Origin of the sequence: Amphritea opalescens (genome assembly GCF_003957515.1) — a bacterium.
GTDB classification, from domain to species: domain Bacteria; phylum Pseudomonadota; class Gammaproteobacteria; order Pseudomonadales; family Balneatricaceae; genus Amphritea; species Amphritea opalescens.
On sequence record NZ_RQXW01000020.1, the window covers coordinates 1 to 57,231 of the forward strand.

At 48.1% G+C, this 57,231-nt stretch carries 53 protein-coding genes and 10 tRNA genes (1 of these 63 only partly in view); 41 read left to right on the forward strand and 22 right to left on the reverse strand.

All coding sequences use genetic code 11. From position 1 onward, the window contains the following. Positions 1 to 635: 635 nt before the first annotated feature. The 4 genes from EH243_RS16415 (at position 636) to EH243_RS16430 (ending at position 5,813) form a co-directional block, all read left to right on the forward strand. Complete coding sequence (locus EH243_RS16415; protein ID WP_126159749.1) at positions 636 to 1,184, forward strand: HD domain-containing protein; 549 nt, start codon at positions 636 to 638, stop codon at positions 1,182 to 1,184. A 128-nt stretch (positions 1,185 to 1,312) separates the two neighbouring features. Next, complete coding sequence (locus EH243_RS16420; protein WP_126159750.1) at positions 1,313 to 1,714, forward strand: GFA family protein; 402 nt, start codon at positions 1,313 to 1,315, stop codon at positions 1,712 to 1,714. Between the two features lie 159 nt (positions 1,715 to 1,873). Beyond that, positions 1,874 to 2,371 (forward strand): hypothetical protein, encoded by a 498-nt coding sequence (locus EH243_RS16425; protein ID WP_126159751.1) that lies wholly within the window; start codon positions 1,874 to 1,876, stop codon positions 2,369 to 2,371. A 709-nt stretch (positions 2,372 to 3,080) separates the two neighbouring features. Then, complete coding sequence (locus EH243_RS16430) at positions 3,081 to 5,813, forward strand: bifunctional acetate--CoA ligase family protein/GNAT family N-acetyltransferase (protein ID WP_241235113.1); 2,733 nt, start codon at positions 3,081 to 3,083, stop codon at positions 5,811 to 5,813. 266 nt (positions 5,814 to 6,079) lie between these two features. On the opposite strand, the gene EH243_RS16435 is transcribed toward EH243_RS16430, so the two are convergent. Next, a complete protein-coding gene (locus EH243_RS16435; protein ID WP_126159816.1) occupies positions 6,080 to 6,388 on the reverse strand; it encodes an ArsR/SmtB family transcription factor in 309 nt (102 codons plus the stop codon). Between the two features lie 325 nt (positions 6,389 to 6,713). Between EH243_RS16435 and EH243_RS16440 the strand changes: the two genes are divergently transcribed. Genes EH243_RS16440 through EH243_RS16450 form a run of 3 tightly spaced genes read left to right on the forward strand, consistent with a single transcriptional unit; the run spans position 6,714 to position 11,451 of the window. Further along, on the forward strand, positions 6,714 to 9,263 hold the full coding sequence (locus tag EH243_RS16440; protein ID WP_126159753.1) for an efflux RND transporter permease subunit: 2,550 nt from the start codon (positions 6,714 to 6,716) through the stop codon (positions 9,261 to 9,263). Beyond that, positions 9,260 to 10,069, forward strand: coding sequence for an outer membrane lipoprotein-sorting protein (locus EH243_RS16445; protein WP_126159754.1), 810 nt, complete (start codon positions 9,260 to 9,262; stop codon positions 10,067 to 10,069). Before EH243_RS16440 ends, EH243_RS16445 begins: the two co-directional genes overlap by 4 nt. Before the next feature lie 11 nt (positions 10,070 to 10,080). Then, complete coding sequence (locus EH243_RS16450) at positions 10,081 to 11,451, forward strand: hypothetical protein (RefSeq protein ID WP_126159755.1); 1,371 nt, start codon at positions 10,081 to 10,083, stop codon at positions 11,449 to 11,451. A 94-nt stretch (positions 11,452 to 11,545) separates the two neighbouring features. Here EH243_RS16450 and EH243_RS16455 read toward each other — a convergent pair whose 3' ends face one another. Together EH243_RS16455 and EH243_RS16460 are read right to left on the reverse strand one after the other, a co-directional pair. Further along, complete coding sequence (locus EH243_RS16455; protein ID WP_126159756.1) at positions 11,546 to 12,109, reverse strand: DUF5610 domain-containing protein; 564 nt, start codon at positions 12,107 to 12,109, stop codon at positions 11,546 to 11,548. A 264-nt stretch (positions 12,110 to 12,373) separates the two neighbouring features. Further along, positions 12,374 to 12,778, reverse strand: coding sequence for a YgaP family membrane protein (locus EH243_RS16460; protein ID WP_126159757.1), 405 nt, complete (start codon positions 12,776 to 12,778; stop codon positions 12,374 to 12,376). Between the two features lie 257 nt (positions 12,779 to 13,035). On the opposite strand from EH243_RS16460, the gene EH243_RS16465 reads away from it, so the two are divergent. Continuing rightward, positions 13,036 to 13,977, forward strand: a complete 942-nt coding sequence (locus EH243_RS16465; RefSeq protein WP_126159758.1) for a universal stress protein — start codon at positions 13,036 to 13,038, stop codon at positions 13,975 to 13,977. Positions 13,978 to 14,081: 104 nt separating this feature from the next. Here the strand turns inward: EH243_RS16465 and EH243_RS16470 are convergent, their stop codons facing one another. Continuing rightward, positions 14,082 to 14,627, reverse strand: coding sequence for a hydrolase (locus tag EH243_RS16470; RefSeq protein WP_126159759.1), 546 nt, complete (start codon positions 14,625 to 14,627; stop codon positions 14,082 to 14,084). 404 nt (positions 14,628 to 15,031) lie between these two features. Between EH243_RS16470 and paaY the strand changes: the two genes are divergently transcribed. From paaY to EH243_RS16485, 3 genes are all read left to right on the forward strand, one after another. After that, the gene (gene paaY, locus EH243_RS16475) at positions 15,032 to 15,631 is read left to right on the forward strand and encodes a phenylacetic acid degradation protein PaaY (protein WP_206441646.1); all 600 of its coding nucleotides are present in this window, start codon (positions 15,032 to 15,034) and stop codon (positions 15,629 to 15,631) included. 444 nt (positions 15,632 to 16,075) lie between these two features. Continuing rightward, positions 16,076 to 16,594 carry a TetR/AcrR family transcriptional regulator gene (locus EH243_RS16480; RefSeq protein WP_126159761.1) on the forward strand — a complete coding sequence of 173 codons (519 nt, stop codon included), beginning with the start codon at positions 16,076 to 16,078 and terminating at the stop codon, positions 16,592 to 16,594. Beyond that, positions 16,594 to 17,670, forward strand: coding sequence for an alcohol dehydrogenase family protein (locus EH243_RS16485; protein WP_338142351.1), 1,077 nt, complete (start codon positions 16,594 to 16,596; stop codon positions 17,668 to 17,670). The genes EH243_RS16480 and EH243_RS16485 overlap by 1 nt, the downstream gene beginning before the upstream one ends. 120 nt (positions 17,671 to 17,790) lie before the next feature. Here the strand turns inward: EH243_RS16485 and EH243_RS16490 are convergent, their stop codons facing one another. Further along, positions 17,791 to 18,417: an NAD(P)-dependent oxidoreductase gene (locus EH243_RS16490; RefSeq protein WP_126159763.1), complete on the reverse strand. Its 627-nt coding sequence runs from the start codon at positions 18,415 to 18,417 to the stop codon at positions 17,791 to 17,793. A 120-nt stretch (positions 18,418 to 18,537) separates the two neighbouring features. Here EH243_RS16490 and EH243_RS16495 point away from each other — a divergent pair, with 120 nt between their 5' ends. The 4 genes from EH243_RS16495 (at position 18,538) to rho (ending at position 22,248) form a co-directional block, all read left to right on the forward strand. Beyond that, positions 18,538 to 19,401: a LysR family transcriptional regulator gene (locus EH243_RS16495; protein WP_126159764.1), complete on the forward strand. Its 864-nt coding sequence runs from the start codon at positions 18,538 to 18,540 to the stop codon at positions 19,399 to 19,401. A 204-nt stretch (positions 19,402 to 19,605) separates the two neighbouring features. Beyond that, entirely contained in the window at positions 19,606 to 20,223 is a 618-nt protein-coding gene (gene thrH / locus EH243_RS16500) for a bifunctional phosphoserine phosphatase/homoserine phosphotransferase ThrH (RefSeq protein WP_126159765.1), read from the forward strand. A 180-nt stretch (positions 20,224 to 20,403) separates the two neighbouring features. Next, complete coding sequence (locus EH243_RS16505) at positions 20,404 to 21,096, forward strand: pseudouridine synthase (RefSeq protein WP_126159766.1); 693 nt, start codon at positions 20,404 to 20,406, stop codon at positions 21,094 to 21,096. Positions 21,097 to 21,294: 198 nt separating this feature from the next. Then, entirely contained in the window at positions 21,295 to 22,248 is a 954-nt protein-coding gene (gene rho, locus EH243_RS16510) for a transcription termination factor Rho (protein ID WP_126159767.1), read from the forward strand. 118 nt (positions 22,249 to 22,366) lie between these two features. Here the strand turns inward: rho and EH243_RS16515 are convergent, their stop codons facing one another. The 3 genes from EH243_RS16515 to pabB all read right to left on the reverse strand — a co-directional run bounded on the left by EH243_RS16515 (position 22,367) and on the right by pabB (position 26,686). Then, positions 22,367 to 23,674, reverse strand: coding sequence for a DEAD/DEAH box helicase (locus tag EH243_RS16515; protein ID WP_126159768.1), 1,308 nt, complete (start codon positions 23,672 to 23,674; stop codon positions 22,367 to 22,369). Positions 23,675 to 24,106: 432 nt separating this feature from the next. Next, entirely contained in the window at positions 24,107 to 25,087 is a 981-nt protein-coding gene (locus EH243_RS16520) for a transposase (protein WP_126159769.1), read from the reverse strand. A 213-nt stretch (positions 25,088 to 25,300) separates the two neighbouring features. Continuing rightward, positions 25,301 to 26,686, reverse strand: a complete 1,386-nt coding sequence (gene pabB / locus EH243_RS16525) for an aminodeoxychorismate synthase component I (protein ID WP_126159770.1) — start codon at positions 26,684 to 26,686, stop codon at positions 25,301 to 25,303. Between the two features lie 238 nt (positions 26,687 to 26,924). Here pabB and EH243_RS16530 point away from each other — a divergent pair, with 238 nt between their 5' ends. The 6 genes from EH243_RS16530 to prpF all read left to right on the forward strand — a co-directional run bounded on the left by EH243_RS16530 (position 26,925) and on the right by prpF (position 34,977). After that, on the forward strand, positions 26,925 to 27,842 hold the full coding sequence (locus tag EH243_RS16530) for an alpha/beta fold hydrolase (protein WP_241235114.1): 918 nt from the start codon (positions 26,925 to 26,927) through the stop codon (positions 27,840 to 27,842). 213 nt (positions 27,843 to 28,055) lie between these two features. Then, on the forward strand, positions 28,056 to 28,760 hold the full coding sequence (locus EH243_RS16535; RefSeq protein ID WP_126159771.1) for a GntR family transcriptional regulator: 705 nt from the start codon (positions 28,056 to 28,058) through the stop codon (positions 28,758 to 28,760). Between the two features lie 3 nt (positions 28,761 to 28,763). Next, positions 28,764 to 29,654, forward strand: a complete 891-nt coding sequence (gene prpB, locus EH243_RS16540; RefSeq protein ID WP_126159772.1) for a methylisocitrate lyase — start codon at positions 28,764 to 28,766, stop codon at positions 29,652 to 29,654. A 116-nt stretch (positions 29,655 to 29,770) separates the two neighbouring features. Next, positions 29,771 to 30,901, forward strand: a complete 1,131-nt coding sequence (gene prpC, locus EH243_RS16545) for a bifunctional 2-methylcitrate synthase/citrate synthase (protein WP_126159773.1) — start codon at positions 29,771 to 29,773, stop codon at positions 30,899 to 30,901. Between the two features lie 123 nt (positions 30,902 to 31,024). Beyond that, positions 31,025 to 33,628: a Fe/S-dependent 2-methylisocitrate dehydratase AcnD gene (gene acnD, locus EH243_RS16550; protein ID WP_126159774.1), complete on the forward strand. Its 2,604-nt coding sequence runs from the start codon at positions 31,025 to 31,027 to the stop codon at positions 33,626 to 33,628. Between the two features lie 167 nt (positions 33,629 to 33,795). Continuing rightward, positions 33,796 to 34,977: a 2-methylaconitate cis-trans isomerase PrpF gene (prpF, locus tag EH243_RS16555; RefSeq protein WP_126159775.1), complete on the forward strand. Its 1,182-nt coding sequence runs from the start codon at positions 33,796 to 33,798 to the stop codon at positions 34,975 to 34,977. Positions 34,978 to 35,731: 754 nt separating this feature from the next. Here prpF and EH243_RS16560 read toward each other — a convergent pair. Together EH243_RS16560 and EH243_RS16565 are read right to left on the reverse strand one after the other, a co-directional pair. Continuing rightward, entirely contained in the window at positions 35,732 to 36,037 is a 306-nt protein-coding gene (locus tag EH243_RS16560) for a hypothetical protein (protein WP_126159776.1), read from the reverse strand. 197 nt (positions 36,038 to 36,234) lie between these two features. Further along, entirely contained in the window at positions 36,235 to 36,543 is a 309-nt protein-coding gene (locus tag EH243_RS16565; protein ID WP_126159777.1) for a hypothetical protein, read from the reverse strand. Positions 36,544 to 36,592: 49 nt separating this feature from the next. Between EH243_RS16565 and EH243_RS18565 the strand changes: the two genes are divergently transcribed. Further along, positions 36,593 to 36,733, forward strand: coding sequence for a hypothetical protein (locus EH243_RS18565; RefSeq protein WP_164549146.1), 141 nt, complete (start codon positions 36,593 to 36,595; stop codon positions 36,731 to 36,733). Here the strand turns inward: EH243_RS18565 and EH243_RS16570 are convergent. Both EH243_RS16570 and EH243_RS16575 read right to left on the reverse strand, forming a co-directional pair. After that, positions 36,730 to 37,797 (reverse strand): nucleoid-associated protein, encoded by a 1,068-nt coding sequence (locus tag EH243_RS16570; protein WP_126159778.1) that lies wholly within the window; start codon positions 37,795 to 37,797, stop codon positions 36,730 to 36,732. The two genes, EH243_RS18565 and EH243_RS16570, sit on opposite strands and share 4 nt — an antisense overlap. Positions 37,798 to 37,887: 90 nt before the next feature. Next, entirely contained in the window at positions 37,888 to 38,148 is a 261-nt protein-coding gene (locus tag EH243_RS16575) for a YkgJ family cysteine cluster protein (RefSeq protein WP_126159779.1), read from the reverse strand. An 81-nt stretch (positions 38,149 to 38,229) separates the two neighbouring features. On the opposite strand from EH243_RS16575, the gene EH243_RS16580 reads away from it, so the two are divergent. Beyond that, positions 38,230 to 38,763, forward strand: a complete 534-nt coding sequence (locus EH243_RS16580; protein WP_126159780.1) for a YaeQ family protein — start codon at positions 38,230 to 38,232, stop codon at positions 38,761 to 38,763. A gap of 348 nt (positions 38,764 to 39,111) precedes the next feature. On the opposite strand, the gene EH243_RS16585 is transcribed toward EH243_RS16580, so the two are convergent. From EH243_RS16585 to EH243_RS16595, 3 genes are all read right to left on the reverse strand, one after another. Next, positions 39,112 to 39,924, reverse strand: coding sequence for a ferritin-like domain-containing protein (locus tag EH243_RS16585; protein WP_241235115.1), 813 nt, complete (start codon positions 39,922 to 39,924; stop codon positions 39,112 to 39,114). Positions 39,925 to 40,748: 824 nt separating this feature from the next. After that, a complete protein-coding gene (locus tag EH243_RS16590; RefSeq protein WP_126159782.1) occupies positions 40,749 to 41,720 on the reverse strand; it encodes a hypothetical protein in 972 nt (323 codons plus the stop codon). Positions 41,721 to 41,772: 52 nt separating this feature from the next. After that, positions 41,773 to 42,462: a thioesterase family protein gene (locus EH243_RS16595; RefSeq protein ID WP_126159783.1), complete on the reverse strand. Its 690-nt coding sequence runs from the start codon at positions 42,460 to 42,462 to the stop codon at positions 41,773 to 41,775. Between the two features lie 157 nt (positions 42,463 to 42,619). Between EH243_RS16595 and EH243_RS16600 the strand changes: the two genes are divergently transcribed. Further along, positions 42,620 to 44,866 (forward strand): YgiQ family radical SAM protein, encoded by a 2,247-nt coding sequence (locus tag EH243_RS16600; RefSeq protein WP_126159784.1) that lies wholly within the window; start codon positions 42,620 to 42,622, stop codon positions 44,864 to 44,866. 27 nt (positions 44,867 to 44,893) lie between these two features. Here EH243_RS16600 and EH243_RS16605 read toward each other — a convergent pair whose 3' ends face one another. From EH243_RS16605 to htpX, 3 genes are all read right to left on the reverse strand, one after another. Continuing rightward, entirely contained in the window at positions 44,894 to 45,088 is a 195-nt protein-coding gene (locus EH243_RS16605; RefSeq protein WP_126159785.1) for a PA3496 family putative envelope integrity protein, read from the reverse strand. A gap of 189 nt (positions 45,089 to 45,277) precedes the next feature. Then, complete coding sequence (locus tag EH243_RS16610; protein WP_126159786.1) at positions 45,278 to 45,463, reverse strand: hypothetical protein; 186 nt, start codon at positions 45,461 to 45,463, stop codon at positions 45,278 to 45,280. Positions 45,464 to 45,840: 377 nt separating this feature from the next. Next, positions 45,841 to 46,725, reverse strand: a complete 885-nt coding sequence (gene htpX / locus EH243_RS16615; protein WP_126159818.1) for a protease HtpX — start codon at positions 46,723 to 46,725, stop codon at positions 45,841 to 45,843. A gap of 161 nt (positions 46,726 to 46,886) precedes the next feature. Between htpX and EH243_RS16620 the strand changes: the two genes are divergently transcribed. Both EH243_RS16620 and EH243_RS16625 read left to right on the forward strand, forming a co-directional pair. Further along, positions 46,887 to 47,810, forward strand: coding sequence for a class I SAM-dependent methyltransferase (locus tag EH243_RS16620; RefSeq protein WP_126159787.1), 924 nt, complete (start codon positions 46,887 to 46,889; stop codon positions 47,808 to 47,810). 39 nt (positions 47,811 to 47,849) lie between these two features. Further along, positions 47,850 to 48,332 carry a hypothetical protein gene (locus EH243_RS16625; protein WP_126159788.1) on the forward strand — a complete coding sequence of 161 codons (483 nt, stop codon included), beginning with the start codon at positions 47,850 to 47,852 and terminating at the stop codon, positions 48,330 to 48,332. Positions 48,333 to 48,428: 96 nt separating this feature from the next. On the opposite strand, the gene EH243_RS16630 is transcribed toward EH243_RS16625, so the two are convergent. Together EH243_RS16630 and EH243_RS16635 are read right to left on the reverse strand one after the other, a co-directional pair. Continuing rightward, positions 48,429 to 48,797, reverse strand: a complete 369-nt coding sequence (locus tag EH243_RS16630) for a hypothetical protein (protein WP_126159789.1) — start codon at positions 48,795 to 48,797, stop codon at positions 48,429 to 48,431. A gap of 245 nt (positions 48,798 to 49,042) precedes the next feature. Next, positions 49,043 to 50,260: a pyridoxal phosphate-dependent aminotransferase gene (locus EH243_RS16635; RefSeq protein WP_126159790.1), complete on the reverse strand. Its 1,218-nt coding sequence runs from the start codon at positions 50,258 to 50,260 to the stop codon at positions 49,043 to 49,045. A gap of 166 nt (positions 50,261 to 50,426) precedes the next feature. Between EH243_RS16635 and msrB the strand changes: the two genes are divergently transcribed. After that, positions 50,427 to 50,837: a peptide-methionine (R)-S-oxide reductase MsrB gene (msrB, locus tag EH243_RS16640; protein ID WP_126159791.1), complete on the forward strand. Its 411-nt coding sequence runs from the start codon at positions 50,427 to 50,429 to the stop codon at positions 50,835 to 50,837. A 3-nt stretch (positions 50,838 to 50,840) separates the two neighbouring features. Next, the gene (locus EH243_RS16645; RefSeq protein WP_126159792.1) at positions 50,841 to 51,509 is read left to right on the forward strand and encodes a DNA-3-methyladenine glycosylase I; all 669 of its coding nucleotides are present in this window, start codon (positions 50,841 to 50,843) and stop codon (positions 51,507 to 51,509) included. Positions 51,510 to 51,515: 6 nt separating this feature from the next. Here EH243_RS16645 and EH243_RS16650 read toward each other — a convergent pair whose 3' ends face one another. Both EH243_RS16650 and syd read right to left on the reverse strand, forming a co-directional pair. Next, entirely contained in the window at positions 51,516 to 52,088 is a 573-nt protein-coding gene (locus EH243_RS16650; protein ID WP_164549147.1) for a YajG family lipoprotein, read from the reverse strand. 2 nt (positions 52,089 to 52,090) lie between these two features. Further along, positions 52,091 to 52,678, reverse strand: a complete 588-nt coding sequence (gene syd / locus EH243_RS16655; RefSeq protein ID WP_126159794.1) for a SecY-interacting protein — start codon at positions 52,676 to 52,678, stop codon at positions 52,091 to 52,093. A gap of 210 nt (positions 52,679 to 52,888) precedes the next feature. On the opposite strand from syd, the gene EH243_RS16660 reads away from it, so the two are divergent. The 13 genes from EH243_RS16660 to EH243_RS16720 form a co-directional block, all read left to right on the forward strand. Beyond that, positions 52,889 to 52,964, forward strand: a tRNA-Val gene (locus EH243_RS16660). Positions 52,965 to 53,116: 152 nt separating this feature from the next. Beyond that, positions 53,117 to 53,193, forward strand: a tRNA-Asp gene (locus EH243_RS16665). Between the two features lie 93 nt (positions 53,194 to 53,286). After that, a tRNA-Val gene (locus EH243_RS16670) sits at positions 53,287 to 53,362 on the forward strand. A gap of 101 nt (positions 53,363 to 53,463) precedes the next feature. Next, a tRNA-Asp gene (locus EH243_RS16675) sits at positions 53,464 to 53,540 on the forward strand. 93 nt (positions 53,541 to 53,633) lie between these two features. After that, positions 53,634 to 53,709, forward strand: a tRNA-Val gene (locus tag EH243_RS16680). Positions 53,710 to 53,740: 31 nt separating this feature from the next. Then, positions 53,741 to 53,817, forward strand: a tRNA-Asp gene (locus EH243_RS16685). A 93-nt stretch (positions 53,818 to 53,910) separates the two neighbouring features. Beyond that, positions 53,911 to 53,986 (forward strand) — tRNA-Val (locus tag EH243_RS16690). Positions 53,987 to 54,109: 123 nt separating this feature from the next. Further along, a tRNA-Asp gene (locus tag EH243_RS16695) sits at positions 54,110 to 54,186 on the forward strand. Positions 54,187 to 54,279: 93 nt separating this feature from the next. After that, positions 54,280 to 54,355, forward strand: a tRNA-Val gene (locus EH243_RS16700). Positions 54,356 to 54,386: 31 nt separating this feature from the next. Further along, positions 54,387 to 54,463: transfer RNA gene (locus tag EH243_RS16705), tRNA-Asp, on the forward strand. Positions 54,464 to 54,825: 362 nt separating this feature from the next. Then, on the forward strand, positions 54,826 to 55,734 hold the full coding sequence (locus EH243_RS16710) for a GGDEF domain-containing protein (RefSeq protein ID WP_126159795.1): 909 nt from the start codon (positions 54,826 to 54,828) through the stop codon (positions 55,732 to 55,734). A gap of 195 nt (positions 55,735 to 55,929) precedes the next feature. Next, the gene (locus EH243_RS16715; protein WP_126159796.1) at positions 55,930 to 56,862 is read left to right on the forward strand and encodes a 1-aminocyclopropane-1-carboxylate deaminase/D-cysteine desulfhydrase; all 933 of its coding nucleotides are present in this window, start codon (positions 55,930 to 55,932) and stop codon (positions 56,860 to 56,862) included. A 130-nt stretch (positions 56,863 to 56,992) separates the two neighbouring features. Next, positions 56,993 to 57,231: the 5' end (the start) of an NAD(+) kinase gene (locus tag EH243_RS16720; protein ID WP_126159797.1), read on the forward strand. Its footprint extends 643 nt past the window's final position; the window shows 239 of its 882 coding nt (coding positions 1-239); its start codon is at positions 56,993 to 56,995; its stop codon lies off the right edge, out of view.

Genomic DNA, 57,231 nt, shown 5'->3' on the forward strand with positions numbered 1-57,231 from the left:
GCTATCCATTCGAGTCAAGAAAATTTCTTTACGTGTTTTACGACGTTTGTTGTTGAATTCGCTGTCGGCAAAGGTAAGTTGATGTGGCATGGTCAGGCTCGAAGATTAAAAATAAATTGTCTCATGAACAGGGCTTATTCGCATCTTCCCTAATCGCAAAGGTCAAATTGAGGATGGCTTTTCTACTCATTATTCTGAAGCATATTTTTCTTCTATACCCACCTTATTAGCGTTATCCGAAGGTATAGGGAGAGATTTATATCCTGGTATTGGTCTTTTTTCGAAGCAGCAAGGTAAGCCCAAAACCAATGATATATTTGACTCAGTTTCTGGCTTAGAGGTTTTTGAAGAGGCTGTATTAAAACCATTACGTGTAGCTAGTGATGTTACCAAAACAATTACAAATCCAACAGAAGAGGAAAAGCAGCTATTTAATCGGCATCTAATAATGCATGGAAACTCCGATTCATATGGAAGCAAAGTAAATAGCTTAAAAGCTATCAGCCTTGTATTTTTTGTGCATAAATCATTAACGCATTTAAATAGTGCCACACACACATAACAAACAGAGACAGTCGGACGGCTTCGTCGCCCACTGCTTTGGGCGTTAAGGTTCTTATCTGTGAGGATGAAAAATGAATATTTGGAATCAAGATGCATATTTAAAGGCATGGAACTTTGCCTCTAGCATTCATCTAGGACAAACGATACCTGGTAGTGATATTCCATATATCAACCACCTAGGCCTCGTTAGCATGGAAGCAACTGCCGCAATAGCGATGGGTACCAATATTGAGAACCCCAATTTACTTGTTCTTTGTGCATTGCTGCATGATTCAATTGAGGATACAAAAACCACTTTTGAAGATATTAAACATGAATTTGGGATAGAGGTAGCAAATGGGGTTTTGGCGCTAAGTAAAAACGAAAAGTTACCTACAAAAATGGAGCAAATGGACGATAGTCTTCGCCGAATTAAACAGCAACCCATAGAAGTTTGGATGGTTAAGTTATGTGACAGGATTACAAATCTACAACCACCTCCGAAGCATTGGGATACAGGTAAAATATCAAGATACAAAGAAGAAGCCTATTGTATTTTGAATGAGTTGGGTGAGGCTAATCAGTTTCTGGCGGAAAGATTGCGATTAAAGATCGAAAATTATAGTCAGTATGTGAAATAACTAAGCCTATATAGTCCAGTTCAACTGGACGCATTAGGGTTGTCGCGGTTTTTGCTAAAACCAAAAGCTGCAAAAACAACGCCAGCTTACGCACCCGTTAACGCGGCATTATGCAATAAGGAGTAACCATGAGTCCTGAGTTCAAAGGTTCTTGTTTATGTAATAGAGTGGCTTTTGTCGTTAATGGTTTCAATGAAAAAGCGGCTAACTGCTATTGTACTATGTGTCAAAAATTTCATGGTGCTGCATTTGGAACGCTAGTGGGTGTTTCTGGGTTAGTGTGGCATTCTGGTTTTGAATCTATTAAGCATTTTACGGCGCCTAATGGAACGACTCGTTCATTTTGTAAAGAGTGTGGTTCAAGCTTAGGCTTTAGAGTTAAAAATGCTCCAATAGAGGAAATCGAATTAGCCATTGCTCTATTTAATGAGGATGTTCCCGTTGTAATTGATGCTCAAATATATACAAATTACCGCGCTAACTGGAGTCAGTTACAGCCTGATATTCCTGCATTCTGTGATGCTCGGTAGTCTTATAAAAATTGCATAGCAGGTCAGTTCAAGGTCGCTCTCAAAAAATGCTGGCAGGATTCGCTAACGCTTATCTTTTATTGTAGCGTTATATTTTCTAGTGTTGGTCGTCATGTTCACCTATTGCGAAAATGCAGATACAGTCATCAAGGATATAAGATGGATACTAAACGGTGCGTCGCGTGTAAGGAAGAAATTTTAAAAGATGCGCTTAAATGTAAGCATTGCCTACAGATTCAGACCAAGGCTGCAAATCTGCAAAATAAGCCCGCTTTTAATTACCTGCTGATTGTATTACTCGGTGCTTTCATTATATGGATTGCTTACTACATTGTTTCAATCTCAATGAAAGAGCCGTTAGAACCAGCATTTGAGATTAGTTCATCCGCGTTGAATGTAACGATGGGGGACGAAAAACTGAATGTTCGGTGCATCGGAGACATTACCAACCCAACCTTTAAGAGATGGAGTGACTTTTCTCTACAGGCTATCTTTAAAAACGCCGATGGCAAAGTCATTGATGTTTTATATGCTGAACCGGATGTCACTATCTATCCCCGTTTTAGCTTTAAGGGGATAGTCTCTGGAGAAGGCAGTGCAGCAGAATATGAATATCATACGTGTGAGTTATCGGTGATAAATGCGGATGATTACTAACAGATGCTCGCCATCGAATAGGTAAACGACAGTCATCTTTTTTGCTAAAAACAGTCTCAAAATCAACATAAACATAAACCTATGCGCCGTTGTTTGCGGCGTTCTCACCAATCATCCTGCCTCGCAATGCTTCCATCACCGTTGGTGATACCATCATTATCGAACCGACCATATTGATAGTGGTCGTTTTTGAGCACGCGCCTTAGTCATCTTGATCAGCAGAAGAGCCTAGCCCTGAAAAGCAAGCCTCGAAAAAGAATGCGTAAGATCTCTCCACAAGCCTGCAGTTGTTTTGTCGGGTTCAGCTGATGGTGTGATGGCGGCTATATCGATCTGAAACTTGGTTGATGACTGATGTCACTGAATATTTCGTCTGTAGTAGCCAGCAAATCTAAGGTCAAGATTGCGAACAGCTGTCAGGATTTTATATGATGCAGTAAGTGTGAGTCGTTATCAGGGCTCATCCGCGAGGGGAGATAGACATGCTATTCTTAACAGCGAGCATTGTTGGACTAAAGGGGTAAGCCGCTTCCAATTAACGATTAAGTTGGCATAAAACTGTATTTTTACCCATTTTGGTTGGGCTTTATGATGCTAGTCACGTATTTATCGTTAATAATGTTTATGCTGCACCTGCGTAATATAGAATGTAGCGAACGGTCTTGGATCAACTGTCTGACCGGTTCTAATGGCCTATGGAGTAAGTCTCGTGAGTACACGATATCTCAAACGTTTTTTTAAACCTAAATCGATTGCGGTGTTTGGAGCCTCTGAAAAAGAAAACAGTATGGGCGGCGTGGTACTGCATAATCTCATCGAGGGTGGCTATGAGGGTAAGCTCATCGCGGTGAACAAGCGCGGATACGATAAGGTTCACGGTATTACCTGTTATAGCCATTTATCCAAGCTGCCTGAAATGCCGGATCTGGCCATTGTCTGTTCTCCACCGGAAGGGGTCGCCGATTTAGTCCGTCGGTTGGGCATAAGTGGGGTCAAAGCCGCGATGATCCTGACCGGCGGTTTATCTCGCTCCCGTAATCGGGTGGGCAAAACGGTACGGGATGAAATCATGGAGCTTGCGAAGCCCTATGGTATCCGAATACTCGGGCCTGATTGTATGGGGATGCTAGTGTCTAGCAACCATATGAATGCCAGCTTTTCTCATCTGAATATTCGTAAGGGCAAAGTCAGTTATGTTGGTCAGTCCGGCCTATTGGGCACCGCGATGATCGACTGGGCCAACGGTCAGGAGATCGGCTTTTCCCATTTTTTGACGCTGGGTGAGGGGGTGGATATCGATCTGCCTTCTATCATCGACTATTACGCACAAGACCCTTATACCCAATCGATCCTGATTCAATTGGATCACCTTGTTGGTTCATCCCGCAATCTGCTAAGTTCTCTTCGTTCTGCCTCGCGCAATAAACTCGTGCTGGTGTTGAAATCGAATATGATTTTTGATGAAGACAAGGTGCATCAACCGGCTTTAGGTATCAAGGATGAAGATCTCGTCTATGATGCTGCGCTGCGACGCGCAGGGGTTGTGCGAGTAAAAACGGTAGACCAGCTGTATAACGCCCTAGAAACCCTATCGCGGATGAAGCCGATGCGGGGAGAGCGACTGGCGCTCGTCTGTAACGGTATGGGGCCCAATGCGTTGGCGACCGATCAGCTGTTGCGTAAGGGCGGAGAGCTGTCACAGCTATGTGATGAAACCGTAACGGCCTTGAAAGAGGTGTTACCGGATCATTGGAATCTGAAAAACCCTATCGATATGCATGCCGATGCCACCCCCGAACGCTTTGCTCAGGTGACTAAGTTGCTGACGAAAGACCCGAATGTCGATGCGGTGTTGGTGATCCATGCGCCAACGCGTATGGCGCCCGGTGCAGAGACAGCCAAGCAGGTCATCGAAGTGGCCCGTAATACGCCGCGTAATATTCTTACCTGCTGGATGGGGCGCAGTACGGCGATAGAGTCACGAAATTATATCAATGCAGCCGGTTTACCCACCTTTATTACTCCAGAGGAAGCTGTTGATGCCTTTATGCATATGGTTGAGTTTCGCCGTAACCAAGAGGTGATGAGGCAAACCCCAGCACCCTTTATCGACCCGAATGTGCAGAACCATATACAAGCTAAAAACTTGGTGGCCAACGCCTTAGCCGAGGGACGAGACTACCTGACCCACAGTGAAGCGACGGACCTGCTGGATCAATATGATATCCCCGTTTCCCACAGTGAATATGCCGATGATGTCGAGGGTGTGGTTGAGCTGGCGAAAAAAATGGGAGGAACGGTCGCGGTTAAGGTGATGCACACTGAGAATGTGTATCCGTTTAATTATGACAATAGACAATCCCCCCGCTGGAAAGATTTAGCCCTGGATCTATTCTCCCCAGAAGAGGTTAGACAGGCGGCAACCAAGCTCTCGTTTCGAGTGCAGGAGCGCTTTCCTGAGGGGCCAAAAGGTTTTTGTGTACAGCAGATGAAGCGGGGTTATCAGTCGCTACAAATTAATATGGGGATTACCCGTGATCCTGTTTTCGGCCCCTTATTGCTGTTTGGTAAAGGCGGTTATTCGGTGGATGTATTGGCCGATCGGCAGGTGATGTTACCGCCCCTTAATCTGAGCTTGGCACGTCGGCTGATCAGCACTTCGCACATGTTTGATGTGCTGAAAGAGAGCAGTGTGCAGTTAGAGCGTGATCTGGAACAGCTCAGTGATCTGCTGATTAAACTCTCGCAGATGGTGGTTGAGTTACCTAACCTCAAAGGGTTGGAGATCAATCCGTTGCTGGTGAACCGTCGCGGTGTGTTAGCGGTGGATGTGGCCGTCTCATTAGGCGAGCCTTCGGTGTTGGCGATCTCACCTTACCCCGAGTATTTGAGTGAGCATATATCGTTGCGTAAATCGGGCCGCAAAGCGATCGTGCGTGCTATACGAGGAGAGGATGAACCGAGTCACCTCGCGTTTTATAACACCTTGAGTGCGGAATCGATCCGATTACGCTACTTCTACAGCCGCGGTATTCCGACGCACCAAGAGTTGGCTAACTGGACGCAGATCGATTATGACCGTGAGATGGCCTTCATTGTAACTGCGCCGAAACAGAATGAACCCGGTTGGGAAACCTTAGGTGTGGTGCGTGCGGTGACCGATGCGGACAATGTGCGGGCGGAGTTCTCTGTAGTGATTAGAGATGATTTACAGGGTGAAGGGCTTGGTGCTGTTTTGATGCAGAAGGTGATTGATTACTGTAAAGAACGGGGCACGTTAATGCTGATGGGCTCAACGCTTACGTCGAACAAAAGTATGCAGGGCTTGGCGCAAAAACTGGGCTTTAAAAATCATTACAACATGGAAGAGGATGTCGTAGAGATGGAAATGATGCTCAATGAACCGACGGAAGATTGGCAGCGTAGCCGGTTAAAAGGGTAGATGTTGAACTAATCTGCTGTGATGGATCGACGCTCAGCGGATTTATACGATAAAGAGGAAGGCGGGTGTATGATGCATCCGTCTTTTTTATTTGACACTTTAGCTGTCCATAGTGGTCGTTGTCTATGCAGCGCAAGGGTGCGTACTCTGTGGGGCGTCTAAGTGCTGGTAACGTAAAAGATCAATTCAGGGAAAGATTTGATCGCCAGAGTGACGAACGAAGAGATTATCTGCGATAAGGGGTTCAGTGGCGGAAGCTGTTTAGCTTATAAATCTGGGCAGAACATCTCGTGTAGCGTATGAATGATACGGGTGGCGGAATCCCCTGACAGCGAGTAGTAGATCGTCTGTGACTCACGACGGGTGCTGACTAAGCCATCCTTACGTAACACGGCTAAGTGTTGAGATAGTGCCGATTGGCTCAGGTCGAGACAGTCGTTCAATTCGGTGACGGAAAGTTCTTTCCCATCTAAGTAACATAAAATAAGCAGACGACTCTCGTTGCCTAATATTTTCATGAGCTTGGCGGCTTTACTTGAATTCACTTTCATCATGGCCAAAGTATTGGGTGTCATTTGTTGAGTCGTTGTATTCAATCGGTATCCCGCCTGTTTTTATAATTTGACGGAAAGCTATTTCTAGAGCTAGCGGCCAGTAAAGGTTTGGTATTCTACTGTAGCGGCGATTAATTCTCAATTTCCTCATGTAGTGCTTTTAAATATTAGCACACACTAATATAATGTCCAGATTAAAGTACTACCATTGGTGGTACGTGGCAAAAATATTGTTATCAATATTGTTATCAAAAGCACCGAACGAGAAGCCTCAATAGCAGGCATCTCTTACCGTCTTCTATAACCTGCTCCTATAAAGAGTATCGCTAATAAACAGGAACAACCGATGCGCACTACACTGGTTAATCTGTCAATGAATCGTCCTAAATGGGTATTTTGGGGTGTGTTACTGCTGACATTGATAGCAGGGTTGCAGATACCTTCTATTCAAGTTGATACCGATCCCGAAAACATGTTGCCGGCGGATAATCCCGCGCGGATTTTTCATGATCATGTGAAAGAGCGCTTTGGCCTGCATGATATGATCGTTGTCGGTGTGGTGAATGATACGGCGCAAGGGATCTATAACCCGCAGAGTCTATCGGAATTACACCAGCTCGCCGATGCTATCGTGCAGATGGACGGAGTCGTTAGTCAAGACCTGATGTCCCTCGATCGGGTTGATAATATTTCGCAGGAAGGTCCCGGTAGTATCCGCTTTGAGTGGATGATGAAACAGGTGCCGCAAGATCAAGCGGGCATTGATCAGATTCGAACCTCGGTCGAGCGTTTGCCGCTGCTGAATAATACCTTGGTGTCCGGTGATGGTAAGGCCGCCGGCATCTATGTGCCTATTGTTAAAAAGTCAGAAAGCTATCGGATTTCCGGTTTAATTCAGACTGAAATCGAAAAGCTCAGCGGTAATAATCAGTACTACATTTCTGGATTACCCGTCGCAGAAGACACCTTTGGTGTTGAGATGTTTGTGCAGATGGCGATTTCAGCGCCTTTGGCGGGGCTGATGATTTTTGCCCTGATGTGGGTTTTCTTCCGCAGCCTGTTGTTGATTACTGCACCGATGCTGGTGGCGATGGCCTCGGTGATCATTACCATGGGGTTGTTAATCGGGCAGGGCTATACTGTCCATATTATGAGCTCGATGATCCCGATCTTTTTGATGCCGATTGCCGTGGTGGACTCGGTTCATATTCTGTCCGAATTTGCCGATCGCCACCGTCCTGGCGAAGATCCTAAAACCGCGGTGAAAGCGGTGTTAGGGCATCTGTTTACGCCGATGCTGTATACCTCGGTGACCTCCGCCGTGGGCTTTGCTTCACTAGCTTTTACGCCGATACCGCCGGTACAGGTGTTTGGCTTACACGTGGCGTTTGGGATTATGTTGGCATTCCTGCTGACGATTACCCTGGTGCCCGCTTACATTATCAGTCTTTCCCCGCAGCGCATGGCGCAGATGAAAGATCATAATATCGATGAAGATGATAACTCTCTGCTCGGCCGTTTACTGATTTTCATCGGTCGTTTCTCGATCGCGCGGGCTAAAGGGTTATTGGCGTTTTTTGTCCTGATCGTGGTGGGCAGCGTATACGGCGTGGCGCAGATTCAGATTAATGATAATCCGGTGCGTTGGTTTAAGCAGGACCACCCTTTACGTGTTGCCGATAAGGTCATGAATCATCACTTCCCCGGTACCTATAATGCCTTTTTGGTGTTGGATAAAACCAGCGATCTTCGCAGCGGATTGCAACAACAATTGACGGCACGTGCCGCACAAGAGGGCGTCGATCTGCAAGCGTTGTTGGCGAGTGTTAACAACGACAGTTTTATTGAATATACCAACGGCTTAATCAACCTGTTTGATCAGCGTAGTTATGATGATAGTGACCATGAAACCCTATGGCTTGAATTGCTGGATATCACCGAACAAGCGCAAGTTGGCAGTAAGTATTTTCTGACACCGCCAGCGTTGCAATATGTTGATCAATTACAGGCTTTCCTCGATCAGTCTGACTATATCGGTAAGAGCAATAGCTTCCCGACACAGCTGAAAACGGTTTACCGTGAGTTGAATGGGGGCGCCGACGACCAATATAAATTACCACCGACCGCGGCAGCAGCGGCCCAGACTGTCTTGAGTTTTCAAGGATCCCACCGACCGGATGATCTATGGCATATGGTGACCCCTAATTACCGTTCAACCGTGTTGTGGTTGCAGTTAAGCAGTGGTGATAATCAGGATATGAGCAAAGTATTATCCTTAGTGGATGGATATGTTGCGGATCATCCGTTACCGGAGGGTGTTGAGCTTAACTGGGCAGGGCTGACGTACATTAATGTGGTGTGGCAGGATGAAATGGTCAACGGCATGTTGAACAGCTTAATAGGGGCGTTCTTCATGGTGCTGTTGATTATGGTGCTGCTGTTCCGCTCGGTGAAAATTGGCTTGCTATCGATGCTGCCTTTGACCGTAACGATTCTGTTTATCTATGGCATGATTGGCCTCATCGGTAAAGATTATGATATGCCGATTGCCGTGTTATCCGCCTTAACCTTGGGTTTGTCGGTGGATTTTGCCATACACTTTTTGGAACGAACCCGGGCTATCTATCGTCAATGTGGCAACTGGGAACAAACGGTGGCCGACGTTTACCGCGGGCCTTCGCGGGCTATCAGTCGTAATGCGGTGGTGGTGGCCGTCGGCTTTACACCGTTATTATTTGCCCCGTTAGTGCCCTATATCACGGTGGGTTTCTTTCTGGCCGCTATCATGGCGGTATCCGCCGTGGTGACAGTGATGTTACTGCCTGCGGTGATGTCGATGATTAAAGATAAAGATGGCTTGTTTGGCGTTAAATCCCCGAAGGAGAGTGAATCATGATTAAGCAACTGTTGGCGACATTCGTGGTTGGTCTGACACTGAGTGCTTCAGTGCAGAGTAGCGCAGCCGATCTCACCGATGTATCTGAGATTATTAAACAGGCAAACCTCGCCTCTTATTATCAGGGGGACGATGGACGTTCTGAAGCGAGGATGCTGATTCAGGATTCACAGGGGCGTCAACAGCAACGGCAGTTCACTATTCTCCGCCGAGATTATGAGGACGGTGGTGATCAGCAATTTCTGGTGGCCTTTAGTCGTCCATCGGATGTTCGTGACACGGTGTTTTTAGTAGAGAAACATACCCAGAAAGACGATGACCGCTGGCTCTACCTGCCGGGCCTCGATTTGGTAAAACGGATCTCTGCCGGCGATAAGCGCACCAGCTTCGTAGGTTCAAACTATTTTTATGAAGATGTCTCCGGCCGTAATCCGGACGAAGATCTGCATACACTCATAGACACAACCGATGATTTTTATGTATTAGAGAACACGCCGAAAGATCCGAGTTCGGTGGAGTTTAGTCGTTATCAGGTGTGGATCGATAAGGGTAGTTTGTTACCCATGAAAACCGAGTATTACGATACCAATAATAAGCTGTATCGTCGGGTTGAAGTGTTAGCCACTGAGACGGTTCAAGGGGTGCCAACGGTGACTAAATCACGGGTGAGTGATCTGGTGAGCGGTGCCAATACGACGATGGAGTTTCGTTTTATCCGTTATGACTTGGGGATGGATAGCGGGGTGTTTTCCGAGCGATCTCTGCGCAATCCGCCCCGTCAGTGGCTTAAACGTCCTGCGTCATGAGCGTGCCGGCTATGAATACACAGCTAACCTCGCTATTACTATCGCTGGCAGTGGGCGTGACCTCGCCGTCGGTGATGGCGCAGCAGGACACCGCATCAACTGTTAACAGCCAGCAAGATAGCACAGAGCAGGAGTGGGGCGACGATAACTGGGGCGATGACAGCTGGGATGATAGTGGCAGTGATGATAACGCCACTGTCTGGCATGGTTTTATTGAAGGGGGATTAGGCAACCGTGTGGGGTCTGATCCCGTGTTGAATGAACGTTTTTCACCGATGGATGATGCGACGCTAGCCGATCTTCGCGTTCGTCTTGAGACCAGTGGTTTTGTGGGTAATGATCGTTACGCCTTGAAAGCGGATGTCTATGCGGATGGGGTCGAAGAGGGCTTTCGTACGGATTTGCGTGAAGCGTCTTACACCATGAGCCCAGGAGAGCATACCGATCTGAAACTGGGGCAGCAGGTGTTAACCTGGGGTACCGGCGATCTGCTCTTTTTGAATGATATGTTTCCTAAGGATTGGCAGTCATTCTTTTCGGGTCGAGATACCGAATATCTCAAGGCCCCCGTAGTGGCCGCTAAAGCGAGTTATTATGGTGATTCGGCGAGCATCGATCTGGTCTGGATGCCAAATTACACCTCGGATCGTTATATTAATGGTAATCGGTTTTCCTGGTTTTCACCTCAAGTGGGACAAAATGTCGCCGCACCGGAAGGCCGTATTGATGCGGAAGAGCCTGCCAATAGTTTCGCTAATGGTGAGTTTGCAACGCGTATCTCGGGTAGCATTGATAGCACGGAGTGGGCCCTTTATGGTTACCGAGGGTTTCAGAAACAGCCCAATGGATTAGATAGTCGTGGAAATGCCATTTTCAGTCGGCTAAATGTGCTGGGCGCGAGTATTCGAGGCAATGTGGGTTCCGGTTTAGCGAATGCGGAAGTGGCATGGCATATGGCTGAAGATAGCGATGGTAATGATCCCTACTTACCCAATAGTCAGTTCCGTTTCCTGCTTGGTTATGAACGGGAGCTGTTGCCAAAATTAACACTAGGGCTGCAATACTATCTTGAGCAGACGCTGGATTACCACGCGCTGGAGGCCGCATCAACATCGGCCTATAACCCAGAAGAGTACCGTTACCTATATACAACACGGCTCAACTACCGCATGTGGCAGGATAATTTGGTCTGGTCGCTGTTTGCCTTTTACTCCCCCAGTGATGAGGATCACTACCTAAGGCCTTCGGTGAGTTACCGTTATAATGATAATGTGAGTGTGGTGGTGGGAGCGAACATTTTTGAAGGGGCTAAACCGAATACATTCTTTGGTCAATTCGAAGATGGGAGTAACGTCTATGGTCGTATTCGCTACGCTTTTTGATTGGCAGAACCTGTGACCATAAAACCGGCTAATGGCCGGTTTTATACTGTTAGTCATAGGCGAAATCGCGTTGTGGGGTGTTGACTCTGAGGTGCTAGCTTACCTGATCTGCATCCGAGCCATCAGTGGTGGCTTGCGCGCTGTTCATCAGCGTATCGGTCAACGCGGATAATTTCTCCTGCACGAGGTCATAGGTTGTATCAATATTTGCGGCAATATCCCCATCGAGTACCTGTAGACCTTCCAAAATATCACGGGCTTCGGCAAACCCTTGTTCGATTCCACCGCTAATCACCGAGATAAAACTCTCCGCCTGTGTTTGCAGATCCATCTCTGGATGCTGTTCTTGATAGCTACTAAAAAATGCGCCGCTCAGGGAGACGATGCGATCCGCCGTCGCTTCGGGAGTTACATCTAAACCGGAATCATAGGCTTTCTGAATCGAGGAAGTGCCTAAGTCTGTCTCGAGTACCTTATTTAACTCGGTAACCGCTGAGCGGTAGAGCAGGGTCAGTGAATCATTGCCTGAAGAGATACTGACATCTAAAGACGCTTGTAAAATCGCCTGATTATGGGCGGTTTTATTCTGTTGCGCTTGAGTTGGCTCGGTTGTTTTACTCTGCTCGGTAACCGGCTGATTGATTGATGTGATCTCCATATCATCTCCTTTATGTCAGGTTTTTGGCGGGCTCGATATTGCAATAAGCCATCATACTAACCGTTATCGGCAGGTAGGGCGGTTTTATGCGTGAAAAATTTTCATTTGGATCTGTTACTGAGTTTCGTTGAACGGTTGGATTACAAAAGGTTTTGATCTCAAAGTGTTTAGGTCAAGGCTGCCAGACATAAAAAATGCCGCGGTTGGCGGCATTTGGTCATCAATCTATCTGTCTAAAGGGTTATCTAGACTGAGACATCAGGATTAATCGGCTTTCTTGAATCCGAGTAATGACGCGATGGTAAAGGCCGGACACCAACCGGTAAAGGCTGATTGGCATAGACTGATACCGATCACCGCGGTGATATACAAAATCCAAAATGGTGCAGCAAAGAAGAGATAGGCCGCCACGGTGATGAGCACCAAAGAACCGGCGATAAGATGAACACCTTGATGCACACTCATTCCCGTACTACAGGTTTGTTCTTTGAGCTTGAGCAGACGAAAGATGGCCATCGCGGGACACCATTTAGTAAAGGCCGATTGTAATAAGTTAAGCCCAACGAAGCCGGTGAGATAATACCAAGCAGGGTGAGCGTATGTTCCAAGCGCCAAACTGATAAGAATCACAGACCCAGCCAGCAGGCGAAGAGCAGCGTTAAGAGTCATTAGAAAATAACCTCATTGTTAGTGGAAGGAGATTTTAGGTATGACGTCCATTATATATTAGATTTAATTAAATTAGTAAAAGTTAATGTTTCTGGTTGGCGCCGCATATTAAAATGACAGGCTTATTGTGTAACGCCGCCGTTGATCCTTTGGCGTGTGCAATCCATCTCATTCGTTTGTGCTAAATCAAATAATTGAGTTGGCAAACTTGTTTGCTTGCCGCATGCTTAGGTTATAAGCAATGTGGAGGTTTTGTTGTGGATATTGGCAGAATTCTGGTGAATATCGAACAGGGTAATGATAATCATCTGTTAATGGAAAAAGTGCTTCGACTGGCTGAAGGCAGTGGGGCAAAGGTAGAGCTATTTTGTTGTTGCTATAACGCATCGTTGTATAGCAGTTATCTGTTTGATAAAACCTCGCTTCGTCGCGCTGAAGAGGCCTATGTTCGTCATGTCGAAGCTGAGTTAGAACCTTTAACCATGCCGTTCAACGAACTCAATATTGATGTGGATATCGATGTTTGCTGGCACCGGCATCAGGCTGAAGCGGTGGTGCGTAAGGTATTACGCTTTGAACCCGATATGGTGCTGCATTCGGTGAAGCAGCATAGCCGTTTAGGGCACTCGATTTTTGATCAGGCTGACTGGCAGTTAATTAGAGAGTGTCCCGTGCCTCTGTTATTGGTGAAGCAGAAAGCTTGGTCAGATGGTGGGCATGTGGCGGCGGCGGTTGACCCTTTCCATGAGTGTGATGTGCCGGCAGCTTTGGATCAAAATATTCTGGCATGGGCGAGTCGCTTGGTGCAGGCGTTGGAAGGTGACTTGAAAGTGATGCATAGCTTTAGTGTCTTGCCTCATTCGGTTATTTTTGATGAGCATCTGGTCACCGATTTTGAACGTATGCAACATACCGTAAGAACCTTGCATGTGGAGGCGTTGGCTAAGTTGCTTCAACCCTATGGTCTGACGACCGATAGCCCCGCGGTTACCTTGAAAGAGAAAGAGCCCCGTCAGGCGATTCTCGAATATGTGAACGAAGCACATATTGATATTTTAGTGGCGGGCTCGGTAGCTCGGGGTGTACTCGATCGAATTTTAGTGGGCAGTACGATCGAAAGGGTGCTTGATGAGTTACATGCGGATTTAATGGTGGTTAAGCCCGCGGGCTTTATCAGTAGTATTAAAGAGACCGACTAAGGCTGTTGCTGATAGGCAATGGATATAGATGAGTCGCGCTATATTGGTATAAAAAAAGCAGCTGCGGCTGCTTTTATCGTTAAACCTGACAGGCTAAGATTACCTTAGCGCAGGTAGTTTTGGCTGAACTCTCTAAACTGATCGGTACCCGAGGTTTGTATCCATTCAAAGCCAACCATCTCTTTGGTGACGATATGAATGCCGCACTGGCGCATCCGTTCGAGAGCCGCTGCTTTATCGGCAGGGTTACGTGATGACACCGCATCGGCCACTACAAACACTTCACGGGCTTGTTGTTTTATCTGTATGGCTGTTTGTAAAACGCAGACGTGTGCTTCCATCCCGACAATAATGACTTGGTTCGGCTTTAAGCTGTTGATCTTCTCGTTACAGTTAGGCTCTGCCATGCAGGAAAAATGCATCTTCTCCATAAAACCCTCTGGCGGTAACACATCACGTAGCTGTTCAACCGTTGGGCCAAGGCCTTTTGGGTATTGTTCGGTGGTTAGTATGGGGACATTGGCTAGTTTGGCAACTTCTGCTAACCACCGGACATTGGCGATCACGGCGTCACCCTCATGTATCGCAGGGGCTAGTTTTTCTTGAATATCAACAACCAGCAAACAAGAGGCGTTTGGGTAGATCAACATATTACATTCTCCGTGTAATAGAGGCCTGAGGCCTCGCTCAAAAGCCGAGCTAAAATGCCGCAAGGAAAATCTCAAAGCATCGCCGGCACCAACATAGACGTATAAGGATATACCCTAGTGTTGTTTTTGGCTATGTGCTCACTTTTGGTGCGTCCAAGCACCGAGCCACTACTGGCGCCGAGGTGATAATGACAGCGAATTGGGATTTAAACATCGTTTTCCAGTGTGGCGCCCAGTATAGGCAGCCGGTCGAAATGTGAGATGGGATCGGCGGAGCATTACAGCAACCGATATTACTTCGCGGACTAATTATAATGGATGAGATAAATACGGGTATTCCTGTATATAAGAATGCGCTAAAATAACATCCACGCGAGAATAATCAGGAAAATGGATATTACATTATGAGAGTCTATGCAATCGATGGTATTACGCCCGTGGTTGATCCAACCGCTTATGTGCACCCAACCGCAGTGCTGATTGGCGATGTGATCATCGGGCCGGGATGTTATGTCGGCCCTAACGCTTGTTTGCGCGGTGACTTTGGTCGCCTAGAGTTAAAGCGCGGTGCTAATCTGCAAGATACCTGTGTGATGCATGGCTTTCCTGGCACGGACACGACGGTTGAAGAAGACGGCCATATTGGCCATGGTGCGGTGCTGCACGGCTGTGTCATTGGTAAAAATGCATTGGTTGGCATGAACTCTGTCATTATGGATGGTGCGGTCGTGGGTGAATCATCCATTGTGGCAGCGATGTCCTTCGTGAAAGCGAAGATGGAAGTGCCTGATCGCACCTTGGTGGCAGGCTCGCCAGCGCGTATTATCAAAGAGCTGACCGATAAAGAGATCGACTGGAAATCGGCAGGTACCCGCCAGTATCAAGATTTGACGCTGCGTAGCATGAATACCATGCAAGAAGTTGAACCCCTGACGGAAGTTGAAGCCGACCGTCCGCGTTTAGACGTGGGTGTTGAAGGGGCGATACCTAAATATAAAAGTTGAATAATATCAGTGTCAGATCGGCCTTTTATTTAGAGGCGCTATCTAGAAGTACTATCTAGAGCCGCTACATCGAGACACTACAAGCCTGTGCTGTTTCATCACGGCTGAGCGAATATCACTAAGTTAGTCTCGTTAGACTAACTTAGGATTTGACGCTGTATCTCCCTCCCAATCTTTGCACTCCTTCTATTGGCTAACTAAGGTTAGCGCACGGATTATTACAGCGACTGAAGCTGCCGTTATTTTTGAATATCAAAGATAGATGCTGAGCATCGCTTTTAGTGATGCCTCATTCCGCTAGACCTATTGATATCCACCTACAATTCCACGTTGATTCTGATTCTATTTCTTATCCCTTATCGGCTTGTTGCACTGCGTTGTTGACAGGGTAGAGTGTTTATTCTACTCTGCCGGTAGAATAGTTGTTCTACTTACGAGGTAGTCATGCTTAAAACGCAAATCGCCGCGCGTCTTGAGGCGGCATTTAGTCAATACGGTTTTGCCGAACCCAGCGTTGCGCAGTTGAAAGAGGCCTGTCAGGTCAGCCTTCGCACCCTGTATAAACACTATCCCTCGAAAGAGGCGATGGTAGTGGCAGCACTGGCCTATCGTCATCAACGCTATTTGGCATTTCTATTACATGAGCATCCGCCAGTGGGTGTGGAGTCGATTATTTATATTTTCAATCGGCTAGAGCAGTGGATGCTGGAGTATGCGCCGCACGGCTGTTTGTCGATGAATGCCATCGCGGCTTTTCCCGATAATCAGCAGATCAACGAGGCGGTACAAACGCATAAGACGGCGGTACATCAGTTTTTGGCTGAACAAAGCCAGAGGGATGATCTAGCGACCGCTATTTTTATCTTACACGAAGGCGTGTCCAGCGCATGGCCAGTATTAGGTCGAGATGCGGTGACGGCGGCCCAACAGGTGCTATTAACACTTTTTAATGAGGATCAATGATGACTATACCAACAAGGATGCACGGGATTCAGCTAATCGGCCACGGTGGCCCAGAGATGTTGCATCTCAATGAGTCGATTGCCGTGCCAACGCCCAAAGCGAATGAGGTATTGATTCAGGTGGCTGCGGCGGGAGTTAATAATACCGATATCAATACGCGTATTGGTTGGTATTCCAAACAGGCTGTTGACAGTGATAACACTGGCCGTGAGGCCTCCGCTGAGGATGCCAGTTGGTCTGGGAACGCCTTAGGTTTTCCGCTGATTCAGGGAGCCGATGTATGCGGTACCATCGTCGCAGTTGGTAACAATGTTGATGCCCAACGTATCGGTGAGCGTGTATTGATTGAGCCCTGTATTCGTGAAGCCGATGGCCAACAGTTGGATCAGCCTTGGTATTATGGTTCTGAATGCAATGGCGGATTTGCACAGTATACGGTGGTCGCCGCGAGACATGCCTATGCGGTTAATAGTGCATTGACAGATATCGAGCTAGCCTCTTTCCCATGCTCCTATTCGACTGCTGAAAATATGCTAACCCGCGCTAAGGTTGTCGCGCAAGATCGGGTATTGATATCCGGTGCCTCGGGTGGTGTTGGCTCTGCAGCGGTCCAGTTGGCTAAAGCACGGGGTGCTTATGTCATCGCTATTACTAGCCCGAGTAAAAGTGAACAGTTGCTAGCATTGGGGGCCGATGAAGTCGTTCCACGGAGTGGTGATTTAGTAGAGGCTTTGTCTGAAAACAGTGTTGATGTTGTGATTGATTTTGTGGCGGGGCCGCAGTGGCCGCAATTTTTACAGCTGTTAAAGCCGGGTGGCCGTTATGCGGTATCGGGCGCGATTGGTGGACCTTTAGTCGAGCTGGATGTGAGAACGCTGTATCTGAAAGATTTAACTCTATTAGGATGCACAGTGCTTGAGGCGGAGGTATTCCAAAACCTAGTGCAGCGTATTGAGCGGGGAGAGATTAAACCCATCGTGGCACAAACCTTCCCTTTGGCAGAGATCGAAGCGGCCCAAACGCTGTTTTTGAAAAAACAGTATGTTGGTAAGATCGTGTTAACAGTAGCACCCTAATACAGGGCGCTATCACTTTAAGGCGTTGTTTTGAGCGCGTTTTGCCATCTATCACAGCCGGTTACGATGTCTGTAACGCGGCTGTGTGTTTTAAATGGGCGTCAGACGCCGAGTCTCTTCTTAGTAAGCAAGGCAGATCCGTTGTTGTGGATGTGCGCCGGATTCTACCTCGTCGAGTAAACCCACGGCATAATCCTGTACGCTGATTTTGCAGTTGCCCTCGGCATCGCTAAGTAGTTGGTCACCGCCCACGCGATATTGACCGGTTTTTTCACCCGGAAAGATCTCAGCCGCTGGGCTAACGAAAGTCCAGTTGACCGTACTATCGCTGTTTTTGAATACCTCAAGCGCTTCGCCTTGCGCAAGGCCTTCATCTTTAAACTCTGCTGGAAACTCAGGAATAGAGATTAGCTGAACACCAGGTGCTACTTCGAGTGAACCAGCACCACCGACCCAGACCAGACGGTTCAGTGAGGTTGATGCGGCCAATAATTTTTTGGCGCTAGCTGGGACGATCTCATGGTTTCCCTTTGCACGTCCGCCAATGGCTACGATCAACACGTCGGCATCGTCAATCACGTTGCTGATATCATCTTTTTGAATATCAAAGTCATGCTTGGTTGCAATGGTATCGGCCAGTTTACTGCTGTCTCGCGCTAGACCAATGACGTTATGGCCCCGTTCAGCTGCTTCTGCTGCGATAGTGGAACCGATCCAGCCGGATGCACCTAAAATTGCTATGTTCATGTGTGTACTCCTGGCATTTGTGATGCCCGTTGATTAAGGATTGAGTACAGTTTATTGATAACACTATGGGTGATAAATATGTAGAATTGAGCTTATTTGTAACAAATAGGAATCTAATTGATGGTGCAGTTGGATGCGATGCGCAGTTTTGTTGAGGTGGCGGCACTGGGCAGTTTCACTCAAGCCGCCGATCAGTTGAATATTCCCCGTATGCGCATGACTCGACATATTCAGGAACTTGAAGACTGGCTGCAGGTGCGTCTGTTACATCGCACCACTCGAAGGGTGAGTTTAACCACCGCAGGGGAGGAGGCCTTACGTATTTGCGAACGGATACTCAATGATGCCGCCGCGCTTGAAAACAGTGCCCAGCAATATAGCCAAGGGTTGGTCGGTGATATTCGTATTGCCGCGCCCATTGGGATAGGTCAGTCAAAATTATTGCAGTTGATCGAGGGCTTCTGTCAATTGCATAAAAATGTCAGCTTTCAGTTTTTACTGTCTGATAAAAATGCCCAGCTGGTGGATGAGCGGGTGGATATTGCTTTACGTTATACCCATCAGCCGGATGATAATCTGATCGCTCGTCAGCTGTTTGAGTCGGGGCCGGTGCTGTGTGCCGCACCGGCTTATCTGGCAAAGGAGGGCGTGCCAACAACCATTGCCGAGCTCAGTCAGCATCGTTGTTTGGTGCATCTCAATCAGTCACAGTGGTACTTTCCCTCCGGTGAAGAGGTTAAGGTGCGTGGCCCTCTAAGAGCCAATGATGCGGTGACACTGGTTGATGCCGCGCGTGCGGGGATGGGGATCGCTCGTTTGCCTTCGGATTTAGTTGAAGACTATCTAGAAAACGGTGAACTCGTAGCATTACCGGCCACCTTTACATTACCGGCACAGGCGGTGTGGGCGGTATATCTATCGCGCAGCTATCAACAACCGGTGGTCCGGGCCTTTATCGATTACGCGGTAGAGCAGTGGCATTGATGGACTATTTTGCTGTTTAAGCGAGGTATTTAGGCTGACATACTAATAAGTACGGTATGAGTGTGCGTTGCTAATGAGCTACAGCCGGTGCAAAGCGGGTATGGAAGCCGTTGCAACACCCGCTTAATCCGGTAGAATCTGCGCACATATTTACGAATCACTGCGAACGTACCATTCGCATTTGCCATTATTGAGGAGTCGCTTGTGGAACTCGCATGTCTTGACCTAGAAGGTGTACTGATCCCTGAGATTTGGATCGCTTTCGCTGAAGAAACTGGAATTGAAGAACTGAAAGCGACCACCCGCGATATCCCTGATTACGATGTGCTGATGAAGCAGCGTTTGCGTATTCTCGATGAGCACGGTCTGACTCTGCCACAGATTCAAGCCACTATCGATCGTTTGTCGCCCCTAGAAGGCGCACGAGAGTTTATCGACTGGCTGCGTGAACGCTTTCAGGTGGTGATTTTGTCGGATACATTCTACGAATTCGCTGCACCGCTGATGAAGCAATTGGGTTATCCGACTCTGTTGTGTCATAAGCTGGAAGTTGATGGCAATGGTCGGATCACCGATTATACCCTGCGTCAGAAAGATCCTAAGCGTCAGTCTGTCAGGGCTTTTCAGTTGTTAAACTACCGAGTGATCGCTGCCGGTGATTCTTATAACGACACCACGATGCTAACTCAGGCTGAAGCAGGCGTGCTGTTTCATGCACCTCAGAATGTGATCGACGAGTTCCCGCAATTCCCGGCGGTGCACACCTTTGCTGAGCTCAAACAAGAGTTTCTAAAGGCGAGTAACCGCGAATTGACGCTTTAAGTCAGCGCTTAGGTTTCGCTGAACTAGCCTGTTACTCGGTGGTTCACTAGAACAACGTTAAGGGCGCTCAGGCGCTCTTTTTTGGTTTAGAGGCGAGTCGCGATATTAGCGCTTGATTGCTTGAACCTTCATTTTATGATCATCAGAACGTTTGGAAAATCCAGCCCATGAGCCGGTGTTATGCGTTTAGATAAATATATCTGTAAAAGTACTGACTATATGCTCTCTGATGCCGTGGCGTTGATTGAGAGTGGACGGGTTGCGGTTAATGGGCAGTCGGTGATTGATTGCTCGGCTCAGGTGCACAAAAATAATCGCGTGCTGCTGGATGGACAGATATTAACCCTTAGGCCTTTTCGCTATTATCTATTGAATAAACCGGCTGATATGATCTGTTCCAATGTTGATGAACACTACCCTTCGGCGCTTAACCTGCTGAAGGTGGAGCGTATCAATGAACTGCATATTGCCGGTCGATTAGATGCCGATACCACTGGCTTGGTGCTGATTACCGATGATGGACATTGGTCTTTTAATTTGACGTCGCCCAAGCAACAGTGTGAAAAAGTGTATAGAGTGACATTATCGCGGCCCATCACTGAGGATGCTGCGTTGCGTTTTCAGCAAGGGTTGCGACTGCAAGGGGAATCCCAGATCACACTGCCCGCTAAGTTGCAGGTGATCGACCCTTATGATGTGCGCTTAACCCTTACCGAGGGGCGTTTTCATCAGGTTAAACGGATGTTTTCTACCATCGGCAACCGTGTTAAATCATTGCACCGTGAACAAATTGGCAGCCTGCGGTTAGATGTCGAGCGTGGGCAGTGGCGTACCTTAAGCTCGGCAGAGGTGGATGCGCTGTCGGTTGATTAAGTTAGTCGAGAAAGTTAGTCGAGAAAGTTAGTCGAGAAAGTTAGTCGATTAAGTGGGTCGACTAAGCGGATAGGTTAAGCAGATCGATTAAGTTTCTATAGACTTGCGCTGAAGAGAAGAGCCAAATACCAGTTTTATCAAACGTTTACCCATGCTGTTAGATAAATCATTTAATTGTCCGAGCGATAGATCGATACCATGACGCGAAAAAAACTAAGCTTGAAAGTAAAACAACCAAAAGATACCAGCGCTGCTGAGGCGAATAGTGAGCCGTATGAAACGGATCCACAAAAGCGGTTTTTAAATGGCGTTGCGATCCACCCGACCCCCTGTATCCGGCTTGAGTCGGGTTCACAGAAACTGTCGATGCGGGCGATGGATCTGATTACGCCCATCGGTATGGGGCAGCGTGGTTTAGTGGTGGCCCCTCCAGGTTCGGGTAAGTCGACTCTGCTAAAGGATATTTGTCAGGCGGTGGGTACGGCGTATCCAGAGATCAAACTGTATGCCCTGCTGATAGACGAGCGGCCCGAAGAGGTGACCGATTTTAAACGCAGTGTCACGGCTGAGGTTCATGCCTCATCATCGGATGAAAGTTATGCTCAGCACGTGCGCGTGGCTAATGAATTATTGAGTCAGGCACGTAAAGAAGCGGGGGAAGGTCATGATGTGATGATTGTGATTGATTCCCTCACCCGGCTGTCACGGGTGCATAATGCCGAGCAAAAAAGCAGTGGTCGTACTATGTCGGGTGGTGTTGATGCTAGAGCGCTGGAGATACCTCGTAAGCTCTTTGGTGCTGCACGAAAGATTGAGAATGGCGGTTCATTGACGATACTCGCGACTATTTTGGTGGATACCGGGAGCCGTATGGATCAGGTGATCTTTGAGGAGTTTAAGGGTACCGGCAATATGGAAATCGTTTTATCACGGGACATTGCCAATTATCGTGTTTTCCCCGCACTGGATATCGCAAAAAGTAGCACCCGCCGAGAAGAACTACTGCTCGATGCCAAAGATATTGCCAAAGTACGAACATTGCGCCGTTCACTGACTAATCTTAAACCCATCGATGGGGCAAGAAAACTGGTTGAACTATTAGAGACATACCCAACCAATGCCGAGCTGTTGAATGCCATGGTCACGGATTAAATAGCTTATTCAGTGAGTGTCGAGTAGGCCTTGCCGAAAAGCCTAAAGAGCGTACAACGCTCTTTAGCTATGGATGAAGGCTGTTGTTTGTGCAAGCCGATAAAAGTAGGCGTCTCGCTTAACCCCAGATATGTCTGTTAGGCCGGTTTTCGTCCTTGTCATCAGAAGAGGTTTTACTGGATTGTTTAGTATGCGTTCTTGCGGGCTTTTTCGACGGCGCTTTAGGCATCGGTGGTTTACTGGTACGCACAAAGTTCAAAACGGAAATCGGCACCTCTTTTCTGACGGGGAAACCCTCGATCTCTTTACGTTCGATAAGATGATCTAAGCGGCTCTCAATAGCGCAGAGGTTTTTGAAATCACCCATGGCAACAAAAGAGATCGCTTCGCCGGTGGCACCAGCACGACCGGTACGGCCAATACGGTGGATGTAATCTTCAGGCTTGAAAGGCAGATCGTAATTCACGACGCGGCTGAGTTCACCAATATCCAAACCTCGGGCGGCAACACCGGTGGCGACTAAATATTTGAGTTTACCGGATTTAAAATCAGCGAGAATTTTCTCACGCATCATTTGGCTGCGATCACCATGAATGGCTTCGGCAACGATGCCACGCTTAGCCAGCTGCACCACGAGTTTGGCCGCCGCATGTTTTTTCTCGATAAAAATCAGCGCCTGATCCCACTGCTGCTCATTAATGAGATGGCTCAAGAGGGCAGATTTAGTGTCCTTATCGACCGTGATTAACCACTGGTCGATCGTGCTAGCCGCCTTGGTTTTGGGTGAAACCGATATTTCAACAGCGGGGCTGGCCACTTTGCTATCGGTGAAACGATCGGCAATATCGCGAACATCGTCACTCATCGTGGCTGAAAATAGCAGATTCTGGCGGACTTCAGGCAAGCGATCGATGATCTTATTGATATCACCGACAAAGCCCATATCCACCATGCGGTCGGCTTCATCTAAGACCAGCACTTCTAGTTCATCAAAGTGCAATGCCCGCTGATGGGCGAGATCCAGAAGGCGACCGGTCGTCGCTACCAGAATATCGACCCCTTCGATCAGCCGCTCTTTTTGTGGCTCGGCATCCACACCGCCATAAACCGCCATTGAGCTAAGGTTCAGGTGGCGACTGTATTGCGCAACATTTTCGGCGACCTGAATGGCTAACTCCCGGGTAGGGGTGAGAATCAACGCCCGGATTCGTTTGCCTCGCAGCGTGCGTTCTTGATTAAAACGCTCCAGTATCGGCAGAACAAAGGCCCCCGTTTTACCGGTGCCGGTTTGTGCGGTAGCGATCAGATCTTTACCGGACAGAATCAGCGGAATCGCTTGTTTCTGAATCGGCGTAGGGGCGGTATAACCCAGTTCGTTAATGGCTTGTAGAATCGGATCAGATAATCCAAGGTTTGAAAATGACATAGAGGCTCGGCTAGCTCGGCAAAGGAGAGTAACGCACATTATAGCGTAAAGCAGGATGTAGAGCCGTGGTTTGTTGCCTGATGGCACTAAAGTCTTTTGATAGGACAGGCGCATCTCTTTTTTTGAAGGGACAGGCACTGAATGTTTTTTTGTTGTGATAGGATCGCGGTGTTTAAATGCGACAGGCACTTCTAACAATACCTTCATCTAAGGGACGCAAATTAGAAAGGACAGGCACTTTAGGCAAAGTTTTTAAGTGGGACAGGCACTCCTGACAATACCTTCATCTAAGGGAAGCGATTAGCTTATTGGTCGTTGAGCTTGAAAGAGCCTGTTGGGCCGAGTTTCATTAATTGAAGGCTTACCACGATTTTGGGATTAGTGAATAGCTCATCACGGAGCTGATTGATGGTGGGGTTGCTGAAGTATAGCTTAAGCAATTTGTTTCGATCGTTGCTTAGCTTGGCGTCTGGCCGCAAATTTTTTTGGGTAGAGTTGCTCAAATTCTGTGGCATTGCGAAGCCAGTTTTGTGAGTCTAGTCTCAATCGTTCGAGAATAGACGGATGATGCAGTGGGATAGCACCTCGTTTGTCTTTTTGAACCGTCCGACCAGTGTTGTCGACAAGTTCCAGATAGTCTTTTAAACAACATGAGATGTCTGTCTGCGCATTACTCTTGATGCTCTCTTTTAGTGGCGCAAGAGGCTTTATTGGGTAGTCAAAATGCTGCAGTGTCTTCTGTTCTTGTTGTGATAGGATCGCGCCGTTTAGGTCGAATGCTGGGTTGATACGTTCTTTAATGCTGGTGTGTGCTGAATCTTCTGGTGTTTCGGCCATTTCAGATCGTATCGGATTCAGGTCTACATAGGCCATGCAGGATAGCAGGGCTTCTTCACTTAATAAGGCCTGGGATTTGAAACGTGATTCCCAAAAGTGTCCGGTGCACTGATCTTCCTGATTAGCTTGTCGAGCAATCGGTTCATTTAAGCATTTCATAAACCAACTAAGGCTGCTCAAGCGCTCTCGGTAGACCTCGATGATCTGACTAACGGTTTCTATTTCTGCAGCGCTTAAAGACTCACCGGATATCCATTTGCGTACTAGTAGTGGACCCTTGAATAAACTCGTCCAGCGATTAGCAACATCCATATCCGTCCAAGACTGGGCTTGATCGGGGCATATTTTGATCACTAGGTGATGGTGGTTAGACATGACAGCATAGGCACAAACATCGATAGCAAATAGAGAGGATAAAATCCGTATGCGATCTTCAATCCACTGGCGTCTGTGGTCGTAATTTTTGCCGGAAATAGGATCTGCACCGCATAAATACGAACGACGTACGCAGCGGGAGACGACATGATAATAGGGTGTGTTTTGAAGAGATACGAGTTCCTGTCGAGGTCGAGTCATCGGTAAAGTCCTTTTATCGATGTGTTAATCAATGCTGGTTTTGAGATTAGGACTGGATATCTGGTTTGTCAAATAAGGAGTGCCTGTCCAGTTGGAGACTCTATTAGAGGAGGAATAGTAATGCATCAAAATTCAGCAGTGCCTGTCCTTGTTCGGAACTCATCGAATTAAAGAGTGCCTGTCCTTGTGTGGAAAGGCGCTGTGGTTATGACGTTATTTCATCGTTTTTTCTAAGGCGTTGAGTAGGTTGTTTACCTTGTTGTAGGTTTCTTGATATTCATCGGCTATGTCTGAATCGGCGATGATGCCGCCGCCGGCCCAGCAGTGGATCTGACCTTTTTGGCAGATAAGGGTGCGGATGGTGATGCTGGTATCGATCTGGCCGGAAAAACTGAGATAGCCGATGGAGCCGCAGTAAACCGAACGGCGATGGGGTTCGAGTTCTTCAATGATTTCCATGGCACGAATCTTGGGTGCGCCGGTGATGGAACCGCCGGGGAAACTGTGCTCGAGTAATTCTATTGGGCTTTTGTCCGCCGCGAGTTTGCCGGTGATAGTACTCACGAGGTGATGCACGTTAGCGTAGGATTCGACGGCAAATAGTTTAGGTACGCGCACAGTGCCGTGTTCACATACTTTACTGATATCGTTGCGCATCAGATCGACGATCATGAGGTTTTCCGACCGGTCTTTCTCGCTATCGTGCAGCGCCAGTTTAAGTTGGGCATCCAGTGCGGGGTTGTCTCCCCGTGGGCGGGTGCCTTTAATGGGTTTAGTGGTTACTCGGGAATGACGCACCTCTAAAAATTGCTCGGGTGAATGGGAGAGTATCGCGCCATGATTCGTTTCTATATAAGCAGAGTAGGGCGTTGGTGCATGTTCGCGTAAGTATTTATAGGCCTGCCAAGGATCCCCCTGATAACCGCTGCTGAAACGTTGAGCAAAGTTCACCTGATAACAATCACCCGAGTGAATGTAGTCATTAATGCGGGTGAGTGAGGCATGATATTCCGCTTCGCTCATATTGCTGGTAAAGGGGGCGCTGAGGTTAAAATCGCCGGTTTGCTTAATCGGGGCGCTATTGAGTTGCTGTAACACCGCCGCAGCTTCGGTTTCGTCGATAAGAGGGGTGGTCATTAAGGCGGCAGTTTGTTGTTGATGATCCACAATGACCGCCCAGCCATAGATGCCCACGTGCATATCGGGTAGGTCGATATCACTGATCGTTTGTTCCGGCAGTGACTCTAAGCTGCGGCCTAAATCATAAGCGAAATAACCCAGTATTCCCCCGCAAAAAGGGAGCGCTTTGATGTCTGCTTGATGGGGTGATGGACAGCTTAGCTGATATTGATTGAATAGGTTTTGCAGGTGGGTAAAGGGGTTGCCACTCAGCTGTTGTTTGGTTAACGCGGTGCTGATGTCGGTTAAGCGGTCTTGATAGCTGAGTTGAGCCACTGGGTCGGCGGCAATAATGTCATAGCGACCATACTGACCTGAGGGTTTGCCACTATCTAGCATCACCGGCGCCGGTAGATGGCGGATGCGTTCGAAATAGAGGGTAGAGTTAGCTAGATAGGAGAGTGGAAAAAGTCTGTACACCCGAGGAACCTTTATGCTTGCCGGACTTCAGCTAAGACCGGCCATTGTTATATCCGCGACGGTGATGAGTGTGTCGCCGTATCATTAAATCCGAGCCGCTAAACTAAGCCACTAAGATGGTTAATCCCCGATATTGCAGATCAGAGTCTGATGTCGATTGTAGCGAGACGGGCTGATGAAAGCGAGATGCTGAGGTTTTTTTGTCCGTCACAGGCATTCTGCGTGACAACAGGATATTATGCCTATTTTTTACAGCACTTCCCCGCACAACCCAGAGCAATTAGACAGAACGATGATAAAGCACCCTTATAAGATAAGTTCGCAGCAATTTAACCTACCCGATCAGCAGATTAGTTATCAGTTATACCGTAAACAATGCGAGGGGCAACCGCGCCGTTTAGTCATGTTGCACGGTGCCGGCGTGGCCGGTCAGGATACTTGGGGCGCCATCGCTATGCTGGTGGGCCAGTGGGATGAGATTTTGATTCCAGATCAACGGGGGACGGGCAACACCCGTTATCCCGATGGTGAAGAGTATGCGTTCACGGTGACGGAGTTGGTGTCAGATATCGGGGCATTGGTTGATCACCTCGGCTGGTGGCAGTTTGATTTAGCGGGTTACTCGATGGGGGGGATGGTCTCGCTTCTATATAAACAGCGTTATCATGATCGCGTACAGAAACAGTATTTACTGGAAGCGGCGGTATTGGATCGGCCTAGCTGGGAATCAACGATCGATCTGCGTCATCAGTTTAGTGCAGCAGCCGAACAGCTGAAACAGGATCAGGCGGAAACCGGCATCAAAGCCTTTTTGGATACAATATCACCTAACCGTAAAGTGACGCCTCAGGTAGAGTTGTTGACAATCCAGCGTCTTGGAGCACGTCCATTAGGGTTTGCCAACGCCTTAAACTGTGTCACCGAGACGATTAATACCATTGATCGAGAGGCGTTAGTGGCTGCCCAAGGTGATGTGACCAGCTTTATCGGTGGCCAGAGTGTTGAGCTGATGCACCAGTATCAGCGGGATTTAGCTGAACGGCTCCCTAATTGGCACTATTTTATGGTCCCTGGCACGGATCACTCGCTCCCTTTTCAGAAGCCTCGTCAAATAGCCCGCATCATGGATGCCGAATTACTCCGTTTTCTGGCCTGATTCACCCTTATCAACTAGACTGAAAGCCTCGTCATACGGGGCTTTTTTTTGTTTTTAATTTACCTAGAATGTATCTAGAAATTACCTAGGGCATACCCCTATACTTTTGTAGTATGTTGACAGTTTCGCCGTTAATATTGTTGACGCTGGCATTTCAGGTCTGTATCGTTACCAAAATCACGAGATTGTCGACAATCCAATAAGAAGGTTGTAATGGCAGAAATTATAGAATTAACCGAGAGCTCAACCGAAGTGCGGACCTTGGCCGATCGAGTCAGCGGGCAGTTGATCACTGCGATTGTGCGCGGTGATATCCCGCCGGGTCAGAAGATCAGTGAGCCTGAGTTGGCCCGTACTTACGGCATCAGCCGTGGGCCTCTGCGCGAAGCGATTCGCCAGCTTGAAGGGCTGCGGTTAGTGGTTCGAATTCCCCATGTGGGTGCCCGCGTTGTCTCCCTGACACCGGAAGAACTGGTTGAAATCTATCGTATTCGTGAAGCGCTTGAGGGTATGGCATGTCGACTGGCGGCGGATAATATGTCGACAGATGAGATTAACAGCCTCCGCGAGTTGCTCTATCAGCATGAGAAAAACATTCAAGAGATCGATGGTCGAGCCTATTTTCAAAAAGAGGGCGACCTTGATTTTCACTATCGGATTGTTCAATCCAGCAAAAATACTAAGCTATTTGAACTACTCGGTGGCGAGCTTTATCACCTGGTACGTATGTACCGTTATCAATTCAGCGTTTCTAAATCACGTCCACAGCGCGCCCTGAAAGAACACCATCGTATCCTTGATGCGATAGAAGAAAGGGATGGCGAGCTAGCGGAGCTGCTGATGCGCCGACATATCGGTCGGGCACGCCGCAACATTGAAGAACGTTTGAATCCAGCGAACAAAGAAGAGAGGGAGTAACCCATGAGCAAACTGACCGCAGGCGGACGTTTCCGCAAAGCACTCGAAGAGACTAATCCACTACAGATTGTCGGTACTGTTAACGCTTATCACGCCATGATGGCTGAGCGCGTTGGTCATCGTGCGGTTTATCTGTCCGGTGGTGGTATCGCCAACGCATCTTACGGCCTACCCGATCTGGGTATGACTACGATGAATGATGTGTTGGAAGATGTACGTCGTGTCTCCAGTGCTGTCGAAACGCCGCTGATCGTTGATATCGATACCGGTTGGGGCGGGGCGTTTAATATTTCCCGAACCATTAAAGAAACGATTAAAGCCGGTGCCGCGGGTTGTCACCTTGAAGATCAGGTAGCGCAGAAGCGTTGTGGTCACCGTCCTAACAAAGAGATCGTATCGACTGAAGAGATGGTCGATCGTATTAAAGCGGCGGCTGATGCTAAAACCGATGACGACTTCTTCCTGATTGCTCGTACCGATGCGTTTCAGATGGAAGGCTTGAATGCGGCTGTTGATCGTGCCCAGGCTTGTTTAGAGGCGGGTGCTGATGCGATCTTCGCTGAAGCAGTACATACCTTGGATGATTACAAAGCCTTTGCTGATGGCATTAAGGGTGCGAACCTGCTGGCTAACATCACTGAGTTTGGTGCGACTCCGCTGTTCAATAAAACAGAGCTGGCTGAAAACGGCGTGAACATGGTGTTGTATCCTCTGTCTGCGTTCCGTGCGGCTAACCAAGCAGCATTGAATGTCTTTGAAGCGATTCTGCGTGACGGCGATCAGAAAGCCGTGATTGATACCATGCAGACACGTATGGATCTGTATGATTTCTTGAACTATCACGATTTTGAACAGAAGCTTGATGCACTGTTTAAAGAAGGTAAAAACAAGTAATCAGCCTAGCGCTGAACCCGGCCTTTGTGGCCGGGTTATGTTGATATAACCAAAGCAATAATACTGTAACGGGTCGCCATGAATATTTAGACCCGGAAGCAGAAAGGAGAGATAGGATGGCAGAAGCTAAGAAACTGAGTGGTGCGGGTTTGCGTGGTCAGTCCGCAGGTGAAACGGCACTCTGTACTGTAGGCCAATCAGGCGCAGGCCTGACTTACCGTGGCTACGATATCAAAGAGTTGGCGGCTAAAGCGCAGTTTGAAGAAGTGGCTTATTTGCTGCTGTACGGCAAGCTACCAAACCAAGGTGAGTTAGATGCCTATAAGGCGCGCCTGAAAAGTATGCGCGCACTGCCTGACGCACTCAAAACGGTACTGGAACAGATTCCGGCCGATGCTCATCCTATGGATGTTATGCGTACCGGTTGTTCAATGCTGGGTAACCTCGAAACCGAAATGAGTTTCGACGAACAGCATGATCATATTGATCGGATGCTGGCTATCTTCCCAGGCATGATCAACTATTGGTACAACTTTAGCCACCATGGCAAACGTATCAATGTTGAAACCGATGCGGACTCTATCGGTGAGCAGTTCCTATGGACACTGCACGATAAAAAGCCTGCTCCATTGCATGTTGATGTGATGCATGCCTCTCTGATTGTGTATGCGGAGCATGAATTTAACGCATCCACCTTCACTGCTCGGGTATGTGCTTCAACACTGTCTGATATTCATAGCTGTATCACAGCAGCCATTGGTTCATTGCGTGGACCTCTTCACGGTGGAGCCAATGAAGCGGCGATGGCGATGATTGAAAACTGGCACTCACCAGAAGAAGCTGAAGCTGAAATCATGGCGATGCTGGCCCGTAAAGATAAGATCATGGGCTTTGGTCATGCGATTTATCGTGAATCGGACCCGCGTAATGCGATCATTAAAGAGTGGTCTAAAAAACTCTCAGATCACGCCGGTGATGAATCACTATATGCCGTGTCTGAACGGGTTGAAGCGGTCATGTGGCGAGAGAAAAAGCTGTTTTGTAACGCTGACTTTTTCCATGCCTCTGCGTACAACTTCATGGGCATTCCTACCGCACTCTTCACGCCTATTTTTGTGTGCTCACGGGCATCAGGCTGGGCTGCTCATGTGATGGAACAGCGGGCGAATAACCGCATCATCCGTCCATCGGCCGATTACACTGGGCCAGAAAGTGCTGAGTGGATCGACATTGCCGATCGCGCCTAGTTTTATTGATTAGCGCTATTCAAACCTTCTGTTTAATAACGCTATCAATTAGATTTTCAAGTAAAGACAGAAGGGGATACGTCCCCTTCTGGCTGACGATAATATTTTCAATACAGGTGTTATATGAACACTGAATACCGTAAACACTTAGCCGGTACCGACTTAGATTATTTCGATACCCGCGCGGCCGTCGATGCTATTAAACCGGGGGCTTATGCAACACTGCCTTACACCTCTCGGGTGTTGGCTGAGCAACTGGTGCGACGTTGTGATCCTGCCGCGCTAACCGACTCGCTGAAACAGCTGATTGAGCGTAAGCAAGATCTTGACTTTCCTTGGTATCCGGCCCGTGTGGTTTGCCATGATATTCTTGGCCAGACAGCGCTAGTTGACCTTGCCGGTCTGCGCGATGCGATTGCCGATCAAGGTGGTGACCCCTCAAAAGTAAACCCAGTGGTACCAACACAGCTGATTGTTGACCATTCGCTGGCGGTTGAAGCGCCGGGTTTCGATCCAGATGCCTTTGAGAAAAACCGTGCCATTGAAGATCGTCGTAATGACGACCGTTTCCACTTTATTGAATGGTGTAAGACCGCCTTTGATAATGTCGATGTGATCCCTGCCGGTAACGGCATCATGCACCAGATCAACCTAGAGAAAATGTCACCGGTGATTCAATCCCGTGATGGCGTTGCTTTCCCTGATACCTGTGTCGGTACGGATAGCCATACACCGCATGTCGATGCGCTGGGTGTTGTTGCTATCGGCGTGGGTGGATTAGAAGCTGAAACGGTGATGTTAGGCCGTCCATCGATGATGCGTCTGCCGGAGATTATCGGTGTCAAACTGGTCGGTAAACGTCAGCCGGGTATCACCGCGACCGATGTGGTCTTGGCGATCACCGAGTTCTTACGTAACGCCAAAGTGGTGTCTGCTTATTTAGAATTCTTCGGTGACGGAGCTAAAGATCTGACCATTGGTGACCGTGCAACGATCTCCAATATGACGCCAGAATTTGGTGCCTCTGCGGGTATGTTCTATATCGATGACCAGACCATTGATTATCTCAAGCTGACCGGTCGTGAGCCTGAGCAAGTCGCACTGGTTGAGCAATACGCTAAAGAGACCGGCCTATGGGCGGATGACTTAGTTGATGCTGAATATGGTCGTGTGCTGGAGTTTGATCTGTCGAGCGTCTGCCGTAATATGGCCGGCCCTTCCAACCCACACCGTCGTTTGCCTACCGCTGATCTAGAGTCTCGCGGTATTGCGGTTCATCTTGATGAAGCGCTGGCCGAAGAAAAAGAAGGCTTGATGCCGGATGGTGCAGTCATCATTGCTGCAATAACCTCCTGTACCAACACCTCTAACCCTCGCAACGTGGTGGCGGCTGGTTTAATTGCCCGTCGCGCGAATGAGCTGGGCTTAGTGCGTAAACCTTGGGTTAAAACCTCTTTTGCACCGGGCTCTAAAGTCGCCAAGCTTTACCTTGAAGAAGCGGGCTTGCTGTCCGAAATGGAAAAGCTGGGTTTTGGTATCGTCGGTTATGCCTGCACAACCTGTAACGGCATGAGTGGTGCCCTTGATCCTAAGATTCAGCAAGAGATTATCGATCGTGATCTTTATGCCACGGCGGTACTGTCGGGCAACCGTAACTTCGATGGTCGTATCCACCCTTACGCGAAACAGGCGTTCTTGGCATCACCACCATTAGTGGTTGCCTATGCAATTGCCGGGACTATTCGTTTTGATATCGAAAAAGATGTGTTGGGTACCGATAAAGACGGTAACCCGATTACGCTGAAAGATATCTGGCCGAGCGATGAAGAGATCGATGCGATCGTGGCAAGCTGTGTTAAACCTGAACAGTTCAAGCAGGTTTACATCCCGATGTTCGACCTGGGTAAGGCCGAAAAATCGATTAGCCCACTGTATAACTGGCGTCCACAGACCACCTATATCCGTCGACCTCCTTATTGGGAAGGTGCCTTGGCGGGTGAGCGTACCATGAAAGGTATGGTGCCGCTTGCAGTGCTAGGTGACAACATCACCACCGATCACCTGTCGCCTTCTAATGCGATTCAGGCATCCAGTGCGGCCGGTGAATACTGCGCCAAGATGGGCTTGCCGGAAGAAGACTTTAACTCCTATGCAACGCACCGAGGCGATCACCTCACCGCGCAGCGGGCGACCTTTGCCAACCCTAAACTGCTGAACGAAATGTGCCGTGATGAAAACGGTGAAGTGAAGCAGGGTTCGTTGACACGGATCGAGCCGGAAGGCACCGAAAGCCGCATGTGGGAAGCGATTGAAACCTATATGGAACGTAAGCAACCGCTGATCATTATTGCGGGTGCCGACTACGGTCAAGGTTCTTCCCGTGACTGGGCGGCCAAAGGGGTTCGTTTGGCGGGTGTTGAAACCATCGTTGCCGAAGGCTTTGAACGTATCCATCGGACAAACTTGGTGGGTATGGGCGTGTTACCACTGGAATTTAAGGCCGGTGATAACCGCAATACTTACGGCATTGACGGTACTGAAACCTATGACGTTGTTGGCGAGATCAGCCCACGCTGTGATCTGACTGTGGTGATGACACGTCGCAACGGTGAAGTGGTTGAGATCCCCGTGACCTGCCGCTTAGATACCGCTGAAGAAGTGCATGTCTACGGTGCTGGTGGCGTACTGCAGCGTTTCGCACAGGACTTCCTCGAAGCGAACAGCTAAGTCGCTGTTGTGTAGGGCTGGACAGTCTTTTCTGTCTGGCCCTAATTTGATATAGCAGAGTATTTAATCAGCTTATCGCCTCGTTAGTGGTAGAGGTAACCTCATTAAGTACTTTCTGAATAAGAGCATCATCAATCAATGATGTTTAGAGACACAGGAATATAGTCATGACATTTGCTCCCCAGATTAAAATACCCGCTACCTATATCCGTGGCGGAACCAGTAAAGGTGTATTTTTCCGTCGTCAGGATCTACCGGAAGCCGCTCAGGTGCCAGGTGAAGCGCGGGATAAGATTCTGTTACGGGTGATCGGTAGCCCTGATCCTTATGGTCAGCAGATCGATGGGATGGGGGGCGCGACCTCAAGCACCAGTAAAACCGTTATTTTGGATAAAAGTGAGCAGCCTGATCACGATGTTGATTATCTGTTTGGCCAAGTTGCGATCAATAAGGCTTTCGTTGATTGGTCGGGTAACTGCGGTAACCTGACCGCTGCGGTCGGTGCTTTTGCGATTAGTAACGGCCTCGTCGATGCCGCACGTATCCCGGATAATGGTATCTGTGTTGTGCGTATCTGGCAGAAGAATATCAAGAAAACCATTATTGCCCATGTGCCAATCAGCAATGGGGAAGTGCAGGAAACCGGTAATTTTGAGTTAGACGGTGTGACATTCCCCGCCGCCGAAGTGGTGATCGAGTTTATGGATCCCGCCGATGGTGAAGGTTCGATGTTCCCTACCGGTAACTTAGTAGACGATCTTGAAGTGCCCGGTGTCGGTACCTTTAAGGCGACCATGATCAATGCCGGTATTCCGACTATTTTCTTGAATGCGGTGGATATCGATTATACCGGTACCGAACTGCAAAAAGATCTTAATTCAGATGCGGCGGCGTTAGCGCGTTTTGAAACCATCCGGGCTTACGGTGCGGTCAAAATGGGCTTGATCAGTGATATTAGCGAAGCGGTGGCCCGTCAGCATACGCCGAAGGTAGCCTTTGTAGCGCCTGCGACGGATTACACCGCCTCGAGTGGTAAAGAGATTTCTGCATCGGATATCGATGTCTGCGTGCGCGCCTTGTCGATGGGTAAGCTGCATCATGCCATGATGGGCACAGCCTCAGTGGCGATTGCGACGGCGGCTGCGGTACCAGGCACATTAGTCAACCTTGCTGCCGGTGGCGGTGAGCGGGAAGCAGTAACCTTTGGGCACCCTTCAGGCACACTGCGAGTGGGTGCTGCCGCAGAGCAAAAAGCCAATGGCGACTGGACCGCGAAAAAAGCGGTGATGAGTCGTAGTGCTCGGGTGTTAATGGAAGGTTTTGTGCGTATTCCCGGTGACAGCTTCTGATCACGGGTTAGGTTAACGAGTACCGCCCATCATGATGGGCGGTATTGAGATGTCGAAGTGGCAGTCAGACGTTCGGGCCTCCCTATCAAGGATCGCGCGTTTCACTTCACGTTTAGGCTCTACACACTGGTGTAGAGCCTTTTTTTTACTTTGCGTTTAATCTAATTTTTATTTCTTTTATCTTACTTAGCTTCTGAAACCATTGCCGATTAGCAGAGGGGTGTCTTCCCGTATTGCTTGTCTGACTGAAGCTCGGCCCATTGCACCTTATCTTATCGGTTCATCGGTAATAGCAGGGATGGAAGTGATGAGGGGGGTTGGGTTGTAGCTGGATAGCGAGTTGGTCATCAAAACGCTTCGATTGGTTTGTAGATTGGTCTGTGGCAACAGTGTCGCACTTCTAAGAAGTTGAAACGTAACTGACTCAAACAATAGAATTGATAATAACGAGAGGTGGGGCGAACAATGTTTACCTGTTAGTGTTTCTTCCGTTTGGGAGATACGCTGATCGCCTAATGGACTCTCTTTTGCTTGGAAGCATGCGACTGTCCGTTGGGCCGTAGATGGGGTTATCGTGTCGATATTGAGTGCTCATATGCGCTTCCTGAGCATCGAACCGTTGCCATAGTATGACTGTTCTGAGGGGCTTGTTCTGAGAGGGGGGCTAATCGACGTCTGAGAAGGAGGGCAGTATTAAGGGACAGATAAAAAAAGGCCCTGCATGAGCAGGGCCTTAAAGGGAACTAAGTGAAATTTACTTAGTTAACTTTGAAACTTCAGCCATTGCATTTTCGCCAGCTGTTTTAGCCAGTTCAGAGAATGCTTCGCCTTGTGCTTTCAGCATTTCGAACAATGAAGTGTTTGCTTCAACGTTGAATTTTACAACGTCTTCAGGTGTTTTCAGTTCTTTTGCTTTTTCTGCTTCAGTTTTGAAGAAAGCAGCCAGTTGCTCGCCAGCTTGCTTCTGCAGTTCAACAGATTTGCTGATGGTTTCAGCTTGCATTTCCATCAGGTGTTTTACGGATTCAAAAGATTTAGTGAAATCGATAGGGGTTGTCATGGTTGTTCTCCAATAGGATTATGGTGCAGTGCACAATGGAATCCATTTTAGCGATCCCATCATCAAAGTCAATTATTATTTTTGTGCAGTGCACAAAAATAGACGTTGAAGCGATTTTTTGCTGTTAGCACGACAATTTTGAGTTATAAAAAAACCCGGTAGTTTCCACTACCGGGTTTCTTCGAAACAAGTATAGCTTAGCTAGAGAGTTTCGTGATTTCTGCAATAGTTTCTTCGCTAGATTCTTTTGCCAACGCGCTGAATGCTTCGCCCTGAGCTTTCATCAGTTCGAACAGTGCTTTGTTTGACTCAAGATTGAATTTCATGAATTCTTGAGGGGTTTTCAGGCTTTTAGCTTTTTCAGCTTCCCCTTTGAAGAACTCAGTCAACTCTTCAGCGGCTTTTTTCTGTAGCTCAACCGTCTTAGTTACAGCGGCGGTTTGCAGACCCATCAATGCTTGAGCAGACTCTAAAGGTTTTTTGAAATCAAAAGAAGTAGTAGTCATAGTATTCTCCATACGTTAATGATGCAGTGCACAATAGGAGCTATTTTAGTTGAAAAAAGCAGTTGGTCAAGCGTTTTGTGCAACGCACAATGAAAATATTTTAAGAGGCAGCATCGCGCTGTTAGATGGCGATTCGGTGGCAGAAAACCAATCTAGCCGTGCCGGCAAGATTGGTTTGATTCTGGATTAATCATCGACATTGAGCGCTTGTTTTAACTGTTCTATGACTTTGGTTGATAACCGGTTAATGCGTAATGAGTTGGTTTGCGGATCGAACTCAATTTCACTGTTACTGTTGGGGTTGCCAAGGGAGCGTTTAGCAAAGTCGAGTTGCCAGTTATCCATTTTGGCTTTTACTTTGGTGTATGAATTGATCGTACTGGTATGCGGCTGAAATTCTTGGCTGACCTGATAGTTCTCTGAATTAGCGAATTTACTGAAGGTGCCGGTGGCTTGTTCCGCTTGCTCTGGGGGTAGGTGATTATCAAAGATCTGGGCAACGTCAGGAAGGTAGGCGGACTGTTTATCTTCCCGTTGACGGGATAGATAACTGACGACATCCTCGACGATCTCATCTTGTTTCTCTTCAAGGTGATAATGACGACAAAAATCTTCGCTGGCTCTTATGAGATCGGATGTGGATTTTTTTGACGGAACCACATCGGTACAGCCTAAGGCATTGGAAAAATAGTGGGTGATATCGCCTTTACGACGGGAGCCGATAAAGCTCAGGTAGCTATCACTGCCCTCTTTGTAGGTGGTGATATTGATTTTAGCGGCTTGGTGTAACTTTTCTAGATCGACTTCTATCACCTTGGTCGGGTTAAGGTCTTGATCAAAGGCAACGCCTGACTTATCGCGTACCAGCCCAATCAAGAGGTAATCGAACACGTCCGATGAGTAGTACATAAAAATAACGTAACCACCGGTGGCCGAGCGAGCTGAAGGCTGCTGTAGTGATGCGGCTAGCTGCGCTAAGGCCTGATCACAGAGTGATAAAAAGGTCGCATCATCGGGGGTGCTGTCGATAAATTTCTTAAAGCCGGCGATGAAGGGGTAGCCTTCGCTGTTCTCTTCATTAAATGAGCCGTGCGTCAGTGCTGAGCGTTTGCCGTAGGCGGACACCAGCGCATTAAACAGTTGCTGAGCCATGGGGTCTTCTACATCGATAGCACCGCCTTTCTCACTGATTGTGGCAAGACTATCGTCGGCTTCTTTAATCAGTTCGCGGATGGCTAAAAATTTAAGATCCATAGAGGGGTTCCGGTATTGAGGTTGCGCGTGAGTGCGTGGATTAAGGCGATATATACAAGAGGCATAGTGTAGCGGACTTGCCCCGCGGGGTTAAATATCCGGTGCGGTTTGTTGTTCCCATCGCGAGAGAATCGTTAATGCCTGCTGTTGGGTTTCGCCGCAGTGTTCTATGTTGGCCTGAAACTTGTGGCACAGGGGAGGAAAGGATGCTGTATTCCAAATCGTGCAGTTAAATTCATCATCTAGGTTGGCGCAGGGCACCCCCGCAGGCTTACCTTCTGGCATGTTGGGTATAGGTGTGCTGATCTGAGGGGCAATACAACAAGCGCCACAGTGGGGACGGCATTTCATAGAGTAATTTTATCCGCAGGGTAAAGCGTTATAATAGCGCATCCTGTCTAATAAAAGCCCTCCAAAATAAGGTTAAATCCTATGGCGCTTAAGCCAACAATTTATAAAGTCGAACTGCAACTGAGTGATACGGATCGTCATTGTTATGAAACCTGTCATCTGACATTGGCGCAGCATCCTTCTGAAACCTTGCAGCGGATGATGGTGCGGCTGTTGGTTTACGGTCTTAACTATCATCAGGATTTAAGCTTTACGCGTGGGCTGTCCAGCACCGATGAGCCGGAGCTGTGGCAGGTAGGTCCTGATGGCGTCGTTGAGCATTGGATCGAATTGGGCCAGGCCTCTCCCGAACGATTGCGTAAAGCGGTGAGCCGCGCGCCAAAAATCTCACTCTATGCCTATGGTCGTGAAGTGGATGTCTGGTGGGGTAAGCAGGGCAAGACATTAGCCGAGTTGCCGAAAGTCAGCGTTTGGCGATTCCATGATAGTGAAGTGGCGCAGCTAGACTGTTTTGTCGGCCGCAGTATGCAGCTATCTTTGACGATCAGTGATGGTGAGCTGTTTTTGAGCGATAACACTCACCACCTGAGTTTACAGGTCGACCGTTTAGAGTAAGTTTTGCTTTGGGAAATGACGCTAAATACTGCGGGGCAGTCGGTAGTGATAGATGCTTTGTAAAGCGGTTTCTGGAGTGATTTTTCAATGCGGACTGGCTTAAAACGGTAAGAGACCCGGGCCCCACTGCAAGGGAAGGCTCCGCTGGAAGGTAGAGCCGTGTATCGGCCAAGAAGGGCCCGGATAAACAACAGTCTATACTTTTTTGTACTGGGTGCAATTCATGGGTCTTAAATCGAGGCTCAGTATTACCCAGTTTGGGTAGCCTATATGGGACAAGAGATTTTTATAATGACTTGTTTTTATTGGGGTTTTATAGGCGTTAGTCGAAGTTGCACTAGATAAAAATCAGCTTTTTCCTGTTTGCTTCATCATCTTTATCATCGTCATTTCCTGTTCGGTAAATCCTGCTTGCAACCGAGCTTCGTGATTAAGCGGGCCTTTTAGGGGGCCTTTCATATATTTCCATAGCAGGTCAATGAAGGTTTGGTTCGGCTCGAGTTGTCGCTGTTGGCATTGATAATGGTACCAACGGGTGCCGGAGCTGACGTGACCGATCTCTTCATTACCGATCATGGTGAGGATTTCAATCATTCTGCTATCACCCGCTTGATCAAACCGCTGAATCGCTTTGGGGATGACATCCAGCGCCCGCGCTTCAAGCGCTCGGTGTACGATGCCCATCCGCTCTAACATATCATCCGCGGTGTCGATGGCCATGCCCCAGAGTTCGCCGTGGGCTTTAAAGCTGCCGTAGTCATAACCCATCTCTCGAAGACGGCCGCGTAGGGCCATAAAATGGTTGGCTTCTTCGGCCGCGCACTGCATCCAGTCGGCGTAAAATGCTTGCGGCATATCACGATAACGGTACACGGCATCCAATGCTAAATTGACCGCCGTCAACTCGATATGCGCGAGGGAATGAATGAGCGCTGCGCGACCCTCTTCCTTGCCAAACTTACGTGCGTTTACGTCAGACGGTAAGACTATGTCTGGTTTGTCTGGCTGGCCAGGTTGCTGGAGATATTCCGGTGTGTCGCCATCGAGCCATTCTAATTCACCCGCATTCCAGCGGCTGACGGCCTGCTGGGTCAGTTGAATCTTGAGGTCTGGATCTGCGGTGAGGAACGCCTCTTTGGTTTGCGCGTATAAGTTTTGCAAGGGGTTTCCGTTCGGTTGATAACAATCGCTGAGCATTGTACCCGTTGAACGCCTTGCCGTGGAGAGTATGAATACTATTTATTGATTCAATCAGGTCTGATTTTTTTATGCTGAGTGGTTTCTGCTGGATGACCGGTAATAACCTCACGAATAATGGTTAGTCGTGCCGGTAATGATGGCGCGGTGGCGCACGGTCATAAGATCTGCGATCACTCGGATATCTATTTAATGAGTGTCGACGTGATAGGTCTGAATGATGAATTTTGTGTTTATGCATAGGCTGGCGACTGTGATAGCCACGGTTATTCGGCAATAGGTATGAGTGTGAACGGATAATGCCTCTTTGATAGCCTGTATCCGAGGGATATCGCGGGTAGCTGCTCGAATGTCGGTTTGATCGGTAAGTTGGCGCGTGATGATATTGTCGACGCTCCATTGTGTGGCGATAACGAACGGAGCGCTCGGCGTATGGGAATGCACCGATATGCCGGTCACTGATACGTAACTGTAGATGGCCAGCATTGATAGAGAGACCACCATGGATATCCTGCGCGTAACTGTTTAAGGATAGCGTCAGTAGTAGGCAGGTGATCGGTACAAAAAAACGTTTTAAATAGCACATAATTTAACCTCGTTGAATGGTTAAATATTAGAGCAAATCAGTAGTCTTGTGGGGCCAATGTAGCGGATCATTTTTCAGCTAGAAAAGCGGCCAAATTAAGGGAGAGTACAGGTTGAGCGATATCGACTCGCTATCAGGCCGTTATGGATCGGTCTGATAGCGGTGTCTAGTTGGATGTGGGTTGGCGCGTTCGTCTGTTCGGTTAGAGTTCAGGGACTAATCGTGCCAAGGCGCTATTGCGCAGTGGAGCGAAGATCAACCGTCTGAGTTTATACCAGTAAGTCCCGAATAGAATGATAAATACGCCGAAGAAGATAAAGATCATCAAGGGTAAATTATGACCATCTAACAGGTTGCTGCTGACAACCTGGAAAATGGCATAAATTGCATAGGATAGGCTTGATACCAGCATCGCTCGACGGTCAACAAAGAGCGCGGTGAGTAGAAAAACAACAAAGAAAACTAATAGGGCGATTTCACGATTGGTCCCTAGCTCTAATAGCCCTGAATCACTAAAGAGAATCGAGGTCATCATGCCATGCACGATCAGCGGGGATGCCAGCAGGTGGAGCCAGAAACCACAATCACTGGCGCGTAACTGCCGTTGACGGTCACGAGCATCGAAACCCATGGCGATCAAGAAAACCATGAATCCGAGCAGTGAAAAAAGTATCTGGTGTTGCAGTATATCGATGCCAATCATGCTGACGGTGGCGGCGATTAAGCCTGCCGCCGCGGGTAGCAAACTAAAGGGCATGCGGTAGCGAAGATAAAAGAGTAACGAGGCGCCACTGAGTATGAGAAACGGCAGAGTGGCTGTGTCGAATTCAGTAATACCCAATGCTTTACTGAGAAAATAAAGTATAGATACTAGAATAGCGATACCGGGTAGGGCGAGTCGACGAATCCGTACTAACCACTCCGCGGCCCCGAGAAAGAGGCCAGCGGGCAGTAGCCATTCAAGTTGATTCAGATGCATCACCGCGACCGAAAAGGTGACGAATAGCACCCCTAGGGTGATGAAAATATCGCCAAAATTGCGCACAAAACGCAACTGCTCTTCACCGATAGGCTCATCGTTATGGTCCGCGGTGCTGAACAGAATCAGCTGCTGCAACTGCTGTTGCGAGATGATGCCTCGTTGTGCCGCTCTTTCCAGTGTGTCTCTGTCCACAGTATTTCCTGATGGTTAACAAAAGCCGTAGCTTAGCCCTATTGAGGGAATGTTATTTAGCAGCTTGACGGCGAATGCCGATGCGACGGCCTATCCCGCTTGGTGAAGCGAGGGTAGCTTGTTGTTCTGCCATGCTTTGAATCTGTTGCAAGACAGGAGCTGGAAATGGGCTGCTACTGCGGCTACTCAGATCAACACACATCGCCATCTGCTCTAAGGTTGACGCTAAGTATTCACTGCCATCTGGGTTCTGTGCGAACATTTCAAAGTAGAGGTGTAACCGTTTGCTGTCATGATCGACCAGCTGACAACGAACCTCGACGGGTTGGTTGAGTACCACTTCGTTGTTATAAGTAATATGATTTTCCAAAATCATCCACGAGATTTGAGTGGCTTTGGTTTCAGCTTCACTCAGGCCCATCTGGCTGACCAATTCGGTGCCAGCGAGATCAAAAATCAAAACGTAGTAAGCCACATTCATATGGTTGTTGTAATCGATCCATTCAGGCTTGATATGGGTGCGGTAGATAACCGACGCTCGGTCCGACATGGGTGTAGCTCCTTGTGTTTCGCTAGTTGGTGCGGTGGTGGCTTGCTGCGTGTCTTTGGCGGCTTCTTTAGCTGCTTTTTGTTCTGCATTCCAAGCGTTTAGGTCTTCATAGTAAGTATCCCAGACGCAGGGGGAGCAGCCGCTTTCGCAGCACTCATAATCGCCGGGTGGGGTGGGCTTTTCTCTGCTCATACTTTTCAATCATTGGTGTTTAATTCCGACCATTTTACTATGACTATGCCCGCAGGCCCAGCTAACATCGAGAAGCAATACGGTTTTACTATCTGTCGGAGGCCGTTTCTGCGACAATTAGCATCCTCCTAATTTATAGTTGCCTCCTGATATTTCCATGAAAAAAACTGCCCCTGATCTATTTTCCTATCCCCGTTATTGGGCTGAATGCTATGGCATTGCTCCTTTTTTGCCGACGACACGGGAGGAGATGGATCAACTAGGCTGGGATAGTTGCGATATTATCATTGTCACCGGTGATGCCTATGTCGATCATCCGAGTTTTGGTATGGCCGTGATGGGCCGGTTACTCGAAGCCCAAGGGTTTCGCGTGGGTATTATTGCGCAACCCGACTGGCGCAGTGCTGATGCCTTTATGAGTTTGGGCAAACCGAACCTCTATTTTGGTATTACCGCCGGCAATATGGATTCAATGATCAATCGTTATACGGCTGATCTGCGGTTACGTCATGATGATGCTTACACCGCGGGTGGTAAGGGTGGCAAACGCCCCGACCGAGCGGTCATTGTTTACAGCCAGCGTTGTAAGGAGGCATGGAACGATGTGCCCGTTGTGTTGGGCGGTATTGAGGCGAGCTTACGTCGCATCGCGCAATATGACTATTGGAGCAACAAAGTGCGTCGTTCAGTGTTGCTCGATGCCACCGCCGATATCCTACTGTATGGCAATGCGGAACGGGCGATTGTTGAGCTGAGTCATGGCCTTGCGGCGGGTAAAACTATTGATGAGCTGTCGAATATCCGCGGTACCGCTATTTTGCGGCAGGCCCCTCCTGCGGGCTATGTTGAGCTTGATTCGAGTCGTATCGATTGGCCGGGTAATATCGATAAACTACCGAACCCTTACGATTTTGGTACCGATCAAAGCGGTGCGGAGAAGTTAATCGACCCTACGACTAAGCGCTGCGGGGCGGATAGTTCTGTTGCACCAGCCGAGTCTGAGGCGGATGAACATATCTCGCCGATACGGATTATTCCGATGCCGCTCAAGCGTAAAGAGAAACTGGATCCTGAAACGACTTATATTCGTTTGCCTTCGTTCGATAAAGTGGCTAAAGATTCGGCGCTCTATGCACATACCTCTCGGGTGTTACATCAGGAATCAAACCCTCACAATGCGCGAGCATTGATACAGAAACATGGCAATCGAGAGTTGTGGGTTAATCCGCCGCCTATTCCGCTGGAAACACCAGAGATGGATGGCGTCTTTGGTTTGCCCTATCAGCGGGTGCCTCATCCTTCCTATGGCAAGGATAAAATCCCTGCATACGATATGATCCGTTTTTCAATCAATATTATGCGCGGATGTTTCGGTGGTTGTACCTTCTGTTCTATTACTGAGCATGAGGGCCGTATTATTCAAAGCCGCTCCCATGAATCGATATTGAATGAGATGGCTGAGATACGGGACAAGGTGCCGGGCTTTACTGGGTCGATCTCTGACCTCGGTGGTCCGACATCCAATATGTATTTTCTGAACTGCAACGATGATGATATTCAATCGAATTGTCGTAAGCTGTCCTGTGTTTATCCGACGATCTGTAGCAACCTAGTGACGGACCATAGTCAGACCACCGAGCTATACCGTAAAGCCCGTAAAATGGAGGGGATTCATAATATAGCCATCGCTTCAGGGCTGCGTTATGACTTAGCGGTTAAAGATCCTGAGTATGTACGGGAGCTGGTGACCTACCATGTGGGCGGCTACCTTAAAATCGCGCCGGAGCACAGTGAACAAAACACCCTGAGTAAAATGATGAAGCCGGGTATGGATACCTATTATGACTTCAAAAATATGTTTGATCAGTTCTCGGCTGAGGCGGGTAAGAAGCAATACCTAATCCCGTACTTTATCGCGGCGCATCCTGGTTGTGACGATGACGACATGTTGAGTCTATCGCTGTGGTTAAAGCAGAATGATGTCAAAGTCGATCAGGTACAGAATTTTTATCCCTCACCGATGTCGCTGGCCACGGCGATGTACCATTCGGAAAAGAATCCTCTAAAGCAGATTACCTATAAGAGTGAGACGCTGTATATCCCTAAAGATAAAGCGCAACGTAAAGCACATAAAACTCTGCTGCGTTATCACGATCCGGAAAACTGGTCAGATCTGCGGGTGAAATTAAAGGAGATGGGCCGAGAAGATCTTATCGGCACTAAGCCTGGTCATCTGGTAACGCCTGAGGAGGCGCCTAAGCGTCGAGAGAATACTAAGGCTGTGAAAGGTGTAAGCGGCACGCGGATGGCCGCGAAACAGGCACAGAAGAGCAAAAAAGTGTCAGCAGGGCGTCCTGCCAAGAAACGTAAAGGGCCGAGCAGTATTAAAAAACAGCAGCACTGATGTTGAGTGCTGCTGTTTTATCTTCGCTCAGTAAAGATCATATGATTCTCTCAGATGCTGCTTGAGTGAGCGATCCTCCATATAATCTTCAATCATTTTGCGTTTACGATTTTTCCTCGCGATTTTTTTCTGTCGACCTGGCTCAGGGTCGATGAAGAAATCATTATCCATCTCATCTAAGTTTTCAGTGACTAGCGCATCTAGGCGAATTTTATTACTCATAACTACTGACCAAGGGGTTGTGTTGTCGGTGGATCAATCAAACCCTTTATTAATGACGTTGGTGTGACGGCGGGATTAAGGTTTTATAATGCCAAGATGACAGGTTGCTGCTGGGTATTATGTAGGCGAGACAGTGCTGCGTTAGAGGGCTAGCGCGAGGGTGTAATAAAAAGGCAGTCAAGGCTGCCTTTAATCGTAGAATTCTCGTAATTCCTGTTCTAGGCGACGCTGCTCAATCAGTAACTCAATGCGTCTTCTTTTTTCGGCATCACAGCAGAACTTTTTTTCTTTAGCGTCGATCTCTAAATCGATGTCATCATCTAGTATGTCATCGACGATATCGAGATCATCGGTAATATTTTCTTGTTTTGTCATGGCTTCGCTCTTCACATGAATTTGGCTGTTCATCTCTTATCGAGATTCGCCAATACTTATTGATCACATGCTCAAACCCGCTTGCCTTGCAGGTTCGCGTCATTGCCGATTATGAGGTAAAAATTTTTGGCGTAAAATGATTTTTTTTAATTGAATTATATTTTTCATGAATTTTTTGAAAGTAAGAATAACTAGCTAAATTTGGAAGTGATGCTAGTAGGATATCTGGAAGCTCATGCTAAGAATTTATGTTAAGAGCTTATGTCAGGCGCTTATGCGGAGAGAGTGCTAAGGGGCGGAACATAGATCACCGGATTTGAGGCATTGTTGAGACGAAAAAAAACGCCTAGAGTTAGGCGTTTTTTAGAATCAAAGCATTAGAATTTTTGCAGGGCGGCGATACGATCATCAAGCGGTGGATGGCTTGATAGAAGTGCCATAAAGCCATGTTTCATATGGCTGCTGATGCCGAAGGCGATGAGTGTTTCAGGCATCTGGTCGGGTACATTGTATTCCGCTTTTAGGCGTTGCAATGCGCCAATCATCGCGTGGGGGGAGGCGAGTGTTGCACCTGCTTCATCGGCTTTAAACTCTCGACGGCGACTAAACCATGCAACGATGGTTGAAGCCAATATGCCTAGTACGATCTCAGCCACGATTGTGGTGATAAAGTAGCCGATACCGTGCCCCTGTTCGTTTTTCAAGATTGCCCGATCCACAAAGTGACCGATAATGCGTGCAAAGAACATGACGAAGGTGTTTACCACGCCCTGAATCAGAGTCAAGGTGACCATGTCTCCGTTAGCAACGTGACCTATTTCGTGGGCCAATACTGCCTTGATCTCCTCTTTACGAAAACGTTGCAGCAAACCGATACTGACGGCGACAAGGGCGCTGTTTTTATTCCAGCCGGTGGCGAAAGCGTTGGCCTGTTGAGCGGGGAAAATACCGACTTCCGGCATTCCTATCTTCGCTTTATCGGCTAATTCTTTAACGGTATCGAGCAGCCATTGTTCATCAGCCGTACGTGCTTGGGTGATGATTTCTGTACCGCTGCTTCTTTTAGCCATAAATTTAGATAAAAACAGTGATACGAAGGAGCCCGCAAATCCAAATACCGCACAGAAGGCCAGTAGATTGCCAAGATCCATATCAACACCATTTGCCTGTAGGATGGATCCTACGCCGAACAAACTGAGCGTTATGCTGGCGAGGGCAATGACCGCAATGTTAGTTAATAGGAATAGACCGATTCGCATCATGATAGGGTAGCTCTTTGTAGTGAAGTTGTTGATATAGATATAGGCGATGAGAATAAGTTTCAACTGCTTTTTCGTTTTAGGGGATAAAAAACTAGCCCAATGCGGGATGGGTTACTATAATCGCGCCCTTTTACCATGATGCATGTCTGAGCGGACCTTCTATGCAAGCTATTTTTGATTCTATTTCTACCCAGCTTGGCCTATCTCAGGGAGAGGTTCGACGTTTATTTCATGGCCGAGGGCGTTGTTTTCCCGGATATGAGCAGTTGATTATCGATCTTTTGCCTCCCGTGGTGATTATCCGGTTGTTTGAAGCGCATCCGGTTGCGTTGATTGAGCGGTTGGATCAGTTTTTTCAGCAGCTCGATGAGACGATTAAGCCGGATGCTCTGGTTGTACAGCATCGCTACCGCCGGGAAAATAGTGTCGAAATTCGATGGAATAACGGTACAGTAGACCCCGAGCAGTTATTGCAAGTGACAGAGCTTGGCTTGCAATACCATGTGCGTCCCTTGAAGAACCAGAATAGTGGTTTATTTTTAGATATGCGGGAAGGACGGCGCTGGGTGCGACATAACAGTCAGGATAAGCGTGTCTTGAACCTGTTTGCTTACACCTGTGGTTTCTCGGTGGCCGCTATCGCGGGTGGTGCTAGTGGGGTGGTTAATCTAGATATGAGCCGTGGTGCACTGAGTACCGGCCGGGAAAACCATCGTCTTAATCAGCTACCCACCGATCAGGTGAAGTTTTTAGGTCATGACCTGTTTCGTTCATGGGGTCGGCTTAAGCGGGAAGGGCCTTATGACTTGGTGGTTATTGATCCGCCGAGTTTTCAGCGGGGTAGCTTTGTCGCCACTGATGATTACCGCAAAGTATTGCGGCGTTTGCCTGAGTTGACGGTGGACGGTGGGCAGGTGTTACTCTGTCTTAACTCCCCTGAACTTGGGAGTGACTTTTTATTACAGCTGGTGGACGATTGCTGTCCTGAGTTTACGTATTGTGAACGTATTGCCCATCCGGAGGATTTTCCGGACCGGGACCCTGAGCAAGCACTGAAGGTGCTGTTATTTCAAAAGACGGGCTAACCCGTTAGAAAGTAAAGTGATTAGCTAATCAGGAATGTTATGAATTTGATCTGCCTGGATTTGGAAGCCAGTGGCCTAGGGCCTCACTCCTATCCGATAGAAGTCGCCTGGAAAAGTACGGCGGGCCAGAGTGATAGCTTTTTAATCAATCCGGATTCGGTCCCTGGCTGGGATTTCTGGGATGAGTATGCGGAAGAGCTACATAACCTGTGCGTGTCTGAGTTGCGCGAAAAGGGCGTGACGGCAGACGTTGCTTGCCAGCGATTGAATGAGCAGTTGCAGGGTCTGGATGTGCTCAGCGATGCTTGGGAGTTCGATAGTTTCTGGCTTAGCCGACTGTTTGAGGCGACCGGAGAGACGATGGCGTTTCGTTTGATCGGTTTGCCAGCCTTGTTGAGCCCAGATGAGTTGTTAACGTATAAGTTGATCTGCAAGGGGCAGTGGCGTCAGCATCGGGCGATGAATGATGTCGATCATATTATCGAAGCGGTCTTGCGAGTGCATTCTGATAGGGACGCGTAACGGGTAAGCGCTCAGCCCTTAGGCTGATCTATTGATTTATAAAAGGCAGCTCATTGAGCTGCCTTTTTTGTATGCTGTGGTTTGGGCTTTTGAAAATCAGAGATTTAGAACGTGTTTTTCGATATGGGTACGGAGCTCTTCGTATTGGCCCATCTCTTCTGGCTTGAAGTAAAATTTATAAAAATTACGTTCTACGATGCTGCCTTTGGTGTCGCCAATCTTTTCTTTGGTGCTTGAGTAGCGGTAAGCCATCTGTAAATGAATGATTCGGGTGTGCGGCGGCACGCTGATCTTATGACCTTCGAGGTCGTAACGTGTTTTGGCCTCTTTGATGGTATAAAAAGAGATCTCGGCTGCATGACCTAGGTTGATCAGAAAGTTACTGGTGACCGGCAGGATATGATTCTTCTCCATGCCATTGTGTTCCATGTAGATACCGCAATTTTTCTTGATCTTAATAAACATACTGATTCCGCGAGAGTAAGTTAATCGTTAAGGATGTGTTGCCGCCTAGCCTTTGGTTTTAGCGCCTGCTAAATACCCGCTGAGCGTGCTGTTTCCTTATGTTTATCTTTCATGAGTTTATTCTTTAGCTGGCCTAAGCTGTAAGGCGGCTAAATTATACGTCTATTTTGTAACAGAAAGATGACTCAGTATAGCGCTTGATGGGTGAAATAAAAAAGCGACCTTTCGATCGCTCATCAAAAAAACTATGCCTGAGAGTAGTTTTTCAGAAATAGGCCAATCCGCTCGATCGCTTCAATCAGTTCATCTTCACGGGGTAAGCATACAAGACGGAAGTGCTGAGTATCTGGCACATTAAACCCGCTGCCCTGAACAATGAGTACTTTCTGTTGCTGTAGTAGATCCAGCGCCATCTTCTCATCGTTTTTGATCGGGTAAACGTCAGGGTCTAGTTTGGCAAATAGGTAGAGTGACCCCTGTGCCTTAACGCAGGAGACCCCTGGTATTTCATTAAGCTTTTGCCAGGCGATATTGCACTGCTCATATAAGCGTCCGCCGGGGGCGGTTAGCTCATTAATGCTCTGATAGCCGCCTAGTGCCGTTTGGATCGCATGTTGCGCTGGAACGTTAGCGCATAGACGCATACTGGCCAGCATGTCCAAACCTTCGATATAATCACGGGCTTGATGCTTGGGGCCTGTAATAATCATCCAGCCGGAGCGGAATCCCGCTGCGCGGTAGGCCTTAGATAGTCCATTAAAGGTAATGCAAAAAACCTCATCGCTGAGAGAGGCGAGGGGAATGTGCTGAGCATCATCGTAGGTGATTTTGTCGTAGATCTCATCGGCAAAAATAATCAAACCGAACTCTTCCGCCAAGGCGATGATCTGCAACAGAATGGCTTCTGAGTAGACCGCACCTGTCGGGTTATTGGGGTTGATGACGACAATCCCCTTAGTGCGTTCAGTGATTTTACTGCGGATATCCGCTATGTCTGGTGCCCAGCCATTTTGCTCGTCGCAATGGTAATGGATGGGGTTGCCGCCGGCGAGACTTGCTGCCGCCGTCCAGAGTGGATAGTCTGGCGCAGGGATAAGGAGCTCATCATTGTCATTCAAGAGGCCCTGAGTCGCCATCACGATCAGTTCGCTGACGCCGTTGCCGAGAAAAATATCCTCGATAGTGACGTTTTTGATGCCTTTTTTCTGGCTTTCCTGCATGACGGCCTTGCGGGCAGAAAACAGGCCTTTTGAGTCACAGTAACCCTGTGCGGAAGGTAGATTGTAAATAACGTCTTGAACGATCTCTTCCGGCGCATCGAAGCCGAAGGGGGCGGGGTTGCCGATATTCAGTTTGATTATACGTTGGCCCTCTTCTTCAAGACGTTTAGCTTCTTGAAGGACGGGGCCGCGGATGTCATAACAGACGTTGATCAGCTTATTCGATTTTCTGATAACGGACATGGATTAATCCTGTAGTGGTGTCCTGTAATATTCTATGATCGGTAAGTAAACATAGAGGTGAGAAGGGTAGCTGCTTACCGAAGGATCGAAATAATACGCTTTTTAGCGGATGTTGCACAGTAACAGATTGATCTTTTCGTTTTTGTTATCTGTATTGGAGTTTTTTATGGCAAGTCATGATTTTAAAGTGAAAAAAACTGAAGCGCAGTGGCGTGAAGAGCTGACACCCGAGCAGTATTACGTCTGTCGAGAGAAGGGCACTGAGCGACCGGGTACGGGTCAGTATGATCAGTTTTTTAAAGAGGGTGAGTATCATTGTGTCGCTTGTGGCGAAAAGCTGTTTGAGAGCCAAAGTAAGTTTGATGCAGGTTGTGGTTGGCCGAGTTTCGATGCCCCAGCGGTGGCGGAAAATATTACCGAAAATCACGATAACTCTCACGGTATGATTCGTACCGAAGTGGTGTGTAGTGGCTGTGGCGCTCATTTGGGACATCTGTTTCCCGATGGTCCGACTGATACGGGGATGCGTTACTGTATCAACTCTGTATCCATTGATTTTAGCGCTGAGGAGAATTAAGCGGTGAAGTCGTTTAACTGGCTCTATGAGCATGTCGCAGCCCATAAGGCTGGGCAGGATATTGAGGCGTTGCTGCCCCAGGTGAAGTCTGTCGATGAATTGAAAGGGATCGGCGATGATCGATTTTTATCTGAGATGAGCTTGCGGGTGTTTCGGGCGGGCATTAAACATTCGGTGGTGAATGCCAAGTGGCCTGCTTTTGAATTAGCTTTTTTTGGCTTTGATCCTGAAAAAATCATTTTAATGAGCGATGATCAGTTAGAAAATCTGATGCAAAATGATCAAATTATTCGGCATTGGGGCAAGATAAAATCGGTACGCGCCAATGCATTGATGGTGACTGAGTTAGCGGCGCAACACGGTAGCTTTGCTAATTTCATCGCCGACTGGCCGGTCACGGATCTTGTTGGGCTTTGGGCATTACTAAAGAAACAGGGGCAGCAGTTAGGTGGGAAGTCTGGGGCGTATTTTTTACGTCAGATCGGTAAGGATACTTTTCTGCTGACCGATGATGTGGTGGCCGCACTCAAGGCTCAGGATATTATTGATAAATCGCCTACCTCAAAGCGAGATCTCCAGATAGTGCAAAACTGTTTCAATCAATGGCAGCAGGAATCAGGCCGGCCGATGGCGCATATTAGCCGGCTGTTATCCTATACCGTGGGGTGGTAAGCGGGGTTAATCGGCTAAAAAGTTAATCAGTTTGGTGTCGTTGAACGCTCGGTTGACGGTCATGAGTAGGATTTCGTTAACCATCTTTTGGTTGTCGGCCAGTGAAGGGGTTGTCGCATATTGATACTCCTTCTCTGTGCTGTAGTTGCCGCTGAGGAATTTACCATGCTTTTCGGCGATGACGTTGATCGTGGCGTTAAGTTTGACGGCTTGCAGTGCTTTTTGCGTGGCGCTGTATTCTAAGTTTTGTAATTGAACGGTCAGGCGGGTGTCTGATGAGAGTGCCGGCGCTGCGCCGAGTCTCACAACTGCGACTTTAGCGCCCTGTTGCAGTGCATCGGTGGCCGGTGTTGGCAGGTTGACGGGCGCGCGATCGCTCAAACGGCTGATGCGATAGCCGATAGTATCGCTGTTGCGCATATCTTTACTGTGGACTTCGATCTGCAGGTCGCTGGGCAGGGACGCTTGAGTCGTTACCGTTGGGTGCAGTGGTTCGATAGATACCTGATGTGGTTTAAAGGTGCTGCAGCCGGTTAACAGGATCGCACCGGTGATTATTCCAACGAAGGCTTTGCGCATGGTTATTGCTCCAAATCTGGGATCGTTTTTGGGGTCAGCATATCTAAAAATAGGGCCAGTGAATCGGCTAGTTTCATAATAGGCTTTTTGCCCGGTTGTTCTAGCCATATTTCTCCCGTCTGGTTATCGATGGATATAAATTTCTCTCCATCGGGTTCAGTGCAGGCAAAAAATAGGGTGGCCGGCTGTTTCTGTTTCTGCTTAGTCAGCAAATGACCCACCAGGTTCCCTCGCAGGCGTTCGCAATCTTTGTCACTCCAGAGAAATAGCAGGCTAAGGTCGCCCCATTCAGAGGTGGCTGGGAGTGGTTCTGACCAGTAGCGACTGTACCAAGTGCGAAGATCCGTATGGATGCTGTAGCCCAAGGCTTGCTCTAAGCGGTCGAACATATCGTGACAGCTGTTATTGTTGTCGGCCTGTCGTTCGGGTAGCCACTGAATACTTTCGTCGGGCTCAGTCTCGCCGCGAAGACAGTCGGAAGGCCATTCAGGATCATAAGTCGTTAAAGGGGGGCGGCCTATTTGGTCAAGTTGTAGTTTGATCGCTTGTTCTACAAAGGCGTCAATTTTAGTAATAAGAGTCTGGGACATATTTATGGGGTCCGATACGTCTGGATGTAGGTGGGTGTCGCCATCAGGCTGACTTGCGGGTGAGTTTATCAGAGTAACGGTCTGTCGTTGTAAAACTTGATGTGATCCTGCTGGGGCTTTATAGGGTGGTTGGTGCTTTGGGAATGATTTTTTTAGGATAAACGTTTGACATACCAAGCAAAATCATTAGAATTCGGCTCTCGATTTAAGGGGCGTGTAGCTCAGTTGGGAGAGCGTCGCCCTTACAAGGCGAATGTCGGGAGTTCGAGCCTCTCCACGCCCACCAAGTCGAATGACTTGCCAAATTGTTTTTTATGTGCAAAATGGCCGTCGCGAGTTTTGATCTCGCACAATACGAAGCGTGAGTTTCGTTTGTTAGATTGCCAGTCTATCACTGATGTGGGAATGGTGGTCGCGGGTTTGAGTCCCGTATAATGCGGAGTGGTAGTTCAGTTGGTTAGAATACCTGCCTGTCACGCAGGGGGTCGCGGGTTCGAGTCCCGTCCATTCCGCCACTTTTTAAGCTGATTCGATTGTATAATCGGATGAGTGCTTCTAAAGCCTAAAGTGCTAGGCAAGGAAGTAAAACGATAAGCCATCTGCTTAGTGGGCGTGTAGCTCAGTTGGGAGAGCGTCGCCCTTACAAGGCGAATGTCGGGAGTTCGAGCCTCTCCACGCCCACCACTAAGCTTAAACCACTGCGAAGTGGTCGTTTAGTTTGATTGATTACCAGTCTGTCACTGATGTGTGGCATGGTGGTCGCGGGTTCGAGTCCCGTACAATGCGGAGTGGTAGTTCAGTTGGTTAGAATACCTGCCTGTCACGCAGGGGGTCGCGGGTTCGAGTCCCGTCCATTCCGCCACTTTTTTAGCTGATTCGATTGAATGATCGGATGAGTACTTCTAAAGCCTAAAGTGCCAGGCAAGGAAGTAAAACGATAAGCCATCTGCTTAGTGGGCGTGTAGCTCAGTTGGGAGAGCGTCGCCCTTACAAGGCGAATGTCGGGAGTTCGAGCCTCTCCACGCCCACCACTAAGCTTTAAGTGAAAGCTTAAACCACTGCGGAGTGGTAGTTCAGTTGGTTAGAATACCTGCCTGTCACGCAGGGGGTCGCGGGTTCGAGTCCCGTCCATTCCGCCACTTTTTTAGCTGATTCGATTAAATGATCGGATGAGTGCTTCTAAAGCCTAAAGCGCCAGGCAAGGAAGTAAAACGATAAGCCATCTGCTTAGTGGGCGTGTAGCTCAGTTGGGAGAGCGTCGCCCTTACAAGGCGAATGTCGGGAGTTCGAGCCTCTCCACGCCCACCACTAAGCTTAAGTCTTTTTTTGTTAAGGCTTAAACCACTGCGAAGTGGTCGTTTAGTTTGATTGATTACCAGTCTGTCACTGATGTGTGGGATGGTGGTCGCGGGTTCGAGTCCCGTACAATGCGGAGTGGTAGTTCAGTTGGTTAGAATACCTGCCTGTCACGCAGGGGGTCGCGGGTTCGAGTCCCGTCCATTCCGCCACTTTTTAAACTGATTCGATTAAATGATCGGATGAGTGCTTCTAAAGCCTAAAGTGCCAGGCAAGGAAGTAAAACGATAAGCCATCTGCTTAGTGGGCGTGTAGCTCAGTTGGGAGAGCGTCGCCCTTACAAGGCGAATGTCGGGAGTTCGAGCCTCTCCACGCCCACCACTAAGCTTTAAGCGAAAGCTTAAGCCACTGCGGAGTGGTAGTTCAGTTGGTTAGAATACCTGCCTGTCACGCAGGGGGTCGCGGGTTCGAGTCCCGTCCATTCCGCCACTATTAAGCATGAAGGTGTTCAGCCTTTATCGCTTCTGTTCAAAATATCATTATCTCTGTGCTGCCATTAATCGTCTTACTTGGCGATGTCGAATCCATGTTTTAACTAAGTCTAGCCGTAATCTTGATTGTTGATGTAATAGCTAATATCGCTCTTTTTTCGCATCATTGATAATTGCCTGTTTGATATAGTGCTTTATCTTGCTGAATCCAAAGCCTTCCTTCCACACTGTCTGTTTTGCTTATCTACCATTTTGGGTATTTAGCGCAGGCGTATTGCTGCTTTACGTGTTATAAAGTTGCTTAATTTTTATTCTGGTATCTCCCTTGTTTGTTATTACGTGGAATAAGTACTTAATCAAATGCATCTGAATATTAATCAGGCTGAGTTGATATCGATTTGCCCCGACCCTGTGATTGCTGTTAGCCGTCGCGGGATCGTGTCTGTGTTTAACCGTTCAGCGGAAAGCCTGCTTGGCTATGATGCTGAAGCGGTCATCGGGAAGATGAACATTCGCCAGATCTACCCTAGTCACCTTGAAGCCAGAAAGATTATGCGGCTGATGATGGATGAGCAGATGTATGGTGTGGGTAGAATCGAAGGTTATGAAACCTATGTGCTGAATAGTCGTCGGGAGAGGGTGCCTATCCGTTTGTCTGCCGCCGCGTTGATGGCCAATGGACAATACCGTGGCAGCGTGGGGTTCTTTCATGACATGACGAGGCAGAAAGCATTGGAGACCTCCTTATTAAAGCAATCAATTACCGATGATTTGAGTGGTCTATTTAATCAGCGTCATTTTTATGTGCAGGTTGCCAGTGAGATGATGAGGGTTAAGCGCTATGGTGGCGGGTTAAGCTTGATCTGTATTGATTTGGATGGCTTTAAGCAGGTTAATGACACGCTGGGGCATCTGGAAGGCGATCAAATTATCCGTCAGATCGGTCGAGTTCTCCGTGATGGCTTGAGGGATTCAGATCAAGCCTTTCGCTATGGCGGCGATGAATTTATGCTGATGCTGCCCAATACCTCTATGGAAGATGCGTGCAACTTGGCTAGCCGAGTGCGTTCCTTGTTTAATCTTGAGTGTAGTTATTCGCCTGATGCCTTGAGCCATGCTGATGTTAAGGTTTCCATGAGTCTTGGTGTCGCCGCCTGTACCGAGGCTGAGCCCGTCGACTATTTTATCCAAAAGGCCGATATGGCAATGTACAGTGCTAAGCAGGCTGGGGGGAATTGCGTTAAACGTTTTGCTGAAGATAAGCATTAAACGATGCTTATTTATATAGGGTTGAGCGGTTACATCTCCTCGCCGCCATCAGCATATGAATCGTCGTCAAACTCCTCGTTAAGGCTTTCCAGTAGCAGTTCTTCTGTGTAATCTTCCATTTTATTCTCCTTTATTTTGAGTCTGTTATTCTCGGGCGTCTTGATGAAGAAAAAATGACAGGATTCTTACCGTTTTATGACCCAGCATTTACCTGTTGCCAACCCCGTTATTCCTATTGATGTCATTGAGTTGCCTGAGTTTCAGCAAGCGGGCGTTCAGCTTGAGTTGTTGCGTCTTGATCTTGTTCATCCGCTGGTCAGCGGCAATAAGTGGTTCAAGTTAAAGTATGCCTTACAGGCGTTCCAAGCATCGGACTGTCAGCTATTACTTAGTTTTGGTGGGGCTTGGTCGAATCACATTCATGCTTTGGCCTATGCTGGATTTGAGCAGGGGATCGAAACGGTGGGTGTGATTCGTGGGGAGCGACCGGCCAAGCTATCGCCCACTCTCGTCGATGCAGAGCGTTGGGGAATGCAGCTTGAATTTGTGACCCGCGCGCAGTATCGGGACAAAACAGATGCAGTGTTTATGTCAGGGTTGCGGGAGAAATATGGTGAGTTTTATGCTTTGCCTGAAGGTGGCGCGGGTGAATGGGTGATTGCGGGCTGCCGAGAGATTTTATCTCTCTTTGATGCTGCCGCTTATGATCTTATCTGTTGTGCCTGTGGTACCGGTGGAACGCTCGCGGGACTGATCGCGGGTAAACCTGCCGATGTTAGTTTATTGGGTGTTTCAGCGCTTAAAGGTGGCGAGTTTCTTTATGCTGATATTCGCGGATTGCTAACGGCTGCGCAGATTGATGATCCCGGTGGTTGGTCGTTGGCACTAGATTGCCATGAGGGTGGCTATGCTAAGGTGTCGTCTCGGTTGGCAACGGTCATGCAGCATTTTACTGAGCATAGTGGCATTCGCTTGGAGCCGGTCTATACCGGTAAAGCGTTATTGGCATTGTTGCAGAAGATGGAGCGCGGTGAGTTTGCGCGAGGTGCGCGGGTGATGTTGATTCATACCGGTGGTATGCAGGGGTTGCGGGGGATGGAGGCTGCTCTGCTCAAAAAACTATCCTAAGGGTTGATTAAAAAGCCGTGCTAGCTTTATGGGTAGATGCGGTTAAATCGCTATGAATATGAGTATAATGTTTAAAAACAATCAGGTAGCTAAGGTTGTGCAATAATCGTAGCGTTTCAGTGGAGTGGCAATGGATAACTTTCGTAATATTGGTTTGATTGGGCGCTTAGGCAGTACTAAGGTGCTTGATACCCTGAAGCATCTGATTCGCTTTCTCGATGAGCAGGGGTTAACGCCTATTCTGGATCAGAAAATTGCGGCGGTTATGCCAGGTCATGGGCAGCAAACCAGTTCCCCTCGTTTGATGGGTGAGATCTGTGACCTAGTTATCGTTGTCGGTGGTGATGGTAGTCTGTTGGGTGCCGCCCG

Excerpts from the sequence above, each read along its gene's own strand:
- EH243_RS16415 (WP_126159749.1), top strand. The coding sequence starts at position 636 with ATGAATATTTGGAATCAAGATGCATATTTAAAGGCATGGAACTTTGCC.
- EH243_RS16420 (WP_126159750.1), top strand. The coding sequence starts at position 1,313 with ATGAGTCCTGAGTTCAAAGGTTCTTGTTTATGTAATAGAGTGGCTTTT.
- EH243_RS16425 (WP_126159751.1), top strand. The coding sequence starts at position 1,874 with ATGGATACTAAACGGTGCGTCGCGTGTAAGGAAGAAATTTTAAAAGAT.
- EH243_RS16435 (WP_126159816.1), bottom strand. The coding sequence starts at position 6,388 with ATGACACCCAATACTTTGGCCATGATGAAAGTGAATTCAAGTAAAGCC.
- EH243_RS16440 (WP_126159753.1), top strand. The coding sequence starts at position 6,714 with ATGCGCACTACACTGGTTAATCTGTCAATGAATCGTCCTAAATGGGTA.
- EH243_RS16445 (WP_126159754.1), top strand. The coding sequence starts at position 9,260 with ATGATTAAGCAACTGTTGGCGACATTCGTGGTTGGTCTGACACTGAGT.
- EH243_RS16450 (WP_126159755.1), top strand. The coding sequence starts at position 10,081 with ATGAATACACAGCTAACCTCGCTATTACTATCGCTGGCAGTGGGCGTG.
- EH243_RS16455 (WP_126159756.1), bottom strand. The coding sequence starts at position 12,109 with ATGGAGATCACATCAATCAATCAGCCGGTTACCGAGCAGAGTAAAACA.
- EH243_RS16460 (WP_126159757.1), bottom strand. The coding sequence starts at position 12,778 with ATGACTCTTAACGCTGCTCTTCGCCTGCTGGCTGGGTCTGTGATTCTT.
- EH243_RS16470 (WP_126159759.1), bottom strand. The coding sequence starts at position 14,627 with ATGTTGATCTACCCAAACGCCTCTTGTTTGCTGGTTGTTGATATTCAA.
- paaY (WP_206441646.1), top strand. The coding sequence starts at position 15,032 with ATGAGAGTCTATGCAATCGATGGTATTACGCCCGTGGTTGATCCAACC.
- EH243_RS16480 (WP_126159761.1), top strand. The coding sequence starts at position 16,076 with ATGCTTAAAACGCAAATCGCCGCGCGTCTTGAGGCGGCATTTAGTCAA.
- EH243_RS16485 (WP_338142351.1), top strand. The coding sequence starts at position 16,594 with ATGACTATACCAACAAGGATGCACGGGATTCAGCTAATCGGCCACGGT.
- EH243_RS16490 (WP_126159763.1), bottom strand. The coding sequence starts at position 18,417 with ATGAACATAGCAATTTTAGGTGCATCCGGCTGGATCGGTTCCACTATC.
- EH243_RS16495 (WP_126159764.1), top strand. The coding sequence starts at position 18,538 with ATGGTGCAGTTGGATGCGATGCGCAGTTTTGTTGAGGTGGCGGCACTG.
- EH243_RS16505 (WP_126159766.1), top strand. The coding sequence starts at position 20,404 with ATGCGTTTAGATAAATATATCTGTAAAAGTACTGACTATATGCTCTCT.
- rho (WP_126159767.1), top strand. The coding sequence starts at position 21,295 with ATGACGCGAAAAAAACTAAGCTTGAAAGTAAAACAACCAAAAGATACC.
- EH243_RS16515 (WP_126159768.1), bottom strand. The coding sequence starts at position 23,674 with ATGTCATTTTCAAACCTTGGATTATCTGATCCGATTCTACAAGCCATT.
- EH243_RS16520 (WP_126159769.1), bottom strand. The coding sequence starts at position 25,087 with ATGACTCGACCTCGACAGGAACTCGTATCTCTTCAAAACACACCCTAT.
- EH243_RS16530 (WP_241235114.1), top strand. The coding sequence starts at position 26,925 with ATGCCTATTTTTTACAGCACTTCCCCGCACAACCCAGAGCAATTAGAC.
- EH243_RS16535 (WP_126159771.1), top strand. The coding sequence starts at position 28,056 with ATGGCAGAAATTATAGAATTAACCGAGAGCTCAACCGAAGTGCGGACC.
- prpB (WP_126159772.1), top strand. The coding sequence starts at position 28,764 with ATGAGCAAACTGACCGCAGGCGGACGTTTCCGCAAAGCACTCGAAGAG.
- prpC (WP_126159773.1), top strand. The coding sequence starts at position 29,771 with ATGGCAGAAGCTAAGAAACTGAGTGGTGCGGGTTTGCGTGGTCAGTCC.
- acnD (WP_126159774.1), top strand. The coding sequence starts at position 31,025 with ATGAACACTGAATACCGTAAACACTTAGCCGGTACCGACTTAGATTAT.
- prpF (WP_126159775.1), top strand. The coding sequence starts at position 33,796 with ATGACATTTGCTCCCCAGATTAAAATACCCGCTACCTATATCCGTGGC.
- EH243_RS16560 (WP_126159776.1), bottom strand. The coding sequence starts at position 36,037 with ATGACAACCCCTATCGATTTCACTAAATCTTTTGAATCCGTAAAACAC.
- EH243_RS16565 (WP_126159777.1), bottom strand. The coding sequence starts at position 36,543 with ATGACTACTACTTCTTTTGATTTCAAAAAACCTTTAGAGTCTGCTCAA.
- EH243_RS16570 (WP_126159778.1), bottom strand. The coding sequence starts at position 37,797 with ATGGATCTTAAATTTTTAGCCATCCGCGAACTGATTAAAGAAGCCGAC.
- EH243_RS16575 (WP_126159779.1), bottom strand. The coding sequence starts at position 38,148 with ATGAAATGCCGTCCCCACTGTGGCGCTTGTTGTATTGCCCCTCAGATC.
- EH243_RS16580 (WP_126159780.1), top strand. The coding sequence starts at position 38,230 with ATGGCGCTTAAGCCAACAATTTATAAAGTCGAACTGCAACTGAGTGAT.
- EH243_RS16595 (WP_126159783.1), bottom strand. The coding sequence starts at position 42,462 with ATGAGCAGAGAAAAGCCCACCCCACCCGGCGATTATGAGTGCTGCGAA.
- EH243_RS16600 (WP_126159784.1), top strand. The coding sequence starts at position 42,620 with ATGAAAAAAACTGCCCCTGATCTATTTTCCTATCCCCGTTATTGGGCT.
- EH243_RS16605 (WP_126159785.1), bottom strand. The coding sequence starts at position 45,088 with ATGAGTAATAAAATTCGCCTAGATGCGCTAGTCACTGAAAACTTAGAT.
- EH243_RS16610 (WP_126159786.1), bottom strand. The coding sequence starts at position 45,463 with ATGACAAAACAAGAAAATATTACCGATGATCTCGATATCGTCGATGAC.
- htpX (WP_126159818.1), bottom strand. The coding sequence starts at position 46,725 with ATGATGCGAATCGGTCTATTCCTATTAACTAACATTGCGGTCATTGCC.
- EH243_RS16620 (WP_126159787.1), top strand. The coding sequence starts at position 46,887 with ATGCAAGCTATTTTTGATTCTATTTCTACCCAGCTTGGCCTATCTCAG.
- EH243_RS16625 (WP_126159788.1), top strand. The coding sequence starts at position 47,850 with ATGAATTTGATCTGCCTGGATTTGGAAGCCAGTGGCCTAGGGCCTCAC.
- EH243_RS16630 (WP_126159789.1), bottom strand. The coding sequence starts at position 48,797 with ATGTTTATTAAGATCAAGAAAAATTGCGGTATCTACATGGAACACAAT.
- EH243_RS16635 (WP_126159790.1), bottom strand. The coding sequence starts at position 50,260 with ATGTCCGTTATCAGAAAATCGAATAAGCTGATCAACGTCTGTTATGAC.
- msrB (WP_126159791.1), top strand. The coding sequence starts at position 50,427 with ATGGCAAGTCATGATTTTAAAGTGAAAAAAACTGAAGCGCAGTGGCGT.
- EH243_RS16650 (WP_164549147.1), bottom strand. The coding sequence starts at position 52,088 with ATGCGCAAAGCCTTCGTTGGAATAATCACCGGTGCGATCCTGTTAACC.
- syd (WP_126159794.1), bottom strand. The coding sequence starts at position 52,678 with ATGTCCCAGACTCTTATTACTAAAATTGACGCCTTTGTAGAACAAGCG.
- EH243_RS16710 (WP_126159795.1), top strand. The coding sequence starts at position 54,826 with ATGCATCTGAATATTAATCAGGCTGAGTTGATATCGATTTGCCCCGAC.
- EH243_RS16715 (WP_126159796.1), top strand. The coding sequence starts at position 55,930 with ATGACCCAGCATTTACCTGTTGCCAACCCCGTTATTCCTATTGATGTC.